Below are 57,671 nucleotides of genomic sequence, written 5' to 3' on the forward strand. Positions count from 1 at the left end.
CCTGACTCCTCTCCGATCGCTTTCATGAGAACGTAGCTGACGAAGTTGATGGCCGATATCAGAACGACCATCAGCCATATCTTGTAGGGATTGAGATACTGCCAGTCACCCCAGCCGAAGTTCCGATCGGGCAGAAGCGGTAGAACGATGGCCGTGATGATGGCGAACTTCAACGTGGCGCTGATATCTTCGGGCTCGATTCGCACGATCATCCGGTTAATCCATTTCTTGATCGCGAGAATAAAGGCGATGCTGACCGTCACCGAGACCGCCAGCAAAAACATGCCCTGCATACACAGGCCGCCGATCAAAAAGGCAAGCATCGCCGTAATATAGGTCGTCGTGCCCGTCGTACCCGACAGATGCCACAGGACGTTTGAAGCGATCAAGAGAAGGGCCAGCGCTCCGAAAACGACGACGAACATCCATTCCATTCCGAGAGATTGACCGATGTATAACGAGATGGCGCCGAGCAGGCTGATAAGTGAAAACGTGCGCACGCCGGCGAAATGCCTTTCGGAAGAATCGAGCGAACGCTCTTCGCCGGCATCTAAAGCGGCATCGTCGGGCGTCGATTTCAGCTGATCGGGAAGAAGCGAAACGTTATGCGAAAGCTGGCGTTCAAGGCCGAGAAAAAGGCCCAGCGCAAGGGATAATCCGAAACGAATACTGAGATCGATCTCATTCATCGATATCCAGGATGTCGAGAAGAAAGAAGGCGGCAAGATCGTTTCGACCGGTCATGCCCGATTTCTCGTAAATGGAAAGACTCTGGTTGCGGATCGTCTTCTCGCTCTTGTTCAACCGAGCGGCTATCTCGCGAAAACTCAGCCCCTGGATGATCAGCCTGGCCGCCCTCTGTTCTTCGGGCGAAAAGCGCCAGCGCCCAAACTGATCGTTCATCGCACGGCGCAGCGTCTCGAAGGCATCGCGGTTTTCCTGTCTGTATCGTCGCAGCTCATCGGCCGTCTTCTGGGCCTCCCTGCGCGCCTCATCGGCCTCGGCTCGAATCCGCTCCATCTGCTCGCCGGCCCGACCCAGGGTGCGCCGATGCCGAAGCAGCAGAAATATGGCAAAGGCCGTAATCGACGTAACCATCACCGCCTCGGAAAGCTGGTGCAGGCTCAGCGTCTGCTCGGTGACCAGATGATACAAGACATCGTACAGATTAAGAAAGACAAGCGCCCCGACGAGAATCGCACCGGGACGGGAAAAAGGCCCGGCGGGCATAGGATTCAGACTCTGGTGTACGGGCTCGTCCATACGCACAGGGTCTGGCTCAGAGGCAGCGCGGCAAGTGTTTTCACCGGGGGCAGAAGGCTCTGAGTGCCTGAGGAGGGGCTTGGGTTAGTTCCGGGGAGGTCGCTTTTTTTCAATTTATTGAAAAATCCCGAGCGACTGTTGTCTGTGAATTGCGGAGGCCTGCCATGAAACACAAGATTTCCTCTATATTAGTATGCAGCCTGTTTTCTCTGGCCTCCTGCATGCAGGCCGAAAAGGTCTCGCTGGATACCTCGGGCGCTGAAGGCCTTCTTTTGAGCGGGCTCAGCATCGAGCTCGGGCTCTTTGGAGGCAGCGGGGGTGGTGGGGAGTCTGTCGAAAAACCTGAATCAATTCTGAATTCCCCTGGAAATTACCGGCCGGGTAGATTATCGGGGAGCATGGCACGCTACAAACAGCCTGACTCTGATCAGAGCCAGATCGTTATCTTGAATTTCTCGGAGTTGTTTCCGGAGGATCATCCCATCTCCCGCCTGCTTGAGACGGTCCGGCGGCTAGATCTCAGCCGCTTTGATGCGAGTTACAGGAATGATTCGAAGCAGGGAGGTCGCCCGGCCATGCCGCCCGACCGAGTTCTGGCTATCATCATCTATTCATTGTTGTATGGAAACCTTTCCATGCGAGCCCTTGAGCGAGATCTCGGACAGCGTGCAGATTTGATGTATCTGTCCGGTGGGATGGAGATGGATCATTCAACCCTCGGAAAGTTCCGGCTGAGGCATGCGGCAGCAATTCAGGAATTGTTCACGCAGACAGTGTTCCTCGGTATCGAATCGGGATTCATCGATCTGGATACCGTCAGCATTGACAGCACAAAGATCAAGGCCAGTGCAAACAGACGGGATATAGGCACTCGCGAGGAACTTGAAAGGCGTTACGAGCATCTTGAATCTGTCTGTAAGAAACGCTACGATGAATGGGAGGCATCACAGAACGATGCAGAACAGGAATTACTGGCAAAGAAAATCCAACAACTGGAGATCCAGAAAGAGAAGCTGTCTCTGGGGCTGGAGTTCTTGAAATCCAGACCTGACCGAAAGCGAGTTCATCTTACAGATCCAGATGCAGACTGGCACAAAGACGGATCCAACAGCTTCATCGTGGGTTATTCGGCCCAGAATGCAGTGGATTTCCAGAGTGGCATGATTGTTTATCAGGAAATTGTTACGGGACAGAGCGACAGTACATTCACCAGTTCGCTTGTGAACAGAGTTGAGGGCGTAAAGGCGGAGTTCCTTCCCAAAAAAACAGACGAAATCAAATACGTTCTCGATTGTGGATATGCGAGCGAGAATATTCTCAAAGAGCTTACAGGGCATGACCTCTATATGCCAGACCGGGAACTGGCACACAAGAAGACCGGCGGTAAGATCAAGCCGGAGGAAAGAAATGAGGCTGCCGCTGAACCGCCTCTGATTGAGAGCAGCCATGCCTTGTTGCAATTCCACTACGACCGAGACAACGATTGCTTTCAGTGTCCGGCCGGCGAAATCCTCACCTTCCAGCGCGAGAGAAATCTACAGGGAGTCCTCTACCGGCACTATCGACGTTATGGCTGTTCCCGGTGCTCTATGAAAGAGCAATGTATTGGCCCGGAAGGCAAGCGCAAAGAGCTCTGGATTCAGACCAAACATATTCCCGATTTACAAGTCCGTAGTTTACCTCCCCATCATGGAAGCAAAAAAAGAAAACGGGGATGCGGTCTATTTCCAATCCCCTTACCCTTCTCATGAGAGAGAAGCTGGCAACTCCAGATGGGAAGAAAACCTATGCTCGCCGATTTCCATCTGTCGAGGGCGTCTTTGGTGTGATGAAAAGTGCTCGTAATGGCTGGCAGTTCTTGCGGCGAACAAGAGAAAGGGTTCAAGTTGAATGGTCTGAGCGGTGCATTGCCCATAACCTTGCCCGAATGATCGGGTTTGTCCGGGTAAATCCGATTGCGGCTGACAATATCTGAGCAAGAGCCCGGTCGGGCGACCGGGAGCTCACGCGCTTAACGAGATAGGTTTTTCGACAGACTCTGGGACGCTGGCATGGAATCCCCCTGAAACCGTTGCTGTGTTATCGGGCCCGGGTCGCCCCTCCATAAATGCGGGCATCAGTTCCACCGGTACGGCCCATGTGCTTTTTGCTGATTCGCCAAATACGGGCCAGACCGGAACCGTTATCGTTAAAGTAGCTCATGGCACTACCTGGATAAACCAGACTCTCGATTCCATCAGCGCCACACTGTATGCACCACTGCCTTTAGATCTTGCAGTGAATGCTTCCGGCGCGGCCATTGCAACATGGTACAATACCCAGAACCGCGCCTCCTTCTTCGCGGGTGCTGGAACTTACGCCGTCCCGACAACAGTAACCAGCTACTGTACGTCGCCCGCTGTAGCACTATGGAGCTCAGGCCACGGATTGATGGTCTGTGGTTCTCTTTCTTCATTCGAATTCAATGGGACTGCTTTTTCTGGTCCAACAACCGTTAACAGTCTGTCTACCAACGACAACGCGCTGGCGTACACGCCGGCCGGTCTTACTGTTTATAGCGGTTGGTACCAGGCTGAGAATCATGTTTATACTTACTCGACTGGAAGCGGCTGGATAGACCGCAGCGGCCCCGGCAATGCTATGAATATCCCGACCGCCGCAGACCTGAATGATTCCGGACAGCTATTGACAATCGTATCTGATGGATCTAATATATCGGGGTATTACTGGAATGGTGCTGCATGGGACTTCGGAACAAATCTATACTCACTGCCTCATCAGGCTCTCCGTACAACACTTGATTCATCCGGAAACGGCGTTGCTGCATGGGCGGGTGCCGGCAGCATCTCGATCCGATTCTTTTCCGGTGGTACATGGGCCCCCACCAACATCAATCTAACGAATGCGACCATCGGCACCGGCCCCGTCATCGCAGCAAGCGAAACGGGACGTGCTTACATAGCCTGGACAGAAACCAGCGGCAGTAATGTGATCTTCCCCCAATATTCCGGAGGGAATCATGCAATTTGCTGTGCATAAGCTACCGGGCTTAAGTACCCGAGAGCAGAATGCCTCCTTCTACGGTTGTAGAACACTTCGATATAGTCAAACAGAATTCTTCGTAGGTCTTCAAAATTCGGAAAAAACCCGATTCTGTATAAACATTCAGTTTTCAAGGTATGGAAGAACGATTCCTGAACAGCATTGTCCCAGCAGTTCCCTTTGCGACTCATGCTCTGGCTTATCTTCTTACCTTTCAATACATCACGATACTCTTTCGATGCATATTGTACCCCACGATCTGAATGTATAATCAGGCCTTTGGTATTCTGCCCCCTTCGATTCAAGGCCTGCCTCAAAGCGGCAACGATCGACTCCGATCGCATATTGTCAGAAAGTTTCCAGCCGACGATTTCACGATTTCCAAGGTCCATGAAGGTCGTCAGGTAAGCGAATCCTCCGGTTGTTTCGATATAGGTGATATCAGTTACCCAGATTCGATCAAGTGCACCTGGCTCAAAGTTTCGCTGAACAAGATCGGGCGAAACCGGCAATTCATGATTGGAATCCGTCGTCTTTACACGAAAAACCCTCGGATTTCTTGCAGAAATGTCGTTTTCCCTCATCAGCCTTTCCACCCGCTTTCGGTTAACTTTCATGCCTGTATTATGGAGCTCCGGAGTCACGCGAGGACTGCCATAGGTACCAAACGTTTCATCAGCGATCACTCTGATTGCTTCCACAATTCGAGCATCTTCTGTTGAGCGCTGTGAAGGAGGTCGAATCTGTGATTCATAAAAGCCGCTCTCCGATACATCAAGCACACGGCACATCTTCCTTACCGAAAACTCGGAGCGATTCTCCTGTATCCAGGCGAATTTCATTTTCGGGGTTTCAAGAAGATGGCAACGGACTTTTTTAGAATATCGCGCTCCTCCTGTAGCTCCATGACTTCCTTTTTTAAACGATTAACTTCCTCTTGCAGGTTTTGCTGCTGGGGTCCACCCGGTTCTGATAGATACAGCGCTTTCCATGCTCTCAAGGAATTGACAGAGATTCCAAGATCGTCGGCTACTTCCTTGCTGGTTTTGCCGCCGCGAATCCACCGATCCACCGCCATTCTGCGAAAGCTATCATCGTAATGCTGGCCTCTTTTGCCCATAAATTACCCCTTTTCATTTTACTGTCTCCTGTCCAGGAAAAGGGGGGAAGATCAATGCTACCGTACAGGTTGCAACTCTTAATCTTTCAAGCCAGGCCGTCGTGAACACTGTGACAGTTGGCACCGGGTCAGCAGATAGCTTGCTCGATATTGCTGTGAGTAGCGCGGGTCACGTAATCGTTGCATGGAGCGATACCGGTATTTCCGGGTGTGCTGTTTCAGGACGCTGCATAAAGACGGCGATTTTTCGATGAAGTGAACTTCTCGGCCTGATGTCGTCGTCTCCCCATTTCCCGATTCGTTACATCCCTGGATAGACGACACACAGCGGACGTAACCGAGGGCTGTTTTATCCATTTTGTCTACATCCACAATGGTCTTCAGATCATTGATATTCGGGAGTCTCCAGGCTCACCACCACATAGACAGGATTGAAAAAGTGAGCCTGCAGGACGGAAGAGAATTGCGAAGATACAAACACAGATGGACGGTGGGCAGGCTTCTTGTCAGGCTCCAACGTGTCCGCAGAATACCCAATCGATTCGGAGGGATATTGGGAGAACACATGTCCTCACTTAGATCAGGCCGCATCGCCACGCTTTTCAGTCATTTTTGAGATGGCCTGTGGTATTAAAATGAGTTCCGATAGATACACGAAGACCACATTTTTTGCCTGCCAGCACAACAGAGCACCAAACTCGGACAAAACGACAATTTTCAGCCAATAGCCATTTTCTATTGACGCCTCATCCGATACGTATAGAAACACTCTACAATCATAACTCGTTGTCAGTACAATATACAGCCATGATGGGAATAAAGAAAACGATCATCCTTGCACTTTTCCTACTTCTATTTGGTTGTAGCCAGAAGGATGCAGCCCCCTGGTGGCTGCTAACTTCTCTCAAAAGCGTTGGCAACCTGCCTCAGATTGAGCCAACGAACACTTCGATAACCTATACCGGCAACGGACCGGCATCGATAACCTATTCGATGACTATCGACGGTAAGGATGTAACAGGTGATGCTCAGTTCAGCTTGAGCAAGCCCGAGGCAGGCTCATTCACTGGATCAGAGCTGACCATTTCCGGATCGACTGCCGGCCCACTACGAGTAATCGGAACCGTGAATGGTCGGTCTGTGGAAACAGGTCTTACGGTCTTCATTGATAGCGTTGAGCTATTTCCGGGCGCCCCCCCCAACAGCATGGATCTCTTTGAGAATGCAACAGGATCAGGGGAGCAAAGCATAACGGTTGTCTACCCACAAGACCAGACGATGATTCCGAATAATGTGAGCGGTCTGGATGTTCACTGGAAAGATTCACAAACAGAGCAGCTATTTGAAGCTACCGTTTCGAACGAATTTGTCAGGATAAGGAAATATCTGACCCAGGCCAGTGGTCAGAACTCATGGTTCATCCTTGATGCAGATTCGACCCGTCTACTGACTCAGTCAGGCAAGCAAATAAACATAGTTATCAAAGGGCTTTCAGGTATGACAATCAACCGATCAGCCCAGACAAAAGTGATAGCAACCGGCTCGGAATGGAGTGGTCGCGTGTTCGCAGACTCTTATTCACAGTCTCAAACTTCTGTGCTCTCACGCGATCTGGCAACTAATGAAACATCATTTACAACGTTTTATAGTGATGCTACATCAGGTGGTCGATGCATCGGATGCCATGCCGTCTCGCAGGATAGTAACAGGCTTGCTTTTACCTATGATCAGGGCATTGGCAATGGCGGATTACTCAACGCTACGACTATGACTGTACTTCCCGAAAACCCCGCCCGAAAATGGACCTATGCTTCTTTCTCGCCAGATGGAAGCAGACTTGTGACGGCGTTCAATGGGATACTTACCCTACGCAATTTTTCGGATGGGAGTTCTGTTGCGGATCTACCGACGGAAGCACTGGCCACTCAGCCTGCTTTTTCGAGAGATGGCAAATATATTGCCTTCGTTACCCGATCAAGTGGTAATGATATTGCCTTCACTGACGGAACCATAAAGCTTGCCGAATTTGATAGCGGCAACGGAACATTGAGCAATGCCATAACGCTCGTTGTCGGTAACGGGAACAACTTCGATCCCTCCTTTTCGCCAGACGGCAAATGGCTTCTCTTTACGCGGATTAGCGACAACACCAGCAACTATGCCAGCCTCAAATCCGAACTATGGGTGGTGAAAACTGACGGTTCATCCAGTCCAATCCGATTGAATAATGCCAACCTGAAACCTATGACCTCCAATAGCTCGGCAGATTGGTCACCCACCGCTTTTTTGGGCCCTGATGGCGAGCGAATATACTGGATTCTTTTTACTTCCAGGAGAGATTTTGGAGTCCGACTCGAGAACGCACAAAAACCTCAAATATGGGCAACAGCCTTTTTCCCGGTTCTGGCTGAAGCCGGTCTTGACCCTTCTACTCCAGCCTTCTGGTTGAACGGCCAGCAAACGTCAAATCTAAACCTTCAACCCAGCTGGCAATAATCCTAAATTACAAATTCGCATGGGCGATGCTCTTTCTTTCTCGTACGTCTGACGCTGCCATTCTCGCAACACGGAAGCCTGTGCAAGGAGATTCTGAGGATCACCAGTCATTCTATCTTTTTCAGACTTTCGTGACATATTTCTATTGCTATCACATCCAACTGAAGTTCCGATATTTTTAATATGCCGTGCGCTTCTGTTTTGAGTCCACATAGTGCTCCTCTACACGCTAAGCCTGCTCGCCAATGAAGCATGAACACAAGAATCTGCGGCCCCTCAGAACTACGGCTCCTCCAGCAGCTCGGCTTGATCCCACTCCGCTCTGAATTCATCGGGCACCGATGCCACCTGACGCCGGATCAAATTGAAGCCGCGAGCAGTCACTTCCAGTCTGGTTAATGAAATGCTTGAGAACAATCGAACATCTTCAACGAGCAACTCTTCGCCCTTCTGTAAAAGGGCATTCTGCTCCGGAGTCGGTTCACAGATCGGCACTTTAACAAGAGTATAAAGCACGTTAGCCGAACGGCGGACCTCAACGGCCGGTTGAATCGGACCAATCGGTGCATGTGAGTAGAAACAGGAAGCTTTTTTTGAAGGGTGAAGGTGCAGCGGAATTGCTGCGACATGATCCTCCTCCAATGCATAGCTCTCAACAACAAAGCCCGGCAACTCAAGCTTCTCCACAGAATGCGAGCCTTGCAGCGACGAGGCTTCAATCAACGGAAGGCGCTCCGGGTCTGTCTCAAGAGTCATGGGACTCAGATCACCGATGTTCGTCGATGTTATGACGAATCCAGAAAAGATCCACCCTTTCTGTCCTTTCACCTCAGTTTGCATCCAGAAACCACGGCGTCCCTGGATAACCTCGACGGAAGAAGTTTGATCCAGCACCCGCCCTATCGTGTCAAAGGGAAGCGTCGTCACAATCCCTGACTGAACGCTGGCCTCACTTCGCAAATTCAGGCCCGAGGGCGTCACCACACGAAAGTATAGCTGAGGTCGGTTATCATTCCACGTGTAAGACGAAGGCCGCTCCGCGTCACGACAACCGAACAATAGCGGTAATAGAGAAACTGCAAAGAGAAGGCCTGCCAGACTTCTGCGGAATACGGCCCTATCCCTCCAGCTTCTCATCCTTCTTCGCGCCTTTTTTCGCCGCCTCCTCGGCCACCTGCCCTAAATACTCGGGCAAATCGATACCGGCCATTCCGGCAAGATCATGCAGCGGAGGAAGGCTGCGCACAAGGCCCGAGAGAAAGTTAGCCGTCGCAGAGCCGTCAGCGGAGCCGCCGGCCGGATCCCAGACGGTGATACGGTCGATCTTGATATTCTTGATGGCCTCGACCTGCAGACGCACGATCTCTTCGAGCTTCTCGATCAAAAGAAGCGTGGCGGCCGCCTTTGCATCGCCGCCTGTGCTTTCAACGAGCACCCTGTAGCCCTCGGCCTTGCTTTCCAGTACCTGCCTGATACCGCGCGCCTCCGCTTCGTAACGCATCAGGGTGGCGTCGGCATCGCCGCGGGCCTCACGACGTACCTTCTCGGCCTCAGCCTCGGCCTGGATCTCGATCTTCTGCCGCTCGATATTCTTGGGAACGATCTCAGAGGCGATGAGGCGCTGTTCTTCGGACTTCGCCTGCGCTCGCTGGATCTCCGCTTCGGCCTCGTAACGGGCCACATCGCCGCGCTGTCGGGACTCAGACTCGCGCACGGCTAACTCTGCGTTGGAATCGGCAATAGCGGCTCGCGATTGGTTCTCGCCCGAGACGGCCTCGGCTTCCTGGGATTGCACATACACGCGGCGATCGGTGTCGGCCTTCTTCTTGCCTTTGTCGGCCTCGGCAAGGTTCTCGGCGACGTTGATCTCTTTCTCGCGAAGGGCCTGGGCCTCGCCGATGGCTGCCGTCGTCTCCTGTTGCTGCACGACGATACGTCGGTCGGCTTCGGCCTTTTTCTTCCCTTTCTCGGCTTCGGCGAGATTCTCGGCGACGCGAATCTCTTTGTCGCGCACCGCCTCCGCCGTTCCGATGGCTCCGATCTTGTCCTGTTCGGCGACGTCGATCTTCGCTCTGTTGATGGCCTCGGCGGCGGCCTTTTTACCAATGCTCTCGATATAATCCGAGCTGTCCGTAATATCGGTGATGTTCACGTTGATGAGATACAGCCCGATCTTGTTCAGCTCGGGCTCGACGTTCTTTCGAATCGAGGCAAGGAAGCTCTCGCGGTCCTGATTGATCTGCTCGATGGTTAACGAGGCGACGGTGAGGCGCAGCTGGCCGAAGATGATCTCACGGGCCATATCCATGATAAGATCGGATGAAAGGCCGAGAAGGCGCTCGGCGGCGTTGTACATGATCGTCTCGTCGGTACTGATGCCGACGGTGAAGGTACTCGGCACGTTGATGCGGATGTTCTGCTGCGACAGTGCGTTCTGAAGCGGAATATTGATCGTCATCGGCGTCAGCTTGAGATAGGAATAATCCTGTATCAACGGCAGGATCAGAGCGCCACCGCCATGAATACAGCGCGCCGATTGACCGGCGCCGACGCGACCGTAGACGACAAGGATCATATCAGAGGGGCAGCGACGATATCTCGATGCGAGAAAAACGGTCGTTGTGATAAAAAGCAGTACTCCGGCTATAACCAATAAGATCCAGTAATTCATCCCTTTTTCTCCTCGACTCTTTCCACCAGAAAACGTCCGCCTGCAAGCAGACGCACGACGCGAACCGACGCCCCGGTGGGAATGGCGTCATTGGATTCATGTACGGCCTCGCAGATACGACGCCGCGATCCGACGACGACCTCGATCTGTCCCGTCTCTGCCTTCGGAATCTGCAGATAGACGGTGGCTAACGTGCCGACGGCGGTCGACATATCGGCATTGCCTTTTGACTGAAGCGAAAACATACCCTGAAAGATATAGGCGACAATCCGCACGGCGATGATGCCGGCGCCGACAGCGACGCCGATCGACATATAGGCCGGGAACGCACTCTGCCGGTGCATGGCAAGGCCGGCAAGACCCGATATCATAAAGAACGTCGATAACGTCTGCAGCGACAGGTATCTGAAGCTGCTATCGGAATCATGAGGTCCGTGATCCGACAGGCCCGCATCGGCGTCCAGATCGGCATCAAGCCCCATATCAAGATCGCCCTGTTCTGCGCCGGCAAATCCGATGAACTGAAGAATCGTCTGTATAACGAAAACCGTTCCACCAATTACGGCGCAGAAGAGAAAAACTGCATCAAGGCCCGTTTCGAGACTTTCAAACATGCGTTCTTTTCACTTCGGAACATGGCGCTCGAAAAAGCGCGTTCCGCTCTTGTTCCAGAAGTCTATCAGGCGGCTGCGGTTCTGATTGAGCTGATTCATCATGTTATTGTAACGCTGGCTGGCGTCGTTCACTTCTTTCACCTTTGCGTTATACAGGTCCACATCCTTCTGAGTGCGCTCGCTCTGCTTTTTCGCTTCAAAGGCTCTCTTAATATCTTCGAATTGTTCCTGCTTTGACTGGAATTCCGATACGATCTTCAGATGTTCTTCGGCCTCTTTATTCGCGAATTCCAGATACTCTTCACATGCATCAAGAAGCGAATCGTCTCCGTTGTAATCGTCGATATCATCCAGCAGATCAAGGCCTTTATCGGTCGTCTTTGCAAGGGCGAGACGGTTCTGCTCGAACTTACCCATATCCTGCTTGTTAAGAGCATCGAGTAGATAAAGCTCCTGCTTGTAGCTCTTGAAGAAGATCAGATAGACCTGATTGTAGTGCGCCATCACCTCGCCGGCTTTTTTTAGATTCTTTGAAACCTCGCTTTCCGTATAAATCAGTTTGATATTATGCTTCGAGGCGTACTCTTCTTCGGCCTTGCGGAACGCCTCGGCGGCCTCGTTCATCTTCACGTTCGCCTTTTCTTTGGCAAGCAGGTAGGCCTCCATCGCGTCGTATGACTGCTCGGCCACCTCTTCCATATCGACGATCTTGCCGTAGTCTTCGGTGAGGATGATATGCAGCGTCGTCAGATAATGCACAAGAGAGTCGCGAAAGGTCGTGTCACCGTCGAATCCGGGCTGGCGTGCCGTTGCCGCGCGCACGGTGGCGACGTTCTGAATTAAAGAGCGGCGCTTGTTCTCCACCTGAACGGCGTTTTTGCTATGCGCCGCTGACCGAATGTAATCCCACATATCAATGGGTATCTTCTCAGTCGGCTTCGATATCTTCTCCATGTACGTGAGCGCCTCCCGTCCCGAACGAGCCTGGATCGACGCTGCAACGAGCATCACACATGCGATGGCGATGCCTTTTAACGCTTTATTCATAATGTTCCTTCCCTGAAATAGAATTGTTTAGATTTTTTCTGTGAGTATGGGGCTCTTCCGTTTCACGGGCCGATTCTACAGCCAGTCGTCCATAATCCTGTAGCCTTCTTCGATATAAAGATCTCTTTCAATTCGCTCTCGCTGAAAGTCGTTCATCTCTTTGCGATACGGATCCATCTTCTCGATATCAAGCTCCGCCCTGTCGACGACGACGGTGTACTCTGAACTCTTCTCGAAAAGAACGGCATCCATGGCCTCAAAATCCTTCCATTGGCCCTGCATCTTTTCAAAGAAGGCCTGAGGCTCAAGCGAGAAGCGTTCAACGGGAGCAAAGGCCGGGGCCAGACGCTCTGCGATCTGCGTCATACGCCCGAACCTTCCGTCTGACATTCGGTTACGGCTTTTGCGCAGAAGCTTTGAACGAGGAAGCTCGCCCGATTTTTCAACCGCGATCTTTCTATCAATACTGTCGCTTTCAAGGGCGGACGGATAACCTGCCTCTCCGCTCTGCTCTGTCGGGGCGACGGGTTCGGGCAGAACGATGTCGGGTTCGACGCCTCTGCGCTGATGACTCGTGCCCTCAAGATTATAATACACGTTCACCGTCAGCTTCAGAGAATCTATATTCAACTGACTCCAGAGTTGAGGCCGATTCAGAATACGATCGTCGAGCGTGAGCGGAAGTACGACCTGCGACGTCGCCTTGCCAAATGTGGTATTGCCCACGATAAGGGCGCGGTCATAATCTCGCAAGATCTGCGCGAAGAATTCCGATGCCGAGGCGCTCTGACCATTCACGAGAAGAATGAGCGGGCCGTCATAGACCGTTCCGCGGCTCGGATCTTTTAAAAGACGCGGTCTTCCCTCTCTCTGTCTTTCGACCATAAACGGACCGGAGTCGATAAAAAGCCCGGCAAGATTTAACGCCTCCTGTACCGAGCCGCCTCCGTTGCCGCGAAGATCAAGGATCAGGCCCTGCATACCGTCACGCTTCAGCTTCAGGATCTCGCGGGCGACGTCGTCGGCAAAGGCCGGAGCATCGGGGGAATCCCAGTTAGCATAAAACGAGGGTAGATAGATATAGCCGACACGACTCGATCCCTTTAACAGAAAACCGTTAACCGCATTGCGCTCGCTTCTTGCCTTCTGCTTGCGCAGCGACACTCGGTCGGTCGAACCGTCCGCTCTGCGCACCGTAAGCGTCATCTGCATGGATCGCGGATGCGAGAGCTGCTCATCGGCCTCATCAAGACTGAGATCGGCGAAGTGAACCTGTCTGACGCCGGCTGGCTCCTGTAGCTCGGCAAGCAGAAGCACGTCCTGCTTGCGCAGCTTACCTGAACGATCGGCCGCTCCGCCTGGGATCAGGCGTTCGATGCGGATCTCGCCGCCCGTGCTGCGTGAGATCGTGAAGCCATAGGTCATGGCTCGCGCCGATAACGACTCTTCCATCATCTTGCGATCCGACATACTGAAGAACGCCGTATGCGGATCATACTGCGAGCTGATGATGTTCAAGAAAAGAGAACTGAGCGACTTCTCAAACCCATCGGGATGTTCGAGTTTACGTTGAATTCGCGCCAGCTCACGCTTGCGGGCGATGGCGAGGTACGATTCCCCCTTCTTATCAAGCAGCGCCTGAAATTCCGCCACAGTCGCATCGGGCTTTTCGAAAAACGCCTGTAAAAGCATGCGATGGCGTAGCAGCTTCTTCCAGCGTTCGCGTCGTTCGGTCGGCGTTTTTGTGTACGACGGATCGGAACCCGAATGAAACTCCACCCAGGCCGGCCATTCGTTGATCTTCTCGTTATGCAGAAGCGGATCAGCCTGCATCTGCAGCAACCTTTCGCGAAGCGTGATTACGGTAGCATCGAAAAAAACGACATCACCGCTCAGAAGGCCGTCCACTCGGAGGGGGATGGACATCAGTCGGTCCACATCGTCTTTCATTAGAAAGAAGCCCGACGAATCGACGGCGGCGAGAAAGTCCCGCTTCACCAGGTCGGGCTTGACGATGGTGCGAGCATCGGCCGGCGTTCGAATATGATAACGCTCAAGCAGGGCAAACATCGTAGCGGCACGTCCGGGAATCCCGGTCTGCCCGGCCGGAGAGGCCATTACAGACGCCGTCACGAAAACGGGCAGCAAGATTAACAGATAAGCGATACGACTGGCTCTGTGCCTCAGCATAGAAATCATTCCTGACGCTCTTATATAAGTATGCCGATGTCGTTCAACTGTTTTTTTCTATGCCCGTCGCTTATGGCTCCAGAGAAGCTCGCAAGCCTTCGGCCATAAGGGACAAATGACCCATTGCACGATTCCACTTCTGTGATACATTACCCCCATGTTCTCACGTTTCATGCCGCAGATTTTGCGAGGCGGTCTCATCTTACTGATCTGGCCGGCCCTGATCCTGGCGAAGGAAGATGCGCCGGCACTTCTGCGCTATCGGGACGCCCTTCAACTCTCAGAGCAGAGCCCCGACGTTCATATCCAGGCCCTGCGCGTCCAGCGAGAGAAGAAGCAGCAGGAACAGGCCTCGACGCTGCTGCCGGCCGCTCCTGAGCTTGACCTGAGCTATGAACGCAGCCGCACACAGTACCCGGCCGGCTACTTCGACACGGTTCCGACCGAAGAACGCATGCAGGGACGCTCCTACGAAGTCGGAGTACGGCAGCAGATCGACGTATCGGGCAGTCGCAGCAGCCTGCGCAAAGAAGCAGAGCATCGCACATCGCTGGCCGAACACATGTTGCGCCTCGAAAAACTTCAGGCGCGAAGCCGCCTGCGAGAGGCCTATCTGGGCATATCGATTCATGGCCATATGAGCGAGCATCTTGACGAACATACGAAACGCTTCACCAGATTAAAGGCCGCCTTTGGCGAGGGCTACTTCGATCGTCGGCTCGGCGCCTACACATCGTCGGCCCTTGATATGGGCATCGCCTCGCTTCAGGCCGATTATATCGACAGCCAGACGTCATATCGCAATTCCACTCTCGCTCTTCGCAAAGAGTTGGGGTTAACGCACGAGGATTCCCTCGTCGTCGAAGACTTTTCAAAGATACCGCTTCCCGAATTAAGAGATGAGGCTCAATTGATAGAGAAGGCTCGTGCAGGGTTGCCGGTACTGCTCGGACGCGATCGCATCGCCATGGCGCAGGCCGCCGAAGAGATGGCCTCGCGAAAGATCTTTCCCTTTGTGGAGCTTTTCGCCGCTACGGGAAAAAGAGATCTCGGAAATTACAGCTCGCCCACCTTTCAGAATAACGCACCGGAACGCGAGAACTTCTGGAAGTTCGGCGTTCGCATACCGCTCGGCATCTTCGGGCCCGAACGATTCGGATCAGACGTGGCCGCCGCCGACAGACAGATCGCCGAAGAAGAGCTAAAACGATTCGAACAGCGCCTTGACCTGCTTGTTAAACAGGAGATCGCCCTTTACAGAGGCGAGAAGGCAAGCTACGAGCGATTGTATCGCACATTCGTCAAGAGCGAGCCGTTGACGCAGGCGCTTGAGGCGGCGCTTGTGTCTCGCCGTATAACCTACTTTGAATTCTGGGGCGAACACGAACGCCTTCACGATATCCTGATCCGCATGGGAGAGGCCCGTCTGAAAGCGGCCGCAGCCCTCGGTCGCCTTGAAATACTCGTCGGAGAGGAGCTCGAATAATCATGTTACATCGCCTGCAGACCTTTGCCATGAAGAACCCTCTCTGGGTTCTCTTTCTTGTCCTCCTTTTCATTCTCTTCGGAGCGAATGCCATCACGAAGCTACCCGTCGATGCCGTACCTGATATTACGGGCATACAGGTAATGGTACAGACGAAAACGGGCGCCATGGACCCCGAACAGAGCGAGGCCCTCGTTACTTATCCGATCGAGGTGGAGCTTGCCGGAATTCAGGATGTGCGCGAGATTCGTTCGATCACGAAATACGGGCTGTCCCTTGTCACGATCGTCTTTGAAGATCACGCCGATCTCTATCTTTCGCGTCAGCTCATCGCCGAACGCCTGCAGGGACTTCAGGGATCGTTACCCGACGGCATTGATCCGAAGCTCGGCCCGATCAGCACCGGACTCGGTGAGGTCTTCATGTATGCCGTAAAGGCTACACCGGGTACGCCGCTTGCGTCGATGCAAGTTGAAGACCGGCTGCGTTATCTGCGCACCGTGCAGGACTGGGTAATCCGGCCGGCAATGAAGACCGTGCCCGGTGTAGCCGAAGTCGACTCCAACGGCGGTTACCTGAAAGGCGTTTTTATCGAGTTTCATCCCGATCGCATGCGTCAGAACGGAATCGGGCCGGCAACGCTTGCCGACGCATTGCAGAACGTCGGATTGAACTCAGGCGGGGGTTATATTGAGCCCGACATGCGCCGCGTGCTTGTTCGATCCGATGCGCGCTTTCGTACGATTGATGAGATCCGGCATTATCCGATACGTCCTTATGCGGTCGGGCCGACGCCGCGTCTCGACGAATTGGCTGACGTGCGTGACGGATCGCTCCCCCGCGTCGGAGCGGCCACAGAGAACGGCGAAGAGACCGTACTCGGCACGGTGCTCATGCGTATCGGAGCAAACAGCCGCGATGTTGCGCGGGAAAGCGAAACAAAGCTGTCGACGATTCCGCTGCCCGAAGATGTTCAGGTTGAAATCCTTTATTCAAGAACCGAGCTTGTTAACGCTACGGTAGCCACCGTCGAGAAAAACCTCGTTGAAGGCGGCATCCTCGTCATCGTGATTCTGCTTCTGCTCCTGGGCAACCTTCGCGCCGCCATCATCGTCAGCCTTGCCATTCCGCTTTCTATGCTCATCGCTCTGATGGGCATGGAAGAGATGGGCATCAGCGCGAATCTCATGAGCCTCGGCGCCGTCGACTTCGGGCTTATCGTCGACGGGGCGGTCGTCATGATCGAGAATATCGTGCGCAAGATGGAGGAAGATCCTGATCGATTGCGCCGCGAAGGTAAGTTCACGATTATCGCCGACGCCTTAAGAGAGGTCACCGCTCCTGTCGTTACCGGAGTGCTGATCATCATCGTCGTCTACATTCCCATCCTCGGGTTAACAGGTGTAGAAGGGAAGATGTTCCGTCCGATGGCCATCACCGTACTGCTTGCCCTTGCCGCTTCTCTTGTGCTTGCCCTTTTCGTCATGCCCGTTCTCGCTCTGCTGTTTCTGAAAGAGCCGAAGCATACGCAGAGCAAGCTCACCGAATGGATTCATCGTCTTTATACGCCCGTTCTGAACTTCAGTCTGCGTCGTGGCCGGATTCTTACCGGAGCATCGCTCGGGCTCTTTGTGATTTCGCTCTTTATTTTTTCCAGACTGGGAAGCGAATTCCTGCCCGATCTCGACGAACAGGATCTTGTCGTCGGTATGGTTCGCAGCCCCGACATCTCGCTCACCGAAATGGTAAAGCGACAGGAACACGCCGAAAAGGTTATCCGTGAGTTTGAAGAGGTCGAAACGGTCTTCTCACGCATCGGAACGCCCGAATCGGCGACCGATCCGATGGGCATCAATTTCGCCGACTGCTTTATTATTCTAAAGAAGGATCGCGACGCCTGGCCCGTTATTGAAGAGCTCGGACGCCGCCGCACCAAGAACGAGCTCTTTGACGCCATCAGCAAACGCCTCAGCCTGGAAGAGGATCTTGCAGGCGACGAATACTCGCCCACACAGCCCATCGCCATGCGCTTCAACGAGATGCTCGAAGGATCGCGCGCCGACGCCTCGCTGCGTATCTTCGGCCCCGATCTGAGCAAGCTGATGGAGTATGTGCAGATCGCCGAAGAAGCGCTCTCGCCCGAACAGATGCCGCAGGTGCGCGAGGTCGGTCAGGATGAGCTCTCGGCGCTGCGTCGCACTCCTCTACTCGACTTCAAACCCGATCCCGAGAAGATGAACCGCTGGGGCCTCAACTCGCGCGACATTCACGTCGGCTTTCAATATGCGATGGCAGGAGAAGAGATCGGTTCTTTTTATGAAAAGGATCGCCGATTTCCGATCGTGCTGCGCATGCAGGATCGCTGGCGCGAGAACATAGGCCTGGCCTCGCGTTTTCCTCTCGATCTACCAGAAGGAGGCGTCATCGGATTTCGCGACGTCGCCAGCTTTCAGTTCACCGATCAGGTTTCGACCATCTCGCGCATCGACTCCCGTCGTTATGCAGGGTTATCCATCTATCTGGAAGACCGGGATCTCGAAGGTTTTATTAAGAAGGCCGACGCCGACCTGCGAAGCAAGCTCAATCTGCCGAAAGAGTATCACATTGAATGGGCAGGGCAGTACAAGAACCTTGAACGGGCACGCAATCGCATGCTCATCATCATTCCGTTCACGTTCTTTCTCATCTTCATTTTGCTGCTACAGAACGTGAAGGATCTACTGCAAACGCTGCTGATCCTCGTCGGTATTCCACTCGCCACCACCGGAGGCATTCTGCTTCTCTGGATGCGCGGCATCACGTTCAGCGTATCGGCCACAGTCGGATTGATCGCACTCTCGGGTATCGCCGTCCTGAACGGCACCGTCCTTGTGAACTTCTTCAATCAGCTGCGCAAAGAGGGCTATGAGCTTTACGAGGCCGTGCATCATGGCACGCTCACACGACTGCGCCCGGTGCTCATGACGGCCCTCGTAGCAGGACTGGGATTCCTGCCTATGGCCCTGAATACCGGTGTCGGCGCCGAGGTGCAGCGTCCGCTTGCGACCATCGTCGTCGGCGGCCTTTTTACATCGACCGTGCTCACGCTTCTCATACTGCCCTACCTCTACCTCGCCCTTGAGAGACGCAGAGAGAAGCGACGACAGACAAGACTCTGAGCGATCTGCACACGGCTTAGAGGCCAATGGCTTCTAAGCCTGCAGGATGTAGCCTCGCCGGTCGGTCCATGAGATAGCACGTTGAAGCAATTGTACTTGACGCTTCTCGGGAACACGGCTCCCCTGCCTGTCAATGGCATTCGTCCAGCGGTTCCTTTCAGCGAAGGGAATCCATCAAGGATTACTCTTTCTATCTTTAATAACGCTACCTCTGTTTGGATTGGCCAACTTCGTCGAGCCCGATCGCATTCCCGGCGATCTTGGAGATGCTCGCTTCAACATGTTTGTTCTGGAACATGGTTATCGCTGGCTCACCGGTCAGGAACCGTCGTTCTGGCATGCGGATTTTTTCTTTCCCACAGAAGACAATACCATCGCCTACTCCGACAGTCATATCGGGAATCTGCCCATCTACGGTGCCCTGCGAATACTGGGCCTACCGTATGACCGGGCCTTCCAGGCCTGGATCGTCATCGTCTTCTCCTTGAACTTCGCGTCGGCTCTGGCGGTCTTGCTTCGGTTCGGCCCGCATAAATGGGAGGGGGCTATCACTGGCGCCTTTGTTTTTGCCTTCGGGTTACCGGTGATGCAGCAGCTCGGCCATATACAGTTAGTACCCCGCTATTTCATTCCTCCCGCTTTCTACTTCCTGCATCGCTTCTTCACGAAAGGACGCAGTATCGATTTTTCATTCGCCGCAGGAAGCGTCGTTGCTCAGTTCTTGATTTCTATCTATACAGGAGTCTTTCTCGTTTTTGGTCTAACGATCTTTGCAATGATAAGCGTTCTCTCAATGCGAAGGTCGAAGCGATGTCCGTTCTGTTCCCTAAAGGTCGGCCGGATCATCGCCTTGACAGCGACAATCGCCATAAGCGGCCTCATTCTGTTACCTTACCTGTACCCATACTATAAAACAGGGATGACCCATAGTCGCTCCTGGGTAGAAGTGCTTCCTCTTCTCCCTGCTCTGACATCTTACTGGCTTCCAGCTGAAACAAGCACGACCTGGATCTGGATGAAGGATATTCTTCCGGAAACGACCGCAAGTCACGAGCATCGCATGTTTCTTGGTCTTTTACCAACGGCATCGACATTGCTTTTCATGTTCCTACTGCGAAAGCATAAGAAACTTCATCGCTATCCTGTTCACCGAGCCCTGCTTCTGTCCTGGGTTTTATTGGTACTTTTAACGCTGAGATGGCCCGGTGGATTGTCGTTATACGTTCTTCTGTTCAACTATTTACCAGGCATCTCCGCTCTTCGTGCTATTGCTCGTATCTCTCTGCTGTTCACTTTTTTCGGGGCGGTGATGACCGCCTGGGCTGTGAATCGATGCATACTCCTTTCGCGGAGGCATAGAAAAAGAGGCTTACGCGGGACTGTCGTCTACGTTTTGTTTATAGCGGTTCTTGTCACCGATCAATGGACCGCTAATCATGATGCCTTCTCAATAGAGGGGAACCGACAACGTATCGAAGCGATCGCTACACAGTTGAGAGAATCGGATCAACCGAGACCGTCTTCTTTTTTTCTCATTCCCGACGGCCAGCCTTTCTTCTACAGGCATGTCGATGCCATGCTGGCATCGCAGCAAACGGGCATTCCGACGATCAATGGATATAGCGGTAACATACCTCAGGATTATTCTCTCGAATTGCTGCTTGATGATCCATCTGAGCATTTATGCAGGGCAATTGCAGCATGGATTATGATGAATGGTAAGATCAGGATACAGGGTATTCGCCTTATCGGACAGAACCCATGTCAGGGGGGCGGTCACGAAAACATGCCGAATCTGCACACTTCTGGTGATAAACAAGCCTCCCGCCAGATCACGGAAAGTCCTTTTACATTCAAGAACGAAGCCATAGTGTACCGGATGGATGATCCATCGATCCGCACCATTGTCGGCGAAAAGAAAGGATCCTCTCTCTTAAGTGCGACACAGGGAGGCGTCCTTACATTCGGTCCCTACACATCGCTGCCTGCGGGCGTATATCGCATCACCTGGGATGGCATCTTGCTCCAGGGATCAGAAGCAGAAGCACGAGTCGAGTTCGACGTGGCCGGCAATATGGGCAAAGAAACAATGGCGTCTGCTCTCTTCGAATCAAGAGAAGTGCAAAAGATAGATGTCCCATTTCGAAAAAGTATCGTTTTCGAGATTGCCAGACCGACGCCTAACATCGAGTTTCGAATTTTCGTACAGGACGGAATACGCCTTCAGTTGAACAAAGTTACACTCTCCCCCGAAAACGATATAAAGCTAAGCAAGCCTCCGCCTCAGGAATAAAGCTGACGTCCCGATCCAGAAAAGGCAAGAGGCGGCCTCAAAATTTTTCGCTCTCCCAGAAAAACCGCGCTTGACACCCTTATAAATAACGAATTAGTTATATAATCAACCCGTTATTACAGGAGAGCAGAATGTCCCTTCCGAAAAAACTGACTGTAGATCTTCAGGGCGACGCCGATGTCGTATTCCAGCGCTATTTCGACGCTCCGCCCGCCTTTGTGTATGATTGTAATACGAAGCCCGAGCTGTTGCAGCGCTGGCTGACCGGTCCGGACGGCTGGTCCTTTTCCACATGCCGCATTGATCTGAGCGTCGGCGGTGAATATCTCTTTGTCTGGCAGAAGGAAGGCGAAAGCTCTTTCGGATTCGGTGGTGTTTATAAAGAGATAAAAGCTCCGGAAATCATCACCAATACCGAGATCTTTATTCCTGATCCCACGCAGCTTCCGTCGTTAAGCGACTCCAGCCAGGCATCGGTGAACACGCTTCAGCTCGCTGCGGCGGGCAAGGGAACGCTGATGACGCTCACCTGCCGTTATCCATCGGCCGAGATCCGCAAGATGGCGCTCGAAACGGGAATGGAAGAGGGGATGGAAATCAGCTACGTCAGGCTTGATGAGATGTGCCTGCAGGCCGGGGTATAACGCTGATCCTAATTCCGCAGGCCGACGACGACCATCTCATAGCGCGCCGGCTTGCGACCACCCAGAGCCCAGAGCGAGGCCTGAAAGCGCGTCTGCTGGCCGGGTTGCAGCTCTTTATCATCGCCGAAGCCCTGGGCGCTTCCAATAAAGGAGCCGCCGGCATCAAAGAAAGAGGCGATGACGCGAGGGTATTTGACGGGGATCTTTCCGGAATGCTGGATGGTCCCCGTCAGATTGTATGCAAAGCCGTCATAACGCAGGTTATGCCTGACCACCGAGAGATCGTGAACATAGAGGTCGGAGCGCGTCGGTTGTGGTTTGAAATGAAGCAGCCTGGTCGACGCAAACCGATCCCTTGTATTAAGCGAAACACACTGAAAAGGCAAAAGAGCTCCCGGTGGAAGGTCGACGCCGGGAAAGCATTGCACGCTATCGATCTCTTCACCTTTCGCATCAAAGAGGCCTACGCGAAGAGAGGGCGTTCCGATGGTTATACTTCCTGTATTGCGCATGCGCCCTATAACGACGATATTGCCGACGCTGGGGATGGCGGCGAGATCAAGGATCTCCCCTCGCGCCTCTCTCTGCGCCTCATCGTCTGCCTTCACCTCGCCGATGATCGGCTTAATACGCGCAATGTTCGGTTTATCCGTTTGAGCGTTCTGTTCGGATGTGCTCTGGCCGGAATCGCTTTCGCGCCGGCGATCATCGGACGGTCTGCCCTCGCGCACCTGACGATGGGCGCTTTTCAAAATCACGCCCGATTCGACGTCAATCAGGCGGATAAACAGATCCGCTCCGTCAGGACGGCCATAGGCCATTCCCGTAATGACAAGTCTTGCCGAAAGCAGTCTGCCGATGCGCGCCGCCTGGTCGGTGTCGGCCATTCCTGAGTTCTGAAACTTCTGTTCTTCGAGAATACGATCGACAAGCGAACGTTCAAGCACGCGATAGCGTCCGGAACGAACGAGCTCATCGACGATTCGATCGCCATGATAACGCCCGGCTTCGGCCGGTAGCCCTGATGTGATCAGAGGAAGCACGGCTACGGTCGCGTCTTTATAGCCGTCGGGGTTGAGTTCACGAACAAGTTCAGCTGTCGGATTCGACTGACAGCCGATCAGCAGCAGAGTCGCCGCGATACTCAGACAACGCTTGAACATAATGCAAAAAGGGAAGGATTCCCCTTCCCTCATCGAGCATTCTCTGGATTACTTCCAGTTCTTCTTATCTGCGAACAGATCTTTCAGCGATTTCGGGAAGCTCCAACGCGGTTTGCGGCTTGCCGGACGTGCGGCCACATCGACCATCTCGCCGGTGAAGCGGTTCAGAGCCTTGCCTGCTTTGCGAGCGGCTACATCCTTCATCATCAGCGTTCCGATGACGGGAAGACGCACCTTCTCTCCGCGAGCTGCAGCTTTGCCGGCTTCAAGCAAGGAGGCCTCAAGAGCCTGCTTCAGGTCGCTCTTCTTCAGTACAACCTCGCCTTTCTTGTTTACCGACGTCGATTCGACGACCCCTTCAAGCAGGGAGTCAAGAAATGAGTACTTTCCGTTGCTGGCTTTTGCTTTTGCAGCGGGAGCCTTCTTCGTTGTCTTCTTAGTAGCCACTCGTATACCTCTAAATGATATGGAATGAAGTGCGCTTCTCTTTCCGGTGAAAGAATAAGTTGAAAAACGCCTGAATTCCGGTGTTTTTTAGGGTTTTTTAACACCCCGTATGCCCTGTTCAAACCTGGCTAAGTGCTGTCAAGTAACTCATTCCTGTTTTTTCGATGAAGGCCATAAAACGGTCCCGCTTCCTGCGCGTAATCCTGTTAGAGAGCATAGTTGATCCTGTATGCGGCGCTTGCTCCAGGAGGCGCACCGTCAAGCAGCGCGTAGGCGATGCCTTCCTGTTCTCCGGCCGCCTCTTTAAAGCTGGCCGTCACAAGGATTTCGTTGGCCTTTGCCGTATCCTCACCGAGCTTGCTTGCCGCGTTCACCTCGGCCCCGAAGCAATCCGTATCGCCGATCTTCAGCACACGACCGAATCCGAGGCCGACGCAGAGCAGGATCTGTTCTTCGGGAATTCGACCGTTATTGTAATCCACAAGAACTCTCTGCATGGCAATAGCGGCGGCAAGCGCCTTGCGCGGACGGCGAAAGATCACGAACATGCTATCGCCTTCCATCTTCAGTAGAATGCCGTCATGCTCTTCGATAACTGGTATAAGGATGCGCTCCGATTCCTGTATCGTCTGCAAGAAGTGAATGATACCGTATTTCTCGACCCCTCTTGAAAAACCCGAAAGATCGGTCATCATGATGACCCATTCTTCGCCAAAAAGATCCCAGATCCGCTCATCGATCTTCTCTTTGTCTGCTCCGGGCTTGAGGCGATCTTCAAGCAAACGCTCAAGCCGGTCTTCTGATGCGCTGAAAACAATGTTCCGTCGAAATGCCATAATGAAGAACGACATGTCCGTCAGGCAATGTCAATCCTTTCTATAGAAAGAGAAGCAGCAATGCCAATTCGGACTATACCTGCTCTCGCTCGTCGAAGCCGCTGAGGTCAACCATTGTGATTTCGAACCGGCGTTTTTTTTCTTGCAATAAATTCTACCCCCTTTAGTTTACTGTCAAAATACAGAGTCGCTCCGGCGACGTCGTTTGACACAAACAAAAATTTGAAAACTTAAGGAAGAGTAAAGAGAGGTCTTTACTCCTGGAGATGATCATGCGAAAGCTTATGTATCTCCTGCCGGCGCTCTTTTGCGCGGTGGCAGGACTGGAGGCCCGCGCGGCCCGAACCACCTATCCGGTGGTATTTGCTCATGGAATGGCCGGTTTTGACGATATCGCCGGCTACGATTATTGGGGAGACGATTATGGAACGTTTGTAGGCGACCCCTGCGACGGCTTCCTTGAAATCACCTGCAACTCCTACATCGACAGCAATCAGAAGGCCTTCATCGGTCAGGTTCAGCCGTTTCACAATTCCGAGGTTCGCGGATATGACCTTGCCAACGATACCGAAGGCTTCATGGCAACGGTCGGCGCCTCGAAGGTAAACCTCATCGGCCATTCGCAGGGCGGGCTTGATATTCGCAAAGCTGCCGTCGAACTGCGCAATCGCCGCGGAACGCCCGTCGTTCGCGTGCTGATCAGCGTCTCTTCGCCGCATCGCGGATCGCCCGTTGCGAAATTTATTCTGGATCTCGGCCCGGGCATCACCGACGTTATCGCCGCTCTTGCCAATATCTATGGCAATATCGTATATTCCAGCGGCAACGACGGCTTCGCCGCCGCGAAACAGCTCGTGTATAACGATTATTCCTCCAGCGACGGCATTCTCACCGGAGCAAAGCAGTTCAACGAGAAATATCCGATCAACTCGAATTATGCAAACCGGTATGCCTCTATTGTTACGGCACAGACGGGACTGAGCGTGAATCCGCTGCTTTTCATTCTGCGTAACGGATTCTTCAATATTGACGGCAACGGATACTGCGTGGATGATTGTAACAACGACGGAGCGGCCGGCAAAGGAAACGGAACGGCGACAGATCTGGACGACGACGGCCTCGTCGGCATCAACTCACAGCAGATGGGCTATCGCCTGAAATATACGGTTCGCGGCTTCGGCCTTTTCGATTCTATCGGAACGGAAAGCTCCACGGGCTATGTAAGCAACATCAACGCGCCGAGCTCGACGCAGATGACGTCGACGGCGGCCATCGTCGAGCAGGATCATCTTGACGTCGTCGGATTACCGCCCGATACCTTCGATGAGATGGAGTTCTATGCTGCTCTTATCGACTACATCGCCTACTACGATTGATTCCGATTCGAACGGGCCCGGTTCTTCCGGGCCTTTTTTCGCTCTTTTAACGATCGCAGAGTCACGATTCTTCTGCAAATCAAATACAACTCCCCTGAATAATAAGTATGAATAAAACCAGACTCTTTTTTATTTCGGCTGCTGTAGCGGCCGTGCTCGCCATCGGCGCTGCCTTCCTTTTGCTGCGCTCGGACGATACGCTTGATGAAATCGACCGCGTTCGTCGCCATCCGCCCGCCTCGCGTACCGTCGACGAAAATGAGGTGGCACGGTTAGTCGAGGTTATGAACGAAGAGGGAAGCCCACGCTTCTCGGACGATCTGACTTTTGAGCAGATGGTAGCCGTGCTGCGAGCCAACTACGGCAAAAACATCAAGAACCGCTGGGTGCAGATTCGCCTTATCGAAGATCTGATTCGTTCGATGAAGGCGCGCTTCGGCGAGGCCTGGGTCGAAGAGATGTATGTGACGCTGAAGGCGGCCTTTCCCGATCTCGCCGATGATATCTTCGAACGCTTTGAGAAGTATCAGCAATACCAGGAATGGCTTGAGAAGAATCGAGACGAGCTTGCCGGTATGAGCCGTGAAGAGCGGCAGGAGATCCTGAACGAAAAGCGCAACGAACTGTTCGGCGAAGAGGTGGCCGCAGAGATCTGGGCCGGTGAGATCCGCAACGAAAAGATCGCAACCTCGCTGAAGCAGATCGATCAATCGGGTGGCGATCTGAACCAGAAACTTTCAAGCTACAAGGCGGCGTTGAATGAGGCACTCGGCGAACAGACGGATCGACACATGGAGGCTCGTCGCTACGAGCTGACGAGTCGGTTCCTGGAACTTCCTTCCGTTCAGAAAGAGTTATCCCACATGAGTCCCGACGATCGGAACGAAACGCTCACCCAGATCCGCAAGGGTCTCGGTATGGACGTCGAGGCCATCGAACGCTGGAAATCGCTCGATACGGAACGCGATGATCGCTGGAAAACGGGACAGAGCTACATGAGCGCACGCGATGCCCTGACATCGGGCGGCGCCTCGGAATCTGATCTGAATGAGCTGCGTCTCAAGTACTTCGGCCCCGACCAGGCAGAGGTTATCAAAAACGAAGAAGAGTCGGGATTCTTCAGATACAAGCAGGAGCGCGTTTACGGGAAGAACTGACACCGGAGACGGAAAGTCGCGTCGGAACGGGCGCTCAACCGTAAGCGCCTGTTCCGAAGTCTCTTGCTTCTACTGGCGCCTCTGCGAGAATAACCAATGTATAACGTCGGGCTCCTGAAAGGCCGGACGCCAGCTGCCATGTCCTTCGTTCGCATATTCCGTATAACGAACGGAGCGGCCGGCTCTCTTTAACGCCTCGACCATATTGCGGCTACGAGCGGGTTTTACTACCTGGTCGTTCGCTCCGTGAAAGGCCCAGATCGGAGAATGAATGGATCTTGCCGTATTCTCGTCGCCGCCGCCGCAGACGGCGATGCCGGCGGCAAAGAGATCGGGCCGCCTTGCAAGCACATCCCAGACGGCGAAGCCTCCCATCGAAAGACCGACGGCATAGATGCGCGACGTATCGACGGATTCGCTTGTGATCAGTTTTCGCATCAGATCAAAGAGAGCGTTTATGGGCTTCGACGGCCGTGCCGGCTGTCTGTGTGCGGGAAGGTTCCAGTCCGCCTCCACCCAGCGATAGGGCTCATCACACTGTGGAATCAATACGTATGCTTCGTCTAACGGAAAATCCGCCCGCCCGAGCATGGGCAGAAAGTGCTTCATCGTCTTTTCGTTATCCATGCCGCGTTCGCCGGCGCCGTGAAACATTACGATCAGCGGATACTTCTTCTGAGTCGAAAGCTTCCCCGGACGCGAAAGCCTGTACGGAAGAACGACCTCGCTCGTCTCGTAACGCCCGAACGCAAAACGATCGCGGATCTTCTGCTCAGGGGGACGACGATCGACCTGACAGGCCGCAAACGTCTGAAGCATCAGCAACAGGAGGATATAGAAGAGAAAGTGGGAGCGCTGCACGGAGACATTTTCACGCTCCGTGCACATTCGTCCAGCAATACCGGGCGGGAGCGTACGAGCTTGAAGAGCCGGTCCCAGGACCGACTCTTATCTATAGATCTGCCCGCCCTGCTCTACGAACTCCTTCGATTTCTGTTGAATGGCCTCTTCGATATCGGCCTGCTTCGCATACTCACGCACGTCTTCGGTGATCTTCATCGAGCAGAATTTCGGACCGCACATCGAACAGAAGTGCGCCGTCTTCGCTCCTTCTGCCGGCAGCGTCGCATCATGATAGGCGCGGGCCGTATCGGGATCAAGAGACAGGTTGAACTGATCCTGCCAGCGGAACTCGAAGCGAGCTTTTGAAAGCGCATGATCTCTGAGGATGGCGCGGCGATGTCCTTTCGCCAGGTTCGCCGAATGGGCGGCGATGCGATAGGCGATCACTCCCTGCTTGACGTCATCGCGATCGGGTAACCCCAGATGCTCCTTCGGAGTCACATAGCAGAGCATCGAACAGCCCATCGCTCCGATGTTGGCGGCGCCGATGGCCGAAGCGAGATGATCATAGCCTGGCGACACATCAAGCACAAGCGGGCCAAGCGTATAGAACGGAGCGTTGTGACAGAGGCGCTCTTCTTCGCGCATATTCTCTTCGATGAGATGAAGCGGAACGTGACCCGGCCCCTCGATCATTACCTGAACGTCATGCTTCCAGGCGACCTCGGTCAGCTCGCCCAGCGTTCGCAGCTCGGCGAACTGCGCTTCGTCGTTTGCGTCATAGATGCTTCCCGGACGCAGGCCGTCGCCGAGCGAGAAAGCGACGTCGTATCGCTTGAGAATGTCGCAGATCTCTTCAAAGTGCTCGTAAAGAAAGTTCTCTCGATGATGCGCCAGGCACCATTTCGCGAGAATCGAACCGCCCCGCGATACGATACCGGTCAATCGACGAGCCGTCAGCGGCACGTAACGCAGAAGAACGCCGGCGTGAATGGTGAAATAGTCGACGCCCTGCTCGGCCTGCTCGATAAGCGTGTCGCGATAGAGTTCCCAGGTTAACTCCTCTGCGATGCCGCCCACTTTTTCAAGGGCTTGATAGATCGGCACTGTTCCGATCGGAACGGGAGAGTTGCGAAGTATCCACTCTCGCGTCTCGTGGATCTGCTTGCCCGTCGACAGATCCATCACCGTATCAGCGCCCCAGCGGATAGCCCAGACGAGCTTCTCAACCTCTTCTTCTATAGAAGAGACGACGGCAGAGTTACCGATATTGGCGTTGATCTTCACAAGGAAGTTACGGCCGATGATCATCGGTTCCGTTTCAGGATGATTGATCGAGGCCGGCAGAATGGCCCGCCCGGCGGCTATCTCGTCGCGTACAAACTCAGGCGTCACAAACTCAGGAAGCCCGGAGGGCAGAATGCGAGGCGACTGCCCCGATTGCCAGAGCAGCTCGCGCGCCATATTCTCGCGAATGGCGATGAATTCCATTTCAGGGGTGATGATACCCCGGCGGGCGTAGTGCAGCTGCGTGACGTTCGCCCCTTCGTTAGCCACGCGCACCGTGCGGTCAAGCCCGGGAAGCGAAACGGCATTCGGCCGGGCCCGCTCGTTCAGCGGAACCACTCTAACGTCGCCTCGCTCTTCGATCCACGATTCGCGGATGCAGGGCAGGCCCTTTGTAACATCAATAGCAACGGCCGGATCGGTATACGGACCCGACGTATCGTAAACGATCACTGGCTCGTTGGGCGTCTTTGAGCCGTCGCGATGATGCGTTTCAGAAAGGCGTATCTCTCTCGAAGGTACGCGCAAATCGGGTCTTGAGCCCGTCGTATAGATTTTCTCGCTTTCAGGAAAAGGATCGCGCGTTATGCGCGCCTTTTCTGAAATGCCTGTCTTGCTCGGTGTCATGCATTCTCCCTACGGCAGTATAAACTGCATCAGGTTCGAAGGGTATGATCTCAGCCCTGAGGGCACCCCTGAATCGGATGTTCTGCTCTTCTTCGAACACGTCTCAAAACCCCTCCATGGGTTTTGAGACGGAACGGGAAATGGTAGCAAAGCCACCATTTCCCTCACGCCTTTGCTCAATTTTCTGCCGAAAATTTCGCGGCGCAAGGTCATCCTGACCTTGTAGAGCCGGTTTTGGAACCGGCTCTTAATTCGCCTCTATCGGCCTATTGCGAAAGAGCCACCATCACCGGCTTCCGTCAACAAAGAAATCAAAGCTGAGGCCGTCCATGCGCTCGCCTCGCTGTGTCATCAGCGACTCCCTGGTTTTACGAATCTCATTCAGTTCTTCTTTCAGGGATCGCAGTCGATTCTCGCCCTGTTCGAGTTCGGCAACATAGCGGCGACGCAGGGCCTTTTCTTCCTCGGCTGAGCCGAGCGCCTTCAGATTCTCACGGATGCGCTTCTGATCGACGCCGATCTCTTCGATATCATTCGTCTTCTGTCCCTCGCGCCTTGTGGCCTCATCGATCTGTATATTAAGACGGGCAATGCCATCAAGCAGGCTTCGCTGTTCAGACTGAATCAGGCCCGTCGCGAGCACCGTATCGAGCCAGTCTGATCCGACCTGCATGTGAAGCGTTTCGGTGAGCACGTACTGCTCGACGACATCGAACTCATCCGCCTCGGCCGACGTACAGAAGCGCACAAACCCCTCGCTGCGCGACTCAGGGGAGCGACCGACGACGGTCCATCCCGCCGATTCCGGATGATCGATATACAGCTTACCAAAGGCCAGAGGCCCGCCGCGTCGCAGCAGATAGACGGTACGACGCTCGACCTTGCGCTCCAGGAAAAGAAGGCCACCCCTTGCATAGAGGCGATGCACCTCTTTCGTGTCGGATTTCTGCTCGGTATTGACGAGCATACTGCCTTCGATGGCGAAGGGAACGATGACCTGTTCGTCCTGATCAAGGGCCGGCAGCATTCCTTCTCCCGTATAACCCTCCGGAGAATAAAACGTGATCGGGCCGTCTTCGAGAGCGAAACCCGTCGTATTGCGCAAAAGCACGGCCGTCATCGGATTGTTCTTTCGAATGCTTGCTCGATAAAGAGCGACGCGGCGGCCTTCGATCGGCATAGTAAACAGTGGAACAAGCGAGCTTTTACCGGCCGGAATATGAACGGCCTCGCGAATCTTGAAGAAAGAAACAGGAGCGAACTCCGACGCCTTCGCATCGACGGCCGTACTCTCGGTAAAGGAATCGGAGGCGCCCGCAAATGCCATCTCTTCTCTTTCGTATAGCATATCAGCTTCAAACGGCGCCGATCCTACCGAAGCGGCCGCAGGGGCCATCGCAGCCCGAGACCGCTTTGCCTGCGGAGCGGGCGCCGGCGGCTCGGCATAAGATCGACCGACGACGGGAGCGGCATACTCTTCTTTATCGGGCAGTTCGGCAAAGGGTCTCTGACGATGACGCGGGGTGTACAGATCCATGCGAAACGACATCGGCATGCCCGAGGCCAGCGAAAGTTGCAGATCTTCCCAGTCTTCGTCCGATGCATTATGTACAAGAGCCCAGGCCTGCATCATACAGGCATCCGCTTCGCGAAGAAGCAGGCGATAGCTTGAAGTCCATACGGGAACGGGCAGCATATAGCTCAAGCGCAGCTCGCCGCCCGCCGATTGTACGACGAGCTTCTTGCGCTCCGTCGCCTTCCAGTAAAGGCTGGCTTCAAGCAGTCGCTTCAGATCTTTGCCGGCCCTTTCTTCATCGGGAATGATACGGATAACGTCGGGCAGTCTTACCGATTGCAGAGCGCCGTCTTCGGCAAGCAGAACCATGTAACTGACCGAGAGTACGCTTTCGCCCGCCGCCTCCTGTCGTTCGTCGATTCCTGTAAGAACGCCTTTATACTCTGACGACGCCGTAACGACGCGAAACGGCACTCCGCGAAACTGAACCAGTAATTCGATGAGGGCGTTTGTTCCCTGCACGGGACGCAATCCAATCTCGGCAAGATCTTCAGAGGAAGGCCGTTTGCCGTCAAATGAGAGATTCTTCACGCCTTCATCGTAGACGATGATGGATTTGATGACGTCATCGATCTCAGATGCGCGAAAGTCCAGATGCACCTCTTGATCAGCGACGATATGTCGTTCAAAGCAGCCCAGTCCGTTTTTAAACAGGATAAGTCGGCGAAGGGAGTTCATGCCTTTATCTGAAGCCCTGTAAGAGGATGTCGAGCGGAAAAGAGATCCTTGACAGTTCAGGGATCTCGCTTTCTTTCATGTCATGTTCTTCAAGGTCTTCCGGTTACTGTCAGCGGCGCTTTTTATCGCCCCCTTCTTTACCGCGTCTCTTTATGCCAATCAGAACTGGCAGAAGGCCTCGGAGCTGAACCAGAAGGGCGACCGCCTCATCGCGCAGAAGCGCTTTGATGAGGCCCTTCAGGCCTTTGCCGAAGCCGAGCGGCTCTGGAGCGACTCCGGATTCTATGCCACTCGCCAGGGCAACGTCTATCTGTGGCATAAAAAAGATCCCGCGGCCGCTCTTCAGCATTACGACCGGGCTCTTACGCAGGGAGGGGATCGCAGCGTCTTCACCTTACGCGAACGCGGCATCGCCTTCTGTCAGATCGAGCGATACGATGATTCCGAAAAGGCGTTCCAGTCGGCCCTTCAATTAGCAGAACAGAATCTTTCCGCCGCACCCGCCACTCAGGCAAAAGAACGCACCGGCGCCCTTGACGAGGTCCTTTACACACTCGGATACGCGTCGATCTGTAAAAGGGATCAGAAGCGTTATACAGAGGCCGTCGCCCTTGCCGATCGCGGCTTTGCACTTCGACCGAACAGCGATAACTTTGCATTGAATGAAGGCAAGGTCCATTCCGAGATCTGGCTTGCTCATGCAGCCTTCGCCGCCGGGCGCTACGAAGAGGCGGCCACTCACTACAGAGAGGCGGAGCGTGTCACCGAACGCAGCACGCCACATAGAGACTGGCTGAAAGAGTTCAATCCCCGCTTTCACAGAGAGCTCGCCGAGCAGCGTCTTGCCGTCGAGCGCCAGGGCATTAAACCGCAGTACGTTCATCGCATGCATGTCTTCTTTTTGAAGAAAGCCCGGTTTGATTTTAAAGATCTGAACGGAAAGCAGGTCGTCGCCAGCGACGAGATCAACGCTGATGACAGAGAGAAGGCGACTCTTTTCTTGCAGGTATTAAAACGCCAGCTTGAGGCGATGAGCGGCGGACGGCTAACTATCGAATACGACATCACAGCGCTTGATATTACCGTTACAGAGATGAGCGTAACGGCCTGGGGCGGACAGGAGTCGCGCGCCCCCATACTCGATGCTCTGCCTGATGAAGCGGCCGATGCCTACTGCGATGCGGCCCGCAGCGTCGATACGATCTGGACGTTCTGGCCGGGACGCGGCAGCGCCACAACGGCGAACGGAGGCGCTCTCACCTATCCCTGCGTACCCTTTCAACTGAACACGCCCCTTCGCGGATACGTATCGTTTCCGGCGAACTGGAATGCGCCCGATGCGACCGTCGTCTATCTGCATGAGTTCTTTCACAATATCGAGGCGATGAGCGGCATCAATCCGACGCATGGCTTTCAAGATCAGAATCGGGGCCGCTTCCCCTCCTGGAAGGGAACGGGGCAGATGGATTACTTTCGCTGGCATTTCCAGAACACGCTTCCCGGGAACAAACCACAGCCGCAGACCTACGCGAATCTGAATTATCTGCATCGTTATCCGAATACGGCGACGGAAGAGGTCGTCATGGCGAACCGTCTGGCCGTCGCCCGTATCACGCTCGAAAATCGGCGACAGGCGAAAGCTCTCGCCGAACAGGCCCATGAGCTCTACTGGAACCGCAAACAGCATAAGGCGGCGCTTGAAGCGGCCGAAAAGGCCCTTGCCCAGAACCCGTATCAGAGGGACGCTCTGCTTCTTGCCGGTCTGGCCGCCGGTGATCTGAAAAAGAACGAGCTTGCCGCTGCCTATCTGCAACGCCTCGCGCCGCTTCACCCCGAGCTGTGGGTTTTGCAAAGACTTGCCTATATACAGCAGTGGCAGTTGAAAGATCTGCCGGCCGCCATCCGCACCTTCGAGCTGATCGCCGAGCGACATCCCGAAGAGTCCGATCGTTATCCGAACTACGGCCGGGCCCTGATGGATGCAGACCGACTCGACGAGGCCCTTGTCGTCTTTGAACAGGGCAGGAATTCTTCTAAAGAGGATGTGGCCGCGCAGAGCGCCTTCTGGAAGGGATACCTGCTCGGCGAACGTATGAATCGTCCCTCTGATGCGTTGCCGCTCGTTCAGGAGGGTTATAACCGCGGATATAAAGATTCCTTCGTCGAGTTCTTTCTAAAAAAATACTCGGGCTCGGCCGTATCAGAGCGAGCGCTTGCGCCGGATGCTCCTGTTACATCGCCGAAAACACAGAGGCCCGTTGAAGCCTCGGCCAGTCCGATGGCCTGCTCGCACTCCGGCGATTGATGTCAGAACTCAAGAAGATCGGCTTCGTCTGCAAAGAGAAAGGCAGGCTTGATAAAAGCCTGCAGCGCTCGATCAGCGAAGCTCACATTTCAAACTCCGCTCTGCGCAAGGCCGTCTTCGCCGGTCGGATCACGATCAACGGCGTCGTCTGTCGTCGTCCCGATTTCACGGTTCGCCCTGGAGATCGCATCGAAGGCATGGTCGAAGAAAAAGAAAAGCGGCCGGCGGTTACGGCGCCCGTGATCGTCTACCGCGACGAATTCATCATCGCCGTCGATAAGCCCGCCGGGCTGCCCACGCATAAGACATCCGACTCTTCGCGGGCCAATCTGTATGATCTGCTCTGCTCCATGCTTGCCGAAGAGAAGGGAATGACAGGACCATCTGAGTTGCGCTCTGAGCTACAGCCCGAAAAAAGGCCCGGCCTGCTTCATCGATTGGACGCAGAAACGTCAGGATTGCTTCTTTTTACGCTGCGTCGCGAGATGAACGCCTCTCTTGCAAAGCAGTTCGAAGAGCATTCGATTGAGAAGCGGTATCTTGCTCTGGTCTCCTGTAGCTCCAGGCTTCCTTCTACATGGACGTGCAGCGATCCCATACTGCGTGCGGAACGAAAACGCAATCGTTACCGCACCGCACGTCCCGATGAAGAGGCGATGTCGGCCGTCACACACTTTCGCACCGTATGGCAGAAGGATAAAGTCGCTCTTATCGAGGCCCGTCCTGTAACGGGACGTCCGCATCAAATCAGGGTGCATCTCAGCGCCGGAGGTACGCCCATCGTCGGTGATACCTTTTACGGCAAAGAGTTGAATAACAGAAGAGACGGCAACGGTCGAAAAGAACGAGAGGAAGAAGCGGGCAGATTGATGCTGCATGCGTATGAGCTTGTATTCGAGCATCCGGCAACGGGCAAGAGAATGACTCTACGAACAGAAGAGCCGGACTTCGGAGAGGCGCGAAGCGATAAACCGAAAGCAACAGGCAGGAAGCGGTAGACGGGACGACGCGGAACAGTGTTCTGCCCCTATGCGTCTGATTCTCGCATCGGCCTCGGCAAGACGGCATCAGATACTGGAAAGCGCAGGCGTTTCGTTTGAAACGATGGCCGCCGATCTTAACGAAGAAGGCATGCTGCTCGACATCCCGGGCTCCACAAGAACTAAAACGGCCATCCTGCTGCCTGCGTCACATCAAACCGATGCGGCGCTGCTGCTTGCGCGTGAAAAGGCCTCAGCCGTTCTCAATACACTTGCTGGAGACGTTCGCGTACTCGCCGCCGATACCATCGTCGTACAGAATAACGCTCTATATGGAAAACCCGAGAACTCAGAGATGGCCCATGCGATGCTTCGCGAGCTATCGGGAAAAGCGCATACGGTAATCACCGCGCATGCGATGCTGCGCAGAGAAGGCGATAGGCTGATAACACTTGAAAAGGCCGTCAGCACCGTTGTGCGCTTTCGTGATCTATCAGACGACGAGATCCGTCGCTATGTGGCGACCGGCGAGCCGCTTGATAAAGCCGGGGCGTATGCCATTCAGGGAATCGGGGCCTCGCTGATCTCTTCAATTCAGGGAGACTATCTGAACGTCATCGGACTTTCGCTTAACGCCGTGCTCGACTGGATTCGGCCGACGAGACTCTTCGCTTATGGCACATTGATGCGAAAAATGTCCGCTCACTCATTGATTGCCGGTCGGGTGAGATTTATCGATACCGGAACGATTACGGGACTTCTGTATGATCTCGGCGAGTATCCGGCCGCCGGCGAAGGTCAGGGCATCATACACGGCGAGCTTTACGAGGTGATTGATCCCCGGCTGTGGGATGAGCTGGATCGTTACGAGGACTGCAATTCCGATGAACCCGAAAAGACCCTTTACCGTCGAAAAACCGTGTCTGTAAAAACGACGGCATATGAGAGCGTCGAGGCCATGACCTATATGATGGATGCGATTCCCGAAACGGGCGCTCTCAATCAGAGCGGTTATTACCAGGAAGAAGGCGCGGAGTAAGGAAGAGATGATTAGAAGTTCTGTCTTTCGCGTTCAGGCCTGCTTTTTCGCCTGCATTCTCGCTACGATGGCGCTCGGTCTTGCAGGCTGTGATTCCTTTCAACAGCGTCTGCGCTTTCTCGACCTCTCGGCCGGTGCTGAATTCTCAGACGCCCGGTTCTACGTTCGGGCAGGCGCTCCGGAGCGAACGCTTTCTTCTCGTGACGTGAATTACGACGGCACCGTCGACCTGAACCGTGAACAGAGCAAGCTTGACTACTTCTATTCTGTCGGTTTTTTCCCGGGCCCCGTTCCCTTCGTCGGCAGCGACGGTATCGGCGACTACATGCGCATGTCGTTTACGTTGAACTCCCCGCGTACCTTTCGCGGTACCCTGCATAACTATCCCGACGACGGTCGCGTCACGACGAATCCGATGACGGCGACGACGAATCTGCTCTTTCCGCTGCCCGATGCCATCGGACGACGAACAGAATTCGTATTCGAGGAATACAGGGCGTACATCACTCTCTTTTTCCCTCATTTCAGAAGCGAGAACTGGTACTTCGGCATCGGCCATTCCTTCGGCCAGAGTCGTTACAACCTTGATCTGCTCGAAGGCACGAACCGGGTCGCCTCTTCACGTAACGCCTGGATGGCGTTGCATGCGCTCCAGGTGGTCTACGGCTATCGCATCGGCCGCTTCTTCGAAGAAGGCCTCTTTCACCAGACCTATCTTTATTTTGAGCTGATCGCAGACTCTCCGAACCGCACCCGCCTTGACGTCAATCTTCAACGTGCCGACGGGCTACCGGCCGCCTCTCTTTATTATCGCAATACCTACACTCGTATAGGGATTCGCAAGACGGTCGATCTCTGGACGACCGATTCTGTCGTCAAAGAGCGAGAAGAAATCGAGAAACAAATCGAAGAGGAAGATCGGCGAGCCGATGACGAGCAAGGCGCGGAGGAAGAGAAAAACAAGGAAGAAGAAAACGAAGCAGGCGAAGAGAAAGAAAAGCCCGCCGAATCCACTGAGCCAGAACAGGCACAACCGACAGAATATCTCCCCTGAAACGAGACATCTCCCCGGCAATGAGGCAGCATATTTCAGATGACGCTCCTCTGTGCTGCGGCCGAATGGCATCAGGAGCCTCGTCAATGAACGTCACCGAACTGTTCTTCGCAAGTTACCGACATCAGATCACCGAGCTACAGAATAACCTCACGCTGATCGGCGACGAATCGTTACAACAGGCCATCGATATCTTGATGAACTGCAAAGGTAAGGTCGCCTGCACGGGTATGGGAAAATCGGGCCTCATCGCCCAGAAGCTTGCGGCCACCTTCTCGTCGACGGGGACTCCGGCCTTTTTTCTTCATCCTGGCGAAAGCCTGCACGGCGATCTTGGCGCCTTGCAGAAAGACGATGTCGTACTCTGCCTTGCAAAAAGCGGCGAGTCGGATGAGGTCGTGCAGATGCTTCAGGTCGTGCAGAAGATGGGGAATCGCATCATCTCCATCCTTGGCAATGCCGAATCCCGCGCCGGCCGCATGTCTGATGTGATCATCATGGCAAAGGTCAGCCGGGAGGCCGATCCTCTTAACCTTGCGCCGACCGCTTCGACGACGGTTTCACTTGTCGTTGGCGATGCGCTCGCCTCGGCGCTGGCAGAGCTGCGCGGCTTCAAGCCCGAGAACTTTGCCCTGTACCATCCGGCCGGACAGCTCGGCAAGCGACTCCTGCTTAACGTCGAGGATTTGCTTGTGCTCGATCATGGTATTCCCGTCGTCGGCCAGGATGCATCGATGAAAGAACTGCTCGAAACGGTGACAAAGCCCAATCTGGGCGGCGCCATGATTACCGATGCATCGGGCAAGTTGATCGGCATCGTAACCGACGGTGATATACGCCGCTCCATACTGAGATTCGGAAACGTTCTTGAACAGAGTATCGCCTCGGTGATGACGGCCTCTCCGCTTCGCATAAAAAAAGGCAGCCGTGCCATCGACGCACTGCATATGATGGAAGAGCGCAAATCGCCGATCAACGTTCTGCCTGTCGTCGACGATGAGGATCATCCCATCGGCCTCCTGCGCCTGCACGATCTGGTCAGAGCAGGATTATAGATCGGATTGACAGATTGCGCCCGGCGTGCTACGTTCGCAATGCGCACTATGGAGCCCATCGATCTACTACAAGAAGAGAACCGTCGCCTCAAAAGTCTGACGGAATCGTTCTATCTTCTTAACTCTTCTCTCGATCTGCAGACGGTGCTACATAATACGCTGACTCAGGCGACCGAGCTGATGAATGCCGAGATCGGCTCCATCGCCCTTCTGAACGACGAGCGCACGCACCTTGTTTTCGTCGAATCCACCGATAAAAAGTTCAGTCTGCTCAAACAGCTTCAGGTTCCCATCACAAAAGGCATCGCCGGCGCCGTAGCGATGAGTGGCCGCTCTGAACGCATCGCCGATATTCGCAACGATCCGCGCTACTACGGTAAGGTCGATCAGACCCTCGGCCATGCAACCTACTCCTACCTCTGCGTTCCGCTAATCGTAAACGGCGAGATCATCGGCACGGCTCAGCTGCTCAATCGAAAAGACGGACAGGTTTTCACCGAAGAGGACGAACGCCTGATGGAAGGGTTTGCGAGGCAGGCCAGCCTGGCCATTCAAAACGCCCGAATGCATGCCATCATGCTCAAACAGAAGGCCATTGAGTCCGAGCTTTCCGTCTGCTCCGAAATCCAGCAGAAGCTCTTTCCCGACGCCCCGCCGCAGTTGCCCGATTACGAGATCTACGGCGAATCGACGCCCTGTCGCGAGGTCGGCGGCGATTATTACGGCTATTACAAACGCCCCGACGGAACGATCGACTTTATCCTTGCCGACGTTTCGGGTAAGGGGTTGTCGGCCGCTCTGCTTGTTAGCGAGTTCCATACGGGCATCCGTATGCTTGATGCGCTCTCGGACGATCTCGCGACGGCGGTCAATATTCTGAACCGCCACCTTGTCGAGACGATCGTCATCGGCCGCTTTATCGGAATCTTCCTGCTGCGACTGTTTCCCGATACGGGCCGGGCTCAGTATATTCTTGCAGGCACTCCTCCGCCGTATCTTTACAAGGCGGACGGCTCCGTGCTCGAGTTCGAAACGACGGGCCCGGTCCTCGGCCTCAAAGGAGCGAACTACAGAGCGAACGAGATAGAGATCGGTCGCGGCGATCTTCTGCTTGCCGTCTCTGATGGTTATACAGAGGCCATGAACCCCGCCGACGATCTTTTCGGAGAGGATCGTCTCAAGGCCATCGGCGTGGAATGGTTCCGGTCGCCCGTCGACCAGATTGCCGTCGAAACGAACCGCCTGGTCGACGCCTTTCGCGAAGGCCGCGCCGCAAACGACGACGCTACGATGATGATCATCAGGCGTCTGCCGTAGATTCAGGTCCGGTTCTGATAGAGACTCAGGCCGTCGCCACGAGCGCCTTTCCGTCACGCACGATCAGCGTATGCTCGAACTGAGCCACCCTGCTATTATCGCGCGTCGTCAGCGTCCAGCCGTCACGCTTCTGAATGACCTGCTCGGCTCCGGTAGAAACAAAGGTTTCAAGGGCGATGACCTGCCCCGAGCGAAGCTTGCGCCGATCGCCCGGATCATAGTAGTTCACCAGATCGACGGGCTCTTCGTGAAGGGCTCGGCCCACGCCATGCCCGGCAAGATTACGGATCACCTTGAATCCGCGCAGACGGGCGGATTTCTCAATCACACGGCCGACCTCGGCGATTTTCGCTCCATGCCGCGCCGCCCGGATCGCCTGATCAAGCGCATAGCGGCTCGTATCGATAAGGCGTCGCGTATCGACAGAGACGGGTTCGATAAATGTAGTATAACCCATGTCGGCGAAATACCCGTTCAATTCAAGAGACACGTCGACGTTGATGACATCGCCTTTTTCTAAGATGCGGCTTCCCGGAATGCCGTGAGCGGCCTCTTCGTTCACGCTGATGCAGGTCGCGCCCGGAAAGCGGTAGGTGAGCTCAGGAGCAGAACGCCCTCCTCGCTCTTCAAAATAGCGACGGCCGATCTGATCGAGCTCCAGCGTCGTCATTCCCGCGCGAATCGATGTAACCATATGACGCATGGTATCGGCGACGAGACGCCCGGCGGCGAGAATGCCGTCCAGGTCTTCTTTTGAATCAATGGACATTCAGAATTACCTCAAAAGTAGGGAGTGCGACGCCTCTTAACGCTTCTCAACGCTTTTCGACAAGGGCCTTGAAGCGATTGAGATCTTCTCTAAAGCGCCGCTCAATTTTCGAACGCATAAAAAGAGAGAGGAACCAGTACAGGCCTCGAAAGCGATGATCCGTTTCGACGACCCACATCGTTCCCCCCTCGGCGGGAAGAAAGCGGTTCTCGATATGGCTGACGACAAGCGGAGAGGTATATTCGAGGTCCATGGCGACCCCCTCCTGCCTGTAGCGGATGCGCTCGCGCAGCACGACCTCTTTGCCGTCTTCAATGTACGTGACTTCGCTGATGGCGCCCTGCTGGCCCGGCTTGCCTTCAATGTGCCTGATGGACTTCAAAGCCGGCTGCCAGCGCTGCAGATTCTCGATCTTTTCGAAGGCGCCCCAGACTTCGGCGATGCTACCTCGAATGAGAGTGCGGAATCGCAACTGCATGGTCGTCTATCGCCTTTTCCTTCAACACCGTCAAGGCGATTTTTCGCACCGGAAGCGGATCGGTTCCTTTATTGAACGAATTGCCCTTCTCACTGCAAGCTTCTATATTTACAGAACGGGGCTTGCTGAATTTATGGTACATTTGCTCCCCCAGAGGCAATAAAACAACAGAAATCAGGGGATGGAGCGCGAGACCGGTCTTCTCCAGGCAGGGTTGGGCCGTCCAGAAGCGCTCCCATTGGATGGACACACATGGACAACGAACAGTACCTCGATCAGGATTTTGAGACTCCCGCCATATCGGGCATGTATGACCCCGATATGGCCCGTGACGCCTGTGGCGTCGGCTTTATTGCCGATATTACGGGGAAAAAGTCCCGTAACATTATTGAACAGGGGCTCGAGATCCTCAAGCGTCTCGAACACCGTGGTGCTGTCGGTGCCGATCCTCTTACAGGCGACGGTGCCGGCCTGCAGATGCAGATTCCCGATCGTTTCTTTCGTAAAGTCGCAAAAGACGAGCTGAATATCGATCTGCCCCCCGAGGGGCGATATGCCGTCGCATTCATCTATTTACCGCGCAACAAGACGATCCGCCATGCCGTGCAGAACATCATCGAAAAGGTCATCGTCGATGAAGGACAGCACTTCCTCGGCTGGCGCGTCGTTCCGACCGATCCCGACCAGACCGGCGAATCGGCTCGCAAGACCATGCCGGCCTTCCGTCACTGTTTTATCGGCGCCTCGGACGACATCAAGTCGAACGAGGATTTTGAGCGTCGACTCTATCTGATCCGCCGCGTCATCGATCGCCGCGTGCGCGCCGAACACAAACTGGATCGTTCGAAATACTACGTGCCTTCGTTCTCGAGCCGCACCATCAACTACAAGGGCATGCTGCTGGCCGCTCAGCTTCCGCAGTTCTACCTCGACCTGCAGAGTCCTTTTATGGAGTCGGCGTATGCGATGGTGCATATGCGATTCTCAACGAACACATTCCCGACATGGGATCTCGCGCATCCGTTCCGCATGATCGCCCACAACGGCGAGATCAACGCCCTGCGCGGCAACATCAACTGGATGGCCGCTCGACAGATGGTGATGGAATCCCCCTATTACGGCAAAGATCTGAAGCGCATGCTTCCGATCATCATGGAAGGCCAGTCCGATTCTGCCACCTTTGATACGGTCGTCGAGCTGCTCTATATGGCCGGCCGTTCGCTTCCGCATTCCATGATGATGATGATTCCCGAGGCCTGGTCTAAAAACTCGGCGATGGATAACGACAAGCGCGGATTCTACGAATACCATGCCGCTCTGATGGAGCCGTGGGATGGTCCGGCCGCCGTCGCCTTTTCAGACGGGCAGCTGATCGGCGCCACACTCGACCGGAACGGCCTGCGTCCGGCACGCTATATCATCACAAAAGACAACCTGGCGATCATGTCGTCCGAGGTCGGCACGATTCCCGTCGATCCGTCTAACGTCGTCAAAAGCGGAAAGCTCGAGCCTGGAAAAATGTTCCTGATCGACCTGAACGAAGGCCGTATCGTCGACGATGAAGAGATCAAGGCGAAGATCGTTCGCCAGCAGCCGTATCGCGAATGGGTGGAGAAGCATATGATCCGCCTTGAGAATCTACCCGATCCGGCATTCGTGCACCAGCCCGATCATACGACCATCGTCGAGCGTCAGCGCGTCTTCGGCTATTCGACCGAAGACGTCATGACCATCATGAAGCCGATGGCCGAGAAAGGCGAAGAGGCCATCGGAGCGATGGGCGAAGACGTGGCGCTTGCCATCCTGTCGTCAAAGCCGCAGCCGCTCTTCCGTTATTTCAAGCAGCTTTTCGCTCAGGTAACGAACCCGCCCATTGATCCGATCCGCGAAGAGTTAGTCATGGAGCTGACGAGCTACGTCGGCCCCGAAGGCAACCTGCTCGACGAGAAGTCCGAGTACGCTCACCGCATCGAACTGAAGAATCCTGTTCTGACGAACCATGAACTTGAAAAGATCCGCAATATCTCGGAGGGTGTGTTCAGCTCGATCACGATACCGATTCTTTTCGATCCGGATCAGAAGCACGGTATGCGGAACCGTCTTGATCAGCTCTGCGACGAAGCCGCCGAGGCCGTGCGCCGCGGGTATAACCTGATCATCCTGTCGGATCGCGGCGTGGCCGAAAAACAGGCGCCGATTCCGTCACTACTTGCCGTCGCCGCCGTGCATCACTTCCTGATCCGCGCCGGCCTTCGCACGAAAACGGGCATCATCATCGAATCAGGCGAGCCGAGAGACGTGCCGCATTTCGCCATGCTGATCGGCTACGGCGCAAACGGCATTAACCCGTATCTGGCCTTTGAAACGCTGCATGACCTTCATAAAGAAGGCCTGCTGCCCGAGATCGGCGAACCGCGCGATGCGCGTAAGAACTTCATCAAGGCCGTGAATAAAGGCCTGTTCAAGATCTTCTCGAAGATGGGAATCTCTACGTTGCAGTCGTATTGCGGCGCGCAGATCTTCGAAGCCATCGGCCTTGATTCAGAGCTTGTAAACCTGTATTTCACCGGTACGCGTACCGTAATCGAAGGCCTCTCTCTTGAGATGCTTGAAGAAGAGACGATGCGACGTCATCGCGTCGCCTATGATCCGAACGCTTCGCGCGGCGAGCTGCAGACGGGCGGCGTGCATTACTGGCGCAAGTATTCCGAAGAGCATCTGTGGCGCCCGACGACCATCCATCTTCTTCAGCATTCGACGCAGAAGAACGATCGTGATATGTATCGCAAGTTCGCCGAAGAAGTGAACGACCGGGAGCGCGATCTCATCACGTTGCGTTCGCTTTTCGATTTCTCAGATGCGCCTGAACCCGTTCCTCTTGAAGAGGTCGAACCGGCTTCAGAGATCGTTAAGCGCTTCCAGACCGGAGCGATGAGCTTCGGCTCGATCTCCTGGGAGACGCATACGAACCTGGCCATCGCCATGAACCGTATCGGCGCCAAGTCCAATACGGGCGAAGGCGGCGAGGATGCCATTCGATTCAAGCCTCTGCCGAACGGCGACAGCATGCGCAGCGCCATCAAGCAGGTAGCCTCGGGTCGCTTTGGCGTCACCGCCTACTACCTCGTCAATGCCGACGACATCCAGATCAAGATGGCGCAGGGAGCAAAGCCAGGCGAAGGCGGACAGCTGCCGGGCTTCAAGGTCGATAAAATCGTGGCGAAGCTGCGTTACTCCACTCCGGGCGTGACGCTGATCTCGCCGCCGCCGCATCATGACATCTATTCGATCGAAGACCTGGCACAGCTTATCTTCGACCTGAAAAATGTTAACCCCCGCGCTCGTATCAGCGTGAAGCTCGTCTCGTGCGCCGGTGTGGGCACGGTGGCGGCCGGTGTGGCCAAAGCACACGCCGATCACATCCTGATTGCCGGCCATGACGGCGGAACGGGCGCAAGTCCGATCTCGTCCATTCACTACGCCGGAACGCCGTGGGAGCTCGGCCTTTCAGAAACGCATCAGACTCTGGTGGCCGAAGGTCTGCGCGATCGCGTTCATGTCGCCGTCGACGGAAAGCTGATGACGGGACGCGACGTCGTCATCGGAGCCCTGCTTGGAGCCGAAGAATTCGGCTTCGCTACGGGAGCGATGGTTACCCAGGGCTGCATCATGATGCGCAAATGCCATCTGAACACCTGCCCCGTCGGTGTGGCCACGCAGGACCCGGTGCTGCGTCAGAAGTTCTTCGGTAAGCCCGAATACCTGATCAACTATATGTTCTTCGTCGCCGAAGAGACCCGCGAGATCATGGCTCGACTCGGCTACCGCAGCATCAACGAGATGGTCGGGCAGCAGAAAAGCCTCAAATTCACGCGTCCCCAGAATCACTGGAAGGCGCGCGGTATCGAGCTCAGCCGTATCTTGCAAAAGCCGAAGCCGGCCTTTGGCACCGGTCTGACGAAAGCAAGAGAGCAGGATCATGGCCTGGAACGTCAGCTCGATCAGAAACTGATCGAAAAGGCGAAACCCGCTCTCGAAAGCCGTCAGCCCGTAACGATCGACATGCCGGTAACGAACGAAGACCGTACCATCGGCGCCATGCTTTCGGGAGAAGTCGCCCGCCGCTTCGGCGAAGAGGGCCTTCCCGACGATACGATCCATATTCGCATGCAGGGTTATGCAGGCCAGAGCTTCGGCGCCTTTTTGATGAAAGGCATCACGATCGAGCAGGACGGGCAGGCGAACGACTACGTGGGCAAAGGCATGTGCGGCGGACGTTTGATTATCCGCACGCCGGCTAACTCGGCTTATGATCCGGCACGTAATATCCTCATCGGCAACACCTGTTTATACGGAGCGACATCGGGCGAGGTCTACGTGAACGGTATGGCCGGCGAACGTTTTGCCGTCCGTAACTCGGGCGTGCATGCCGTCGTCGAAGGCGTCGGCGATCATGGCTGCGAATACATGACGGGAGGACGTGTCGTCGTTCTCGGCGATACGGGCCGCAACTTTGCCGCCGGTATGTCGGGCGGTATCGCCTACGTCTGGGATCCCGATCATACCTTCGCTTCGCGCGTAAACACTGGTATGGTCGATCTGGAACAGCTCACCGATACCGAAGAGATCGATCAGCTGTTGCATATGATCACCCGTCACCGCGAATACACGGGGTCTTTGCGAGCCGAGTTTATCCTGAAAACGTGGGAAGAGCAGCTCGACAACTTCGTGAAGGTGATCCCGGGCGATTATAAACTCGCCCTGCAGCGACTCGAAGAAGAAAAACTGACAAATAAAAGTAGCGAGGAAGAGGAAGTTTTACATCATTAAAATCCGGATGGTATTTGAATGGGTAAGATAACCGGCTTCATGGACTACCGGCGCTCCGAGATCTCGAAGCAGCCGGTAGAAGAACGGATCAAGCATTTCAAAGAGTTCGAGAAGACCTTTGACGAAAATACGGCGCGCGTCCAGGGCGCGCGCTGTATGGATTGCGGCATTCCCTTCTGCCACGGAGAAACCGGCTGCCCCGTGGATAACCTCATCCCCGAATGGAACGACCTCGTCTACAGAGGCCTCTGGCAGGAAGCCCTTCAGAATCTGCATTCGACGAATAACTTTCCCGAATTCACGGGTATGCTATGCCCCGCGCCCTGCGAATCGGCATGCGTTCTCGGGTTAACCGACCCGCCTGTGGCGATCAAGTCCATAGAGCGCTTCATCATCGACCGCGGCTTCGAAGAAGGCTGGGTGGAACCGCTCCCGCCGAAAGCGCTGTCGGATCGTTCCGTGGCCATTATCGGATCGGGCCCGGCCGGACTGGCGGCCGCCCAGCAGCTGCGACGTGCCGGCCACGATGTGACCATCTTTGAAAGAGAGGATCGCATCGGCGGACTGATGCGTTATGGCATCCCCGATTTTAAATTCGAGAAATGGCGCATCGATCGGCGGCTCGATCAGCTGAAAAAGGAAGGCGTTCAGTTCCGAACGGGCGTCAATGTCGGCGTCGACATCTCTCTCGATGAATTGCGCACGCAGTTCGATGCCGTCATCCTTGCCATGGGAGCTGAAGAACCGCGACGCATTCCGATCCCCGGCGCCGATTTAAAAGGCGTGCACTTCGCCATGGATTACCTGACGCAGGCGAATCGATTTGTGGCTGGTGAAAAGGTCGCCGATCAGATCACGGCCACGGATAAACACGTCATCGTCATCGGCGGCGGCGACACCGGATCGGATTGTATCGGTACGGCGAATCGGCAGGGAGCGAAATCGGTCACTCAGCTCGACTATAATCCCGAGCCTCCAAAAGAACGCACGGACGACGATCCGTGGCCGCTGTATCCTCGCATTCTGCGCACTTCTACGTCGCAGGAAGAGGGAGTGGAACGAAAATGGAGTCTGCATACGAAAAGCTTTCGCGGCGAATCGGGTCGCGTCGTCGCCGTGACGGGTAACCAGGTCGTTAAAAAATCGCGCACCGAGATCATCGACATCCCCGGAACGGAATTCGAGATCCCCGCCGATCTTGTTCTCATCGCTATTGGATTCACGGGCCCGAAGGCCTCTCCTCTGATCGATCAGCTGAAACAGGCCGGTGTTGCCTTCGATTCACGTCAGAACGTAAAGGCATCGTTCGGCGTCGGCGGCGACCACTTCACGACTACGGCGCCGGGCATCTTTGCCGCCGGTGACGTGCGCCGCGGTCAGTCCATCATCGTCTGGGCCATCTCAGAAGGCAGGAAATGCGCCCAGGTCGTCGATCGTTACCTGACCGCTCTGAAAAAAGCCGACTGATTGGTCAGGCTTTTCAATGACAGCCATCACATCCGCATGATTTTCCCGTTCGAGCCTTCTCAAAGGACTCGCGGCCTTCGCGAAAGGCGAACCATGCGATGGCGAGAGATCCGACGGCGTCAACATAAGGCAACCTGAACAGTTCATAAAGCAGCGATGCCGTTAGCAGCACAAAAGAAAGCTGAAGACAGGTACGTGTACAGTTTGCGTCGGCGAGAACGGCCTGTGATTGCAGCGCCGCTCCGGCACGGCGTTTCTCGCGAATCAGAAGCCACATGGTAAGAATTGAAACCAGCGAAATGATGACGCCGGCAACGGTCGCATCCGGGCGATGATCGCTGACGATGCTCATAATAGCGCCTGCCGGCAACGCTACGGCCAGAACAATAAATCCGATTCCCGTTATGCGAAGGGCCGTCTTTTCGAAACGATCGGAATCCACGTCCGCTCCGATATTCTGCATCCGCCAGACCATATGTGCGATTCCGATGCCTGAGATCACCTCTACAAAGCTATCGACGCCAAAACCGAACAGCGACAGGGACTCATCATCGGCTCCGAAGAAGATCGAAACAAGCCCTTCGATCAGATTATAAGAGATTGTGATGAATGCAAGAATAGCGACAATTCGCAACCATCGACGACGCTCATCTTGCGCTTCCAGAACGACTTCCGATTCCATAACGGCAATGTAATGGAAAAGACGGCCACAGTCAAAATGGATTTCCTTATGCCTTGCAGGCTTTCCACTAAACTCACGCCAGCCCGCCCGTTCCGTCCGCGTAATGAAGAATGGTCGAGCGACAGCGCCTCGCGTCAAAACAGAACAGTCGACTTTTTGAGTCCAATTGCCCCATTCCGTAAATTTTTTTGCATCCGTTCCGCTCATTCCGCACCTTGAAGTTCAATGAGAGGTTCCCTATGCCACAATTCCTGACATTACCGGAGGAGGTGGCCGCTGTCTTCGGTGATGCCGCCCCAAAATTTGTTGACTTTCTCGTCTCTACCTTCTCTCTACAGAAGGAGGAAGTCGCTCATATGTCAGCACTCACGTTCGAAAATAAGCTCGAGAAAGCAACCGGCGTCATTCGTCTGGAGATTGCCGAGCTGCGAACCGACACGCAAACCGCCATCGCCGAACTCAGGACTGACACACAGACCGCCATCGCCGAACTCAGGACTGATACACGGACTGCCATCGCCGAGCTCAGGACTGAGATGCAGGCCTCTATTGGTGAACTCCGGACTGAGGTGCAGACTTCTATCGCCGAATTGAGAACAGAGACTCAATCATCTATAGCAGAGGTTCGTCTTGAAGTTGCAGAGCTGCGCGCTGAAATGAAGGCAGACTTCGCCGATGTTCAGAAGCAGATATCGGGGCTTCATAAAGACATCACCTCGCAGACAAAGTGGATTCTTGCCGGCCTTGCGACAGCAGTAACGATGTATCCGATCCTTGTGCGCCTGGTGGATCGGTTAATCTAATACGTATTCCCCCTGAAGGGGACTTCCCCACGCCAGGACAAAGGCGTGGGGAAGCATACTTACATTCCGATTACGGTGCCGCCATCAACACGGATAACGTTACCCGTGATAAAGCCGGCGTCGTCGGAACAGAGAAAGCGAACGACGCGCGAAATGTCTTTCACCTCGCCGGGACGGCCAAGCGGAACGGACTTACGCAGCTCCTCCTTTACGGCATCAGGAAGGGCGTCGGTGAGATCCGTGCGTACATATCCGGGGCATATCGCATTACAGAGCAGGCCCTTCTTCGCGTATTCGCGAGCGACCACCTTTGTGAATCCGATAAGACCCGATTTGCTGGACGCATAGTTCGCCTGTCCTGCCTGACCGAGCAGACCCGAAATGGAGCTGATGTTTACGACTCGACCGCCGCTCTTCGCCTTCATAAGCATAGAGAGGAAGGCCTTCGTTACGAGGAACGGCCCTTTCAGGTTCACGTCCATAACGACGTCCCACTCTTCTTCTTTCATGCGAAGCAGTAGATTGTCTCGCAGGATACCTGCATTGTTCACGAGGAAGTCGAGTCCCCCGAACTCATTCTTCACACGCTCAGCGGCGGCGTCAACGTCGGCGCTGTTAATTACGTTACAGGCGATGCCGATCGTTTTGACGCCGTAGGTTTCGGCGATCTCTTTCGCAGTACGATCACAATCTTCCTGTTTTACATCGAGGATTACCTGGTTTGCACCCCAGGCCGCCAGATCTTCAGCAATGGCACGACCGATGCCGCGGGCAGAACCCGTGACAAGAGCCGTCTTGCCCTGAAAAGGTTTTTCAGACATGTCGCAAAATGAAAAGGCGAAAGAAGGGCACAACTCTTTTTCAAACGAGCGCTTGAATTGCACTCTTCGCCATATCGTAACGCCGTCGTAATACGGATCCCCCTTCATTGAGGTTTATGAGTATGACCCTCGAACGACGACCCGATGAAAAGCAAACCGCTCTGATTGAAGAGCGCATAGGAGAAAGGCCCGTCTTTTCGGCCTATGAAGTCGGACGGGCAACGATCATTCGGGAGACGCTTCAGGCGCAGACCGGCTACAGCTTCACTCTGCCGCGGGAAGATCAGAGCCCGGTCGAAATTTTTGAGCTGTATCAGGAGTTTCCAGAGCTGGATTTCCTGCCCGTACGCGACGGCTCCGGTTGGATTACGGGATACCTGACACGACAGACGTTTCTGGCCTCGCTCAGCGAATCGCAATTCTCGCGTGATCTTCTTTTTAGAAAGGAGGCACGACTCAACAACCTGATCAATCGTGATATCGTCTGCCTGAACGCCCATACGAATCTTTCAGAGGCGTCCGAAATACTGATGCGCCGACCCGATCGGATGCGCTTCGATCCTTTCGTCGTCACGCTTGACAGGCATTTCTTCGGCATCTCGACGGTGGATCGCGTCATTCGCGGAATCAACTACTTCCTCACCCGCGAGATGGAAGCCGTGCGCGATGCGCAAGTCCGAATCCTCGAAGCGCCCTGTATTCCCCCGGAAATCGAGCATGAGCTTCGCCATCATGCCCATGTTCAGCCCTTTCAGGGACCGGGCGGGGACTTTGCGAAAGTCTATGAAATCGATGATCGCTTCGCTGTGGCTACGCTCTTTGACGTTTGCGGGAAGGGCGTAAAGGCGGCCGCTATGGTTTCGGTACTCGGTACTCTTCTTCATACGATGTGGAAGGAGTTACAGAAACATCCTTCGTTCAGTCTTCGCACTCTCGAAAACGAGCTTTACAGATTGAATAACGAGCTTGTGAAGCTCAGCTCTCTGGAGATGTACGCTACGGGCGTCGTCTGCCTGATCGACAAACAGAATTACGTGCTCTCAGTATTTGATTACGGCCACGGGATGATCTGGCTTAGAAGAAACAATCGCGTACATGTGCTGCGAAATCCCGGCAGTGATCCATCGATGCCTTTTATCGGCATTACCGAGAATCTGCGTCTGAATCCGTTTTCGTTTCGCATCAAACCTGGCGATCTATTGCTTACCTGTTCCGATGGCATCGTTGAACAGGCAAACCATAACCGGGAGATGTACGGGCCCGTTCGAGTGATGGAGGCCTTTCAGATCGCCTCGGCGGATTCATTACCAGAGATGAACAGACAGATTCTCGATGACTGGACGGAGTTTCGAGGTGGCGCCCGCATTCGGGACGACCTATCTCTCCTACTTTTGCAGATCGATTAGTTTTCAGCTGGCTTCAATAAGACTACGGATCATGCCTTTCAGGGCTGAGGGCATACCGGAACCCGATGGGGGATTTTGAATCAGGCTCTTACAATAGCAATTGACAGGGGCAAGCCTCGCCGTTTTCTTCGGGAATGGGCGATCTGTTTCTTCCCGCCGGATTTCGGGCCACAGGCTGGCGTATAGGCGTAAAAGAATCAAACTCTACAAAAGAGGACTTCGGCGTTCTTTTCAGCGAGACGCATGCAACGGCGCATGGCGTTTTCACGAAAAATCGCTTCCCGGGCCATCCCGTCGTCGTCGGTCGCCGCCATATTGAAGGGGGACGCCTGCGACTTATTGTCGTCAACTCAGGCAACGCAAACGTCGCCAACGGCCCTGACGGCCTGGCGCTCGCCGAAGCGGAATGCGAACGCGCCGCCGCCTCTTTGCAGATCCAATCCACCGAAGTGCTGCCTTCCAGCACTGGCGTCATCGGTCGCCCCATGCCGGCTGAGAAGATCCTGACTGCCTGCGACGCCATCAAGGACCGGTTACAGAATTCCGATCCGATGTCCTTTGTTCGCGCGATTATGACGACCGATAGATTCCCCAAATATCGTTGTCTGCGGTTATCGCCTGGATTCGCGTTAACAGGAATCGCCAAAGGCGCCGGTATGATCGAGCCGAATATGGCTACGATGCTCTCCTATATGTTAACCGACGCCGAAATCGACGCAGACGATCTGCGACGCTGGTTGCCTTTCCTGGCGGACCGATCCTTTAACCGTATATCGGTCGACTCCGACACGTCAACAAGCGATACGTTCGTTATTCTCGCAAGCGGAGCAAGCGGCATTCGCGTTCGCATTCGTCCCGAAGACGTCGCCGGCCTGCGTTCGATGGCCTTCGACGACATGGAGACGCTTCTTCAATCTCTTTACGTAACGGATCCGGCCGGCCTCGTTGAGGCGTCGAACTTCTTGCAGAATCGATTGAATACTGATCCGACCTCGGCGACGTTTATGGCCGCTTCACTTCAGGTGGCGCTTTATCTTGCTCTGCAGATCGTACGTGACGGCGAAGGAGCGACGCGCATCTTTCGCGTCATCGTCAGAGGAGCAAGAGATGGCGAACAGGCGATGAAGATCGGCAGATCCATCCTCAACAGCCCGCTTGTAAAAACGGCCGTATTCGGCGCCGATCCGAACTGGGGACGCATCATGGCCGCCGTCGGCAAGGTCTTCGATGAACAGCATCCCGACCCAGAGATTCGCGTCGGCCCGCATCGTATGTATCCTCCGGGTCATGCGACGCTCGCCGATCTTGAAGAACAGATGAAGCAGGAAGAAGTGGATTTCACCGTCCATCTTGGAGCCGGTAATGCATACGAAATCCTGTACGGCTGCGATCTTACGGAAGCATACGTGCGGCTGAATTCCGAGTACACCACATAGATGGCGTCGCTGCGAAGATTTCTATATCGTCGGTGGAGTTCTTTCCTCGCCGGGATGCTCATCATCGCAGGCTATACATACCTGCAATCGGCGATTTTCCTCGTCGGCTACGAGCAGGAACTTGCCACCGTCATTTTTGTGGTGCTCGCCGTCGTCATCCTGATTCCTGTGCGCGACTATCTGCTTGAGCCGTTTCTGACCTTCCCTTCCTGGGAGACGTTGATCGAAACACAGCAGCATCACCTTGAGTTTCTTGCCCGTCCGTTCACGCTGCAAACGCTGCTGAATCAGATCATGCCCGATTTGATGATCTGGCTTCGAATCCCCGATGCGCGCCTTTTTATTCTGCAGCAGGAAAGACGCTTCTTCGACATGCATGTTTACCGTCGCGGCGCTCTTAAGGGATCAAGACGAATCACTCGAAAAAACGTCATCCCCATAACGCGCATGTTCCGGCAATTCGGGCGTGTCGCTCGTCGCGAAGATCCGACCGTTCCCGAACACGTCGAAAAGATTATGGCGGCCTACCGCATCGCCATTGCCGTTCCGTTTATTCATCGCGGACGACTGCTTGGAATGCTCATCTTCCATCATCCTACGCAGAACCGACACGCCGAGCGCGGACTCGAACTGTTTGCGGCAAAGGCGGCGATAACCATTCACGATCATATTCTGAAAAGCCGCATGCAGAACATCGCCGAGTATGACGAAGAGCTGCGTATAGCGACAAAGATAAGGCAGATGCTTCAGATGCAGGAAGCGCCCGAGGTTCCAGGCTGGGTGCTGAAAACGGGCCGTATTCGCTCCGCCACGCTTATAGAGTACTTTCACACCAACGATCGTCAGTATGCGGTGCTGCTATCGACGAAGGCGGCCGGCGGAGTACAGGCGATGATTCTTTCCGGAGCGCTCGGCTATCTATTTGCAACCGTTCGTATCAAGGGGCCCTCCCTTCGCCTCTCATCGCTTCTACGACGGATGCAGCAATACACGCAGGAAAACGACCTGACCGGAAAGCTTGAGATTCTCGTCGTCGGATTGCGACCCGGCGCAAAAGAGATGACCGTCGCCAGTATGGGTAGATCTTACCGCCTTTTAAATGAAGACGGTGAAGAAACGGCTCTGCCGCCTGGCCGTACGACCTTCCGCTGTCGCCCCGATTCGACGATTTCCCTGCACTACCAGGATGAGGAGATACTGAGTTTCTCGAAACTCCCGTAATCCATGTTGCACAATCTTCGCATATCCATTCATTATCCGATCGCGATCTCTTTGCTTGCCGCGCTCTATCTCTTCCTGTTCAACGAGCCGGTCATGCACCCTCCCGTATATTATATGGGAGACGGACTCGTCGTTCTTTCAGAGACTCCTGAAATAGAAGCCGGGACAAGGCTCGTCTCGCCTTATTGCAGAGCTTTCGAGGCAGGCAAGTTTCTATGCAGCATTCGCAGCAACAGCGCCGTCCTTGATATCGTTCTACCCGGAAAAACGATCAACGCCGCTGAGTTTCTGCGACTCTTTCATATTCCGGTTCTTCTCAGCTTCCTTCTACTTTTTTTCGCCGCGTGGTTTCTCGACAACAGTCGCGACTTTCTGATATCCTCGTTCTTTTTCTGGCTAACCATATTTGTCGTCCTCACTCTCTATACGATCCTGTACGACAGAGCGGTCGTGGTCTGGACGATGCTCGGGTATTTCGTTCCGATCACCCTGCTCAATCTCAATCTGCGTATTTCGGGTCGGATTATCAACGCCCGTCTTCTCATCACAGAAAGCGTGCTTCTTCTATTTCTCGGGCTGCTTGTACTGGCGGCCGAAGGATCGACGGGCTTTCGATCTGGAACCATCCAGATCATCTCACTGCTTTTCTGGTCGGTTACGGCGTTATCCGTAATGATCCAGGTGATGGCGGCTTTCGATAAAAGCAACGATCGTATTGATCGCGTCAAGAAAATCGTCGCCTCGGCCGGAACTCTGCTCGGAGTCGCCCTGCCCGTCGCACTGCTGCTTTATCTTCCGAATTTTTTACCGGGATTCTTCTATTTACTGCTGCTGATTTTCTTTCCTCTGTCATTGATCTACGGTACCTACCGGATGCATCTTGTACCGTTTCAGTTCTTCGTCACGCGCAGCATCGCCGCCGCCCTGTTAACATTCCTGTTTCTTGCCATCTATTCGGTCGTTCTCTACGTTTATTCGATGGCGCTGCCCGAGACAGAGAATCGCTGGATCGTCAACACGGTATTTCTTCTTCTCCTGGTGTTTTTTCTCGATCCGCTGCGAACTCGCATCAGCTCTTTTATCGAGCAGCGATTTCTGCTGCCGCGCGGAGAACACAGCGAATCCTTGAAACGACTGGCCGAGATCATTTCGCGATCCTCCCGTCCGCGTGTCGCCGTCCAGGCTATCCTCGATGAGATCAATCAGACGCTGGGATTGCAGCGTAGCTACTTCCTGACCGCCCCTGACTTCTTCTTCTATCTTGATCTGCGAGAGCAGCATGTTCTTCGTCTTTCAGCCGGTTCGCCGATCTGGTCTCTTTTGAAACCTGAGAAGATGCACTTTGCAGCATATCTCACCTACGGCACAGGAGCACGCAAAGAGCTGTTCGAATTCCTGTATCATAAGCGTATCGTTCTCGCCATAGGTCTCGGCGAAAGACGCAACCTGATCCAGAGGATACATGCGGTGATTGATGGACGCCTGCGCTCACCGAAAAAGGCGGCGACTTCAGAGAATCTCGCCTGCGCATTTCTCGTGGGTTACCCGCACGGTCGCGACAGGCTGTATCTGCATGAGATTCGCTACTTGCAGGAAGCGGCACGCCTCGCAGGCATGATGCTCTTTAACATGCATGCTCTGATTCGCGAGGTGGATAAACGCAAAAAGGTGCGCGACCTGCAGCAGAGCGGACAGTATCAGAAGCTTTACACGCTCAATCCCGATCCGCCATCCGATACGCTCGACTATCGCTTTTTCAACCGCCCGGTCCTATCGGTCACTGGAGACTACATCGACATCGTCCGGTTGGATTTTCAGCGAACGGCCGTTTTTCTCGGCGACGTAAGCGGGCATGGTCTCGGTACGGGATTTCTCGTAAGCGCGCTGCGAGCCATCGTGCGTACGTCGATCGGATCAGGAAAAACTCTGCCCGAGGTACTCGACATCCTGAACGAATTCCTCACCGATCGATACAGCGGCTATGAATTTCTCACTCTTTTTGCCATGATCCTGAATCTCCAGGACGGCCGTATCGAGTATATCAATGCCGCCCATCCAGGAGCTTACCTGAAACTACCTGGAGGCCCTCTGGAAAAGCTCGAGAATACGCAGCGTCTGCTCGGCATCCTTCCCGGTCCTTACAAGAGCTTTACGTATCAGATCAAGCCGGGGCAGAGAGTCTTTCTTTTTTCGGACGGCGTTCTTGAGACGGCTAACTCAAGAGATGAGTTTTTCGGCGAGAGCCGGCTTGCGGCCTTCCTTACCGAGAAAGGCGACGATCCGCTTGATGATGTCGTCGCAGGATTGCAGACCTCGCTGATCGGTTTTCGAGGATCGGCTCCTCCAGGGGACGATACGAGCTTTCTCGTTCTTGAATACCTGCCGGCCCGCTCTCTGCTTGATTTTGTGCTTCGGGGCCTTGGCATCAGGCGTTAACCGGAGTCTGGCATGCTTGAAACGACACGGCAGCTGTTCGACGAGATCCATGCGACTTATAACAAAAGAATTTACGTGCAGAGCGATCCGCTTCGCTACGTTTATCGCTACGAAAATCCGGAGGATCGCGAAATCGTCGCTCTCCTGAGCGCTCTTTTCGCCTACGGACGAGTTGCGTCCATCTTCTCGTTTCTGGACAGGCTCTTTCTTCGGCTCGGCCCGAATCCGGCAGCGACTCTTTGCGAAACTCGCATCACGGGAAGAGATCTCTATTATCGATTTCAAACACAGAAAGATACGGAGCGTCTGCTGGCCGTTCTTGGCGAATGGTTGCAGAGGCGATCGTTTCCGATTCTTGAACGTCCCGTCTCGCTCGACATCTATGATGCCATCGACACCCTGATTGACGAGCTAACGGCATCGATTCCCGCCGCGGGACGAACGCAGGGCTGGACGTTTCTGGTCGGCAAACCCGGAGCCAGATCGGTGGCGAAGCGATGGTGTCTTTTCTTTCGCTGGATGGTGCGCAGAGGTCTTCCTGACCCGGGACTTTACTCTACGATTCGCCCCGACAGGCTCATTTATCCGCTTGATACGCACATCCTCAAGATTGCCCGCTGGCAATCGCTTACGTCAAGACGCTCGACAACAAGAGAGACGGCCCGGCAGATCACGGCGGCCTTTAAGAATCTTTCTAAATCCGATCCTTTGAAATATGATTTTGCTCTTACCCGACCCGGCATCCTGAATGATAGAGCTCTCCTCGACAGGCTTCAGCTCAATACTCTTATTTGAGCTTCGAGGCATCAGGTGATTTTTCCTTTCCTCTGGCGATTCCGTCATTAAATTGGAAACATGTCTTTGCGAATCCTCTGTGTCGGCGCCCATCCTGATGATGTGGAAATCGGCATGGGAGGGACGGTAGCGTCGCTTGTTCAGAAGGGCCATGAGTTGTTGCTTCTTGATTTAACAAACGGCGAACCCACGCCGTTCGGTTCGCCCGAGATCCGGGCGCGCGAATCGCAGGAATCGGCGGCCGTCCTCGGAGCACGACGTAAAACGCTGAGTATGCCTAACCGCTTTCTCGAAGATACGATCGACAATCGCAAGGCGATCGCCGCAGAGATTCGCGCCTTTCGCCCCGATTACGTGTTCGCCCCTTACTTCGACGACGCTCATCCCGATCATATCGCCGCCTCTGCCCTTGTCGATGCGGCCCGCTTTTATGCGAAACTGACGAAGAGCGACATCCCCGGCGATCCGTTCTTCCCGAAGCGAGTGATCTACTATTATCCGGTGCATCTGCGGCTTCGCATTCAGCCGAGCTTCTTGAACGACATATCGACGACGATCTCGACTAAAGCCGGAGCCATTCGGTGCTATCACTCACAGTTCGAAGCGGCCGGCAAGGCAGATCTCGTCGAACGTTTTCTCGACGAGAACCGCTACTGGGGATTCCAGGCAGGATGCGCGGCGGCCGAGCCCTTCTTTCAGAAAGAGATCCCGGCCTTTTCCTGGCCGGAGGGCTATATCTGATGATGGTCTTCTGTTCAGGAGA

General features: G+C 54.5%; 44 protein-coding genes and 1 riboswitch. Of the genes, 25 read left to right on the forward strand and 19 right to left on the reverse strand.

All coding sequences use genetic code 11. The features are described from left to right. Both LEPIL_RS12760 and LEPIL_RS22170 read right to left on the reverse strand, forming a co-directional pair. The coding region (locus tag LEPIL_RS12760; RefSeq protein ID WP_002772948.1) for an MgtC/SapB family protein at window positions 1-689 on the reverse strand (689 nt) is incomplete at its 3' end. Beyond that, on the reverse strand, window positions 682-1,263 hold the full coding sequence (locus LEPIL_RS22170; protein ID WP_002772947.1) for a helix-turn-helix transcriptional regulator: 582 nt from the start codon (window positions 1,261-1,263) through the stop codon (window positions 682-684). The genes LEPIL_RS22170 and LEPIL_RS12760, both read right to left, overlap by 8 nt. A gap of 398 nt (window positions 1,264-1,661) precedes the next feature. Here LEPIL_RS22170 and LEPIL_RS12770 point away from each other — a divergent pair, with 398 nt between their 5' ends. From LEPIL_RS12770 to LEPIL_RS23495, 3 genes are all read left to right on the forward strand, one after another. Further along, complete coding sequence (locus tag LEPIL_RS12770; RefSeq protein WP_052608285.1) at window positions 1,662-3,014, forward strand: transposase; 1,353 nt, start codon at window positions 1,662-1,664, stop codon at window positions 3,012-3,014. Next, window positions 3,011-3,238, forward strand: coding sequence for a transposase (locus LEPIL_RS23940; protein ID WP_246811967.1), 228 nt, complete (start codon window positions 3,011-3,013; stop codon window positions 3,236-3,238). The genes LEPIL_RS12770 and LEPIL_RS23940 overlap by 4 nt, the downstream gene beginning before the upstream one ends. Window positions 3,239-3,402: 164 nt before the next feature. Beyond that, entirely contained in the window at window positions 3,403-4,302 is a 900-nt protein-coding gene (locus tag LEPIL_RS23495; RefSeq protein ID WP_157135074.1) for a hypothetical protein, read from the forward strand. Here LEPIL_RS23495 and LEPIL_RS12775 read toward each other — a convergent pair. Beyond that, entirely contained in the window at window positions 4,281-5,147 is an 867-nt protein-coding gene (locus LEPIL_RS12775) for an IS3 family transposase (protein WP_002771521.1), read from the reverse strand. The genes LEPIL_RS23495 and LEPIL_RS12775 overlap by 22 nt on opposite strands. Continuing rightward, complete coding sequence (locus tag LEPIL_RS12780) at window positions 5,144-5,425, reverse strand: transposase (protein WP_002769616.1); 282 nt, start codon at window positions 5,423-5,425, stop codon at window positions 5,144-5,146. The genes LEPIL_RS12775 and LEPIL_RS12780 overlap by 4 nt, the downstream gene beginning before the upstream one ends. A gap of 807 nt (window positions 5,426-6,232) precedes the next feature. Here LEPIL_RS12780 and LEPIL_RS12785 point away from each other — a divergent pair. Further along, a complete protein-coding gene (locus LEPIL_RS12785) occupies window positions 6,233-7,921 on the forward strand; it encodes a PD40 domain-containing protein (RefSeq protein WP_002772951.1) in 1,689 nt (562 codons plus the stop codon). A 282-nt stretch (window positions 7,922-8,203) separates the two neighbouring features. On the opposite strand, the gene LEPIL_RS12790 is transcribed toward LEPIL_RS12785, so the two are convergent. The 5 genes from LEPIL_RS12790 to LEPIL_RS12810 form a co-directional block, all read right to left on the reverse strand. After that, entirely contained in the window at window positions 8,204-9,058 is an 855-nt protein-coding gene (locus tag LEPIL_RS12790; protein WP_002772952.1) for an SH3 domain-containing protein, read from the reverse strand. Further along, window positions 9,039-10,592: a flotillin family protein gene (locus tag LEPIL_RS12795; RefSeq protein ID WP_002772953.1), complete on the reverse strand. Its 1,554-nt coding sequence runs from the start codon at window positions 10,590-10,592 to the stop codon at window positions 9,039-9,041. The genes LEPIL_RS12790 and LEPIL_RS12795 overlap by 20 nt, the downstream gene beginning before the upstream one ends. Continuing rightward, window positions 10,589-11,206, reverse strand: coding sequence for a hypothetical protein (locus LEPIL_RS12800; RefSeq protein ID WP_002772954.1), 618 nt, complete (start codon window positions 11,204-11,206; stop codon window positions 10,589-10,591). Before LEPIL_RS12800 ends, LEPIL_RS12795 begins: the two co-directional genes overlap by 4 nt. Before the next feature lie 9 nt (window positions 11,207-11,215). Continuing rightward, window positions 11,216-12,253, reverse strand: a complete 1,038-nt coding sequence (locus LEPIL_RS12805) for an LIC11966 family surface protein (protein ID WP_002772955.1) — start codon at window positions 12,251-12,253, stop codon at window positions 11,216-11,218. Between the two features lie 75 nt (window positions 12,254-12,328). Beyond that, entirely contained in the window at window positions 12,329-14,452 is a 2,124-nt protein-coding gene (locus tag LEPIL_RS12810) for a S41 family peptidase (RefSeq protein ID WP_078123545.1), read from the reverse strand. Between the two features lie 148 nt (window positions 14,453-14,600). On the opposite strand from LEPIL_RS12810, the gene LEPIL_RS12815 reads away from it, so the two are divergent. From LEPIL_RS12815 to LEPIL_RS12830, 4 genes are all read left to right on the forward strand, one after another. Next, entirely contained in the window at window positions 14,601-15,929 is a 1,329-nt protein-coding gene (locus tag LEPIL_RS12815) for a TolC family protein (RefSeq protein WP_002772957.1), read from the forward strand. 2 nt (window positions 15,930-15,931) lie between these two features. Continuing rightward, window positions 15,932-19,087, forward strand: coding sequence for an efflux RND transporter permease subunit (locus LEPIL_RS12820; RefSeq protein ID WP_002772958.1), 3,156 nt, complete (start codon window positions 15,932-15,934; stop codon window positions 19,085-19,087). A gap of 133 nt (window positions 19,088-19,220) precedes the next feature. Continuing rightward, window positions 19,221-21,380: a hypothetical protein gene (locus tag LEPIL_RS12825; protein WP_002772959.1), complete on the forward strand. Its 2,160-nt coding sequence runs from the start codon at window positions 19,221-19,223 to the stop codon at window positions 21,378-21,380. A 131-nt stretch (window positions 21,381-21,511) separates the two neighbouring features. After that, window positions 21,512-22,024: an SRPBCC family protein gene (locus tag LEPIL_RS12830; RefSeq protein WP_002772960.1), complete on the forward strand. Its 513-nt coding sequence runs from the start codon at window positions 21,512-21,514 to the stop codon at window positions 22,022-22,024. Window positions 22,025-22,032: 8 nt separating this feature from the next. Here LEPIL_RS12830 and LEPIL_RS12835 read toward each other — a convergent pair whose 3' ends face one another. From LEPIL_RS12835 to LEPIL_RS12845, 3 genes are all read right to left on the reverse strand, one after another. After that, window positions 22,033-23,187: an FxLYD domain-containing protein gene (locus LEPIL_RS12835; RefSeq protein WP_040918787.1), complete on the reverse strand. Its 1,155-nt coding sequence runs from the start codon at window positions 23,185-23,187 to the stop codon at window positions 22,033-22,035. Window positions 23,188-23,235: 48 nt separating this feature from the next. After that, window positions 23,236-23,634, reverse strand: coding sequence for an HU family DNA-binding protein (locus tag LEPIL_RS12840; protein ID WP_002772962.1), 399 nt, complete (start codon window positions 23,632-23,634; stop codon window positions 23,236-23,238). A 206-nt stretch (window positions 23,635-23,840) separates the two neighbouring features. Then, window positions 23,841-24,470 carry an adenylate/guanylate cyclase domain-containing protein gene (locus tag LEPIL_RS12845; protein WP_040920306.1) on the reverse strand — a complete coding sequence of 210 codons (630 nt, stop codon included), beginning with the start codon at window positions 24,468-24,470 and terminating at the stop codon, window positions 23,841-23,843. A gap of 272 nt (window positions 24,471-24,742) precedes the next feature. Here LEPIL_RS12845 and LEPIL_RS12850 point away from each other — a divergent pair, with 272 nt between their 5' ends. Then, the gene (locus LEPIL_RS12850; RefSeq protein ID WP_002772965.1) at window positions 24,743-25,846 is read left to right on the forward strand and encodes an esterase/lipase family protein; all 1,104 of its coding nucleotides are present in this window, start codon (window positions 24,743-24,745) and stop codon (window positions 25,844-25,846) included. Window positions 25,847-25,953: 107 nt separating this feature from the next. After that, window positions 25,954-27,003 (forward strand): lipase secretion chaperone, encoded by a 1,050-nt coding sequence (locus LEPIL_RS12855; protein WP_002772966.1) that lies wholly within the window; start codon window positions 25,954-25,956, stop codon window positions 27,001-27,003. A gap of 69 nt (window positions 27,004-27,072) precedes the next feature. Here LEPIL_RS12855 and LEPIL_RS12860 read toward each other — a convergent pair whose 3' ends face one another. The 3 genes from LEPIL_RS12860 to LEPIL_RS12870 form a co-directional block, all read right to left on the reverse strand. Next, entirely contained in the window at window positions 27,073-27,864 is a 792-nt protein-coding gene (locus tag LEPIL_RS12860) for a carboxylesterase family protein (protein WP_157135075.1), read from the reverse strand. An 87-nt stretch (window positions 27,865-27,951) separates the two neighbouring features. Further along, a complete protein-coding gene (thiC, locus tag LEPIL_RS12865; protein ID WP_002772968.1) occupies window positions 27,952-29,760 on the reverse strand; it encodes a phosphomethylpyrimidine synthase ThiC in 1,809 nt (602 codons plus the stop codon). After that, a riboswitch (TPP riboswitch) is annotated at window positions 29,750-29,840 on the reverse strand. (Overlaps the previous gene by 11 nt.) 206 nt (window positions 29,841-30,046) lie before the next feature. Then, complete coding sequence (locus LEPIL_RS12870; protein WP_002772969.1) at window positions 30,047-32,014, reverse strand: hypothetical protein; 1,968 nt, start codon at window positions 32,012-32,014, stop codon at window positions 30,047-30,049. Between the two features lie 82 nt (window positions 32,015-32,096). Between LEPIL_RS12870 and LEPIL_RS12875 the strand changes: the two genes are divergently transcribed. The 6 genes from LEPIL_RS12875 to LEPIL_RS12900 all read left to right on the forward strand — a co-directional run bounded on the left by LEPIL_RS12875 (window position 32,097) and on the right by LEPIL_RS12900 (window position 39,764). Further along, the gene (locus LEPIL_RS12875) at window positions 32,097-34,319 is read left to right on the forward strand and encodes a tetratricopeptide repeat protein (protein ID WP_002772970.1); all 2,223 of its coding nucleotides are present in this window, start codon (window positions 32,097-32,099) and stop codon (window positions 34,317-34,319) included. Next, entirely contained in the window at window positions 34,319-35,317 is a 999-nt protein-coding gene (locus LEPIL_RS22175; protein WP_002772971.1) for an RluA family pseudouridine synthase, read from the forward strand. Before LEPIL_RS12875 ends, LEPIL_RS22175 begins: the two co-directional genes overlap by 1 nt. Window positions 35,318-35,348: 31 nt before the next feature. Beyond that, window positions 35,349-36,338, forward strand: coding sequence for a Maf family nucleotide pyrophosphatase (locus LEPIL_RS22180; protein WP_002772972.1), 990 nt, complete (start codon window positions 35,349-35,351; stop codon window positions 36,336-36,338). A 7-nt stretch (window positions 36,339-36,345) separates the two neighbouring features. Then, a complete protein-coding gene (locus LEPIL_RS12890; protein WP_002772973.1) occupies window positions 36,346-37,392 on the forward strand; it encodes an LIC10647 family lipoprotein in 1,047 nt (348 codons plus the stop codon). A gap of 86 nt (window positions 37,393-37,478) precedes the next feature. Further along, a complete protein-coding gene (locus LEPIL_RS12895; protein ID WP_002772974.1) occupies window positions 37,479-38,447 on the forward strand; it encodes a KpsF/GutQ family sugar-phosphate isomerase in 969 nt (322 codons plus the stop codon). Between the two features lie 39 nt (window positions 38,448-38,486). Next, on the forward strand, window positions 38,487-39,764 hold the full coding sequence (locus LEPIL_RS12900) for a PP2C family protein-serine/threonine phosphatase (protein WP_078123543.1): 1,278 nt from the start codon (window positions 38,487-38,489) through the stop codon (window positions 39,762-39,764). Between the two features lie 25 nt (window positions 39,765-39,789). On the opposite strand, the gene map is transcribed toward LEPIL_RS12900, so the two are convergent. Together map and LEPIL_RS12910 are read right to left on the reverse strand one after the other, a co-directional pair. After that, on the reverse strand, window positions 39,790-40,533 hold the full coding sequence (gene map, locus LEPIL_RS12905; protein WP_002772976.1) for a type I methionyl aminopeptidase: 744 nt from the start codon (window positions 40,531-40,533) through the stop codon (window positions 39,790-39,792). A 46-nt stretch (window positions 40,534-40,579) separates the two neighbouring features. Continuing rightward, complete coding sequence (locus LEPIL_RS12910) at window positions 40,580-41,011, reverse strand: SRPBCC family protein (protein ID WP_002772977.1); 432 nt, start codon at window positions 41,009-41,011, stop codon at window positions 40,580-40,582. A gap of 252 nt (window positions 41,012-41,263) precedes the next feature. Here LEPIL_RS12910 and gltB point away from each other — a divergent pair, with 252 nt between their 5' ends. Both gltB and LEPIL_RS12920 read left to right on the forward strand, forming a co-directional pair. Beyond that, the gene (gltB, locus tag LEPIL_RS12915) at window positions 41,264-45,841 is read left to right on the forward strand and encodes a glutamate synthase large subunit (protein ID WP_002772978.1); all 4,578 of its coding nucleotides are present in this window, start codon (window positions 41,264-41,266) and stop codon (window positions 45,839-45,841) included. A gap of 18 nt (window positions 45,842-45,859) precedes the next feature. Beyond that, on the forward strand, window positions 45,860-47,308 hold the full coding sequence (locus LEPIL_RS12920) for a glutamate synthase subunit beta (RefSeq protein WP_002772979.1): 1,449 nt from the start codon (window positions 45,860-45,862) through the stop codon (window positions 47,306-47,308). A gap of 13 nt (window positions 47,309-47,321) precedes the next feature. On the opposite strand, the gene LEPIL_RS12925 is transcribed toward LEPIL_RS12920, so the two are convergent. Beyond that, window positions 47,322-47,990 (reverse strand): cation efflux transmembrane domain-containing protein, encoded by a 669-nt coding sequence (locus LEPIL_RS12925; protein ID WP_040918794.1) that lies wholly within the window; start codon window positions 47,988-47,990, stop codon window positions 47,322-47,324. A 239-nt stretch (window positions 47,991-48,229) separates the two neighbouring features. Here LEPIL_RS12925 and LEPIL_RS12930 point away from each other — a divergent pair, with 239 nt between their 5' ends. Continuing rightward, entirely contained in the window at window positions 48,230-48,793 is a 564-nt protein-coding gene (locus LEPIL_RS12930) for an LA_3696 family protein (protein ID WP_002772981.1), read from the forward strand. 59 nt (window positions 48,794-48,852) lie between these two features. Here the strand turns inward: LEPIL_RS12930 and LEPIL_RS12935 are convergent, their stop codons facing one another. Next, window positions 48,853-49,614: a beta-ketoacyl-ACP reductase gene (locus LEPIL_RS12935; RefSeq protein WP_040918797.1), complete on the reverse strand. Its 762-nt coding sequence runs from the start codon at window positions 49,612-49,614 to the stop codon at window positions 48,853-48,855. Window positions 49,615-49,736: 122 nt separating this feature from the next. On the opposite strand from LEPIL_RS12935, the gene LEPIL_RS12940 reads away from it, so the two are divergent. The 6 genes from LEPIL_RS12940 to LEPIL_RS12965 all read left to right on the forward strand — a co-directional run bounded on the left by LEPIL_RS12940 (window position 49,737) and on the right by LEPIL_RS12965 (window position 57,649). Then, window positions 49,737-51,020 (forward strand): PP2C family protein-serine/threonine phosphatase, encoded by a 1,284-nt coding sequence (locus LEPIL_RS12940; protein WP_002772984.1) that lies wholly within the window; start codon window positions 49,737-49,739, stop codon window positions 51,018-51,020. A 134-nt stretch (window positions 51,021-51,154) separates the two neighbouring features. Then, on the forward strand, window positions 51,155-52,456 hold the full coding sequence (locus tag LEPIL_RS12945) for a bifunctional ornithine acetyltransferase/N-acetylglutamate synthase (RefSeq protein ID WP_002772985.1): 1,302 nt from the start codon (window positions 51,155-51,157) through the stop codon (window positions 52,454-52,456). Window positions 52,457-52,510: 54 nt separating this feature from the next. Then, window positions 52,511-53,677 carry a GAF domain-containing protein gene (locus LEPIL_RS12950; protein WP_002772986.1) on the forward strand — a complete coding sequence of 389 codons (1,167 nt, stop codon included), beginning with the start codon at window positions 52,511-52,513 and terminating at the stop codon, window positions 53,675-53,677. A 3-nt stretch (window positions 53,678-53,680) separates the two neighbouring features. Beyond that, complete coding sequence (locus tag LEPIL_RS12955) at window positions 53,681-56,113, forward strand: PP2C family protein-serine/threonine phosphatase (protein ID WP_002772987.1); 2,433 nt, start codon at window positions 53,681-53,683, stop codon at window positions 56,111-56,113. Between the two features lie 12 nt (window positions 56,114-56,125). After that, window positions 56,126-56,908, forward strand: a complete 783-nt coding sequence (locus LEPIL_RS12960) for a TIGR02757 family protein (RefSeq protein ID WP_002772988.1) — start codon at window positions 56,126-56,128, stop codon at window positions 56,906-56,908. 60 nt (window positions 56,909-56,968) lie between these two features. Next, entirely contained in the window at window positions 56,969-57,649 is a 681-nt protein-coding gene (locus tag LEPIL_RS12965) for a PIG-L family deacetylase (protein WP_002772989.1), read from the forward strand. Window positions 57,650-57,671: the final 22 nt, after the last annotated feature.

Source organism: Leptonema illini DSM 21528 (assembly GCF_000243335.1).
In the GTDB taxonomy this organism is placed as follows: Bacteria; Spirochaetota; Leptospiria; order Leptospirales; family Leptonemataceae; genus Leptonema; species Leptonema illini.

Bases quoted from the DNA above. Each gene is read 5' to 3' on its own strand.
- LEPIL_RS22170 (WP_002772947.1), bottom strand. From the start codon at position 1,263: ATGGACGAGCCCGTACACCAGAGTCTGAATCCTATGCCCGCCGGGCCT.
- LEPIL_RS12770 (WP_052608285.1), top strand. From the start codon at position 1,662: ATGGCACGCTACAAACAGCCTGACTCTGATCAGAGCCAGATCGTTATC.
- LEPIL_RS23940 (WP_246811967.1), top strand. From the start codon at position 3,011: ATGAGAGAGAAGCTGGCAACTCCAGATGGGAAGAAAACCTATGCTCGC.
- LEPIL_RS12775 (WP_002771521.1), bottom strand. From the start codon at position 5,147: ATGAAATTCGCCTGGATACAGGAGAATCGCTCCGAGTTTTCGGTAAGG.
- LEPIL_RS12780 (WP_002769616.1), bottom strand. From the start codon at position 5,425: ATGGGCAAAAGAGGCCAGCATTACGATGATAGCTTTCGCAGAATGGCG.
- LEPIL_RS12785 (WP_002772951.1), top strand. From the start codon at position 6,233: ATGATGGGAATAAAGAAAACGATCATCCTTGCACTTTTCCTACTTCTA.
- LEPIL_RS12790 (WP_002772952.1), bottom strand. From the start codon at position 9,058: ATGAGAAGCTGGAGGGATAGGGCCGTATTCCGCAGAAGTCTGGCAGGC.
- LEPIL_RS12795 (WP_002772953.1), bottom strand. From the start codon at position 10,592: ATGAATTACTGGATCTTATTGGTTATAGCCGGAGTACTGCTTTTTATC.
- LEPIL_RS12800 (WP_002772954.1), bottom strand. From the start codon at position 11,206: ATGTTTGAAAGTCTCGAAACGGGCCTTGATGCAGTTTTTCTCTTCTGC.
- LEPIL_RS12805 (WP_002772955.1), bottom strand. From the start codon at position 12,253: ATGAATAAAGCGTTAAAAGGCATCGCCATCGCATGTGTGATGCTCGTT.
- LEPIL_RS12810 (WP_078123545.1), bottom strand. From the start codon at position 14,452: ATGATTTCTATGCTGAGGCACAGAGCCAGTCGTATCGCTTATCTGTTA.
- LEPIL_RS12815 (WP_002772957.1), top strand. From the start codon at position 14,601: ATGTTCTCACGTTTCATGCCGCAGATTTTGCGAGGCGGTCTCATCTTA.
- LEPIL_RS12820 (WP_002772958.1), top strand. From the start codon at position 15,932: ATGTTACATCGCCTGCAGACCTTTGCCATGAAGAACCCTCTCTGGGTT.
- LEPIL_RS12825 (WP_002772959.1), top strand. From the start codon at position 19,221: ATGGCATTCGTCCAGCGGTTCCTTTCAGCGAAGGGAATCCATCAAGGA.
- LEPIL_RS12830 (WP_002772960.1), top strand. From the start codon at position 21,512: ATGTCCCTTCCGAAAAAACTGACTGTAGATCTTCAGGGCGACGCCGAT.
- LEPIL_RS12835 (WP_040918787.1), bottom strand. From the start codon at position 23,187: ATGTTCAAGCGTTGTCTGAGTATCGCGGCGACTCTGCTGCTGATCGGC.
- LEPIL_RS12845 (WP_040920306.1), bottom strand. From the start codon at position 24,470: ATGGCATTTCGACGGAACATTGTTTTCAGCGCATCAGAAGACCGGCTT.
- LEPIL_RS12850 (WP_002772965.1), top strand. From the start codon at position 24,743: ATGCGAAAGCTTATGTATCTCCTGCCGGCGCTCTTTTGCGCGGTGGCA.
- LEPIL_RS12855 (WP_002772966.1), top strand. From the start codon at position 25,954: ATGAATAAAACCAGACTCTTTTTTATTTCGGCTGCTGTAGCGGCCGTG.
- thiC (WP_002772968.1), bottom strand. From the start codon at position 29,760: ATGACACCGAGCAAGACAGGCATTTCAGAAAAGGCGCGCATAACGCGC.
- LEPIL_RS12870 (WP_002772969.1), bottom strand. From the start codon at position 32,014: ATGAACTCCCTTCGCCGACTTATCCTGTTTAAAAACGGACTGGGCTGC.
- LEPIL_RS12875 (WP_002772970.1), top strand. From the start codon at position 32,097: ATGTTCTTCAAGGTCTTCCGGTTACTGTCAGCGGCGCTTTTTATCGCC.
- LEPIL_RS22175 (WP_002772971.1), top strand. From the start codon at position 34,319: ATGTCAGAACTCAAGAAGATCGGCTTCGTCTGCAAAGAGAAAGGCAGG.
- LEPIL_RS22180 (WP_002772972.1), top strand. From the start codon at position 35,349: ATGCGTCTGATTCTCGCATCGGCCTCGGCAAGACGGCATCAGATACTG.
- LEPIL_RS12890 (WP_002772973.1), top strand. From the start codon at position 36,346: ATGATTAGAAGTTCTGTCTTTCGCGTTCAGGCCTGCTTTTTCGCCTGC.
- LEPIL_RS12895 (WP_002772974.1), top strand. From the start codon at position 37,479: ATGAACGTCACCGAACTGTTCTTCGCAAGTTACCGACATCAGATCACC.
- LEPIL_RS12900 (WP_078123543.1), top strand. From the start codon at position 38,487: ATGCGCACTATGGAGCCCATCGATCTACTACAAGAAGAGAACCGTCGC.
- map (WP_002772976.1), bottom strand. From the start codon at position 40,533: ATGTCCATTGATTCAAAAGAAGACCTGGACGGCATTCTCGCCGCCGGG.
- LEPIL_RS12910 (WP_002772977.1), bottom strand. From the start codon at position 41,011: ATGCAGTTGCGATTCCGCACTCTCATTCGAGGTAGCATCGCCGAAGTC.
- gltB (WP_002772978.1), top strand. From the start codon at position 41,264: ATGGACAACGAACAGTACCTCGATCAGGATTTTGAGACTCCCGCCATA.
- LEPIL_RS12920 (WP_002772979.1), top strand. From the start codon at position 45,860: ATGGGTAAGATAACCGGCTTCATGGACTACCGGCGCTCCGAGATCTCG.
- LEPIL_RS12925 (WP_040918794.1), bottom strand. From the start codon at position 47,990: ATGGAATCGGAAGTCGTTCTGGAAGCGCAAGATGAGCGTCGTCGATGG.
- LEPIL_RS12930 (WP_002772981.1), top strand. From the start codon at position 48,230: ATGCCACAATTCCTGACATTACCGGAGGAGGTGGCCGCTGTCTTCGGT.
- LEPIL_RS12935 (WP_040918797.1), bottom strand. From the start codon at position 49,614: ATGTCTGAAAAACCTTTTCAGGGCAAGACGGCTCTTGTCACGGGTTCT.
- LEPIL_RS12940 (WP_002772984.1), top strand. From the start codon at position 49,737: ATGACCCTCGAACGACGACCCGATGAAAAGCAAACCGCTCTGATTGAA.
- LEPIL_RS12945 (WP_002772985.1), top strand. From the start codon at position 51,155: ATGGGCGATCTGTTTCTTCCCGCCGGATTTCGGGCCACAGGCTGGCGT.
- LEPIL_RS12950 (WP_002772986.1), top strand. From the start codon at position 52,511: ATGCTCATCATCGCAGGCTATACATACCTGCAATCGGCGATTTTCCTC.
- LEPIL_RS12955 (WP_002772987.1), top strand. From the start codon at position 53,681: ATGTTGCACAATCTTCGCATATCCATTCATTATCCGATCGCGATCTCT.
- LEPIL_RS12960 (WP_002772988.1), top strand. From the start codon at position 56,126: ATGCTTGAAACGACACGGCAGCTGTTCGACGAGATCCATGCGACTTAT.
- LEPIL_RS12965 (WP_002772989.1), top strand. From the start codon at position 56,969: ATGTCTTTGCGAATCCTCTGTGTCGGCGCCCATCCTGATGATGTGGAA.